Here is a 57671-nt window from a genome sequence, read left to right on the forward strand (position 1 = left end):
AATATTTTTCTTCCTGTTTTAAAAAAGAAATTACAGGAAAGGAATTGGGCTACTTCAGGAATGATCCATGAAACAGCTAAAGCTAAAATAAACGATTTCGCCAAGGCGACCGACCAGCAGTTTGTATTCTGTGGGTTTAATGCTTTCACTCCTGTAGAAGAAAAGCTGGTGAGAAGTTTGCTCCAATGGGATAAAGGACAGTGCTTTTTCCAGGCGGATCATTACTATTTCGATGATGAAAGACAAGAAGCCGGAAAGTTTCTGAGAAATCATAAGTTGTGGAAGGAGTTTAATGACAGCAGGGCTTTTCAGTGGATCGAAGATGATTTTAACCAACCTAAAAACATCAAAGTTTATGAAGTATCCGGTAATGTAACTCAAACAAAAATACTGCCTGAAATATTCAGTGAAATTGAGAACAAAACCTATTCGAATACTGCATTGGTGCTGCTGGATGAAAATCTGCTTCCGGCAAGTCTGGATGTTATGCATGGTATTGACCATCTGAATATTACCATGGGGTTTCCTCTGAAGAATCTCTCTTTTTCCAATGCTGTCAAACAGCTTTTCTATCTCCAGAAACAATTGGAAAAAAATAAATCCTCATATTATTACAGGGATTTGTTTCCCATCCTCGAAGAGCTCCCGAAATCACCTGAGGATGAACAGATTATCAACCATTTTAAAGCAAGGATAGAAGAGAGAAATATCGTTTATATATCCCAGAAGCTATTACGGGAACTTTTAAGCGGACTCTCTTATTTTCATTTACTTCAAAAGGCAGATTCAACAGGACGATACCTTGACATGCTTATTGATTTTTGTAAGAAGATTAAATGGTTGGAAATAGATGATATCCAATATGAAAATGTTTCCCATTTTGAAAATGCATTCAGGATCATTAAAAATCAGGTGACCCCTTATGATTTTGAGATTAAGATGGAAACGCTTGAAATACTTATTAATCAGCATATTAATTCCGAGAGTATCGACTTTCAGGGAGAGCCTTTAAGAGGATTGCAGATCATGGGATTGCTGGAAACCAGGCTTTTAAATTTTGAGAACGTGATTCTGCTATCTGTAAATGAAGGAAAGCTGCCATTAGGAAATTCGCAGAATACTTATATTCCTTTTGATATAAGGAAGTTCTTTGATCTTCACACCTTTTTGGAAAATGATAGTATTTATGCCTACCATTTTTACAGGCTGATTCAGGATGCTCAGAATGTACATCTTTTATTCAATGCTTTAAGTTCAGGCGTTAATAGTGGTGAAAAAAGCCGTTTTATTACCCAGATTGAAATGGAAAGCTCACACAATATCGAGCACCTGATTATAGAAAATTCCTCCGAACCCATTTCCTCTCAGCCTATTGAAATCAATAAAACGGATATTGTTCTGGAAAGACTTGAAAAATGGAAAGAAAAAGTATCTGCTTCCCATTTGACGAGTTACCTTTATAATCCTATCGATTTTTATTTATCAAAGATTTTAAATACATCGGAAACTGATGAAATCGAAGAAGAATTGTCTGTTAAAAATTACGGAAATCTGGTTCATTATTCACTTCAAGAAATATATGAAGTACTTAAAGGTAAGATATTAAAAGAAAATGATTTAAAAGAATCAATTAAAGCAATAGATCAATATATCGATATAGCAATTGAAAAGCTTAAACACCAGCCGGAATTCTATGAAAAGGGAATGAATTTTATCCATAAAGCAATTGCAAAAAAAGTAATTGAAAGCATTCTTACTTACGATCTGGATCTTGTAAAGTCAGGAAACAAACTGGAAATTATTGCCATCGAAAGAAGGTTTGAGAATGTGGATTTTTATCTGGACGACATCACAAAAGATAAAGTTTCTTTCTTTGGATTTATAGACCGCATAGACCGCCTCAACGGAACTGTAAGGATTATCGATTACAAGACCGCAAAAATTAAAAATCTGATCGTAAAAATTGATGCTGATAATGTAGATGCCTATTTTCATAACAGCGACAGAAAACAGGCTCTTCAGTTGTGTATTTATCAGTATGTAATTCAAAGTCTTCCTGAATTCTGGGGTTTTCCTGTTGAAACCGGGATCTGGAGTTTCGCAGAGGCAAAAAAAGGGGTTGTTTCCCTGCAATTTGAAAAAGGTGGTATTGATGAAGCTATGAAATCGGTACGTAGTCTTATTCTTGAAATTCTTAACCCTGAGGTTAGTTTTAAAGAAAATATCAAATCATTTACTAATTAAGCTGAATGAATGCTGATGTTCACAGAGTTCTTCCTATAAAAAAAGCTGCCTTATATATGTAATATAAGGCAGCTTTGGAATCAATATAATTTGAAATGAAGAAAGTAATGTTATAATTTTATTTTCTTGTGAATAGTTTTTCCATCAGATAGGGTTACCTGCGTTACATACACTCCCGGCTCCAAAGATTTGGATTCAAAGCTGGAGGCAGTAAGATCCACATTTTGTATTAATGTTCCTGAAATGGAATAAATATGAATGTTTTTCAGGCCATTTTTGGCGCGGACTTTAATCTGATTATTTTGAGAGAATATATCAGTACTGTTTTCTACATTATTTCCGGTGATGCTCTTATTGAACTGAAGACCATAGAATTCTGTTAAGACTTCAAATGTGTAATTTTTTGATTCTAAGGTATTTGTGTTAATTCCGCCTTCTCTTGTATATTCTTTTTGAGGAATTGTTTTAACAAGGCTTCTATTCTCATCAAATATATTAATAGCCATCAACTCATCAGGATTGATCTTTAAACTGATTATATTATTGTTTTCGGAATTTACAATATCCTTTTCGTTAATAGGAGTTGGGGCATTTTTGATATACGAGATCCATTTATTTTCATCGTTTTGAGATACTTTTAGTAGATATACACCATCTTGTAAAGTGCCTAAATTCTGATGAGTTAATGAGTTTCCTTGAGAATTATCTTTGTTAAAATCTTTTATTTCAATCACTTCCATAGATCCTGAATTAGGTTGTATCTGTGACGAATAAAGAGGATTTAGCTTTGGTTGTGAATCAGCGGACTTTGAAGTGATTTTCGCCCATTCATTAAAAAGCCCACCGCTCCTGAGGGTATTAAATTTTGCATTAGATGCCAGAACAAATGGAACTATTCCTCCAACATGTCCCAGAGGGCCCCAGTAAAAAGACTGAAGCTTATATTTATCCAGATCCCACCATGAGTAATAGCCTCTTTGTACATCAATCGTTTTTGATGTATTTTCAGGTGGGATCGCAAGATCTACACTTGAGTGCCCTAAAGTCATAGGCGTTTTGTTATACCAGTCATAAACATCATTTGATTTTAAACAAAGTCTGAGTTTATTATTGTTGTTATTAGTAACGTCATTCACAAAATTATTTGTGAAAAGTTTTCTCCAGATGAGAGGTCCCCATAATAACCCTCCATTATCCTGCAGGACATGATAATTATACTTATCCATATATTCCGCGGAGATAACCTCTGAAATACTGGTGTTATATGTTTTATATCCTATGTTGTTACAGGTATTTACTACGTTGGCCAGGAAAGAAGTAAATGGATAGACATCTTTTTCTAAAACCCCTTTTTGCAGTGTAACTCCTGAAAAATCATACGGCCCGTCACCCATGTAGGCATACTTGAATTTCAATTGAGTGGGATTCGAATCGTTCAGCTTTTTTAAAGTAGACATTGCAGCGTGTGCTCCCTGGGAATATCCTGTCAGAAAATATTCATCATATCGTTTTATCCCTAACTGTGCTAATACTTTATTGGCAGCTGTTACAAAATCGATAGTTGCGCTGGCTTCAGTAGGGTAATGGACATAAGGATGAACGCCATCACCACTTCCCATTCCCACATAGTCCGGAGCCATAAGGATATATCCATTCAGTACATAGGATAATTCAACAACAAATCCTGCGTATAATACACCCCTTAAATTAGAAGGAACATTATTTCTGCTGTCTGTTGTTCCATGGTCGGAAACAACGGTAGAAAGTTTGTAGTTAACGTTAGGGTACATAACCAGACCGGTTGCTTTTACCAGTGTATTGTTTTCATTTTTAGTGTAGTAAGTAATTTTGTACGCTTTCAAACCCACATTAAATCCATTAAGATAACTTACAAAATCAGGAGCATTTTGTTCTCCAAGGTTATTGGCGATAAAATTGATAACTCCCTGGGGAGTTAAATCCAGCTTTTGTTCAAAACTGGCTACGTCTCCTGCCTGCTGAGAAAAGTAAAATGGAGCAGCAAGTCCAAGCAATAAAAGAGTAATTTTTTTCATAATGACAATTTTTGGTTAGGTTAATATAGAATTTTTAAAAATTAAATTCACCTTGTTGAGATATCAATAATTATTCATTGAATAGTAGTATTGCAATTATTACAAAATAAAAGCGTCCGGTCAGCTGACCGGACGCTTTATACATCTCTATTATTTTATACTTAGAAAGCATTAATACCAGTAATATCCATTCCGGTAATTAACAGGTGAACATCGTGGGTTCCCTCATAAGTAATTACCGATTCAAGGTTTGCAGCGTGTCTCATCATTGGGAATTCCCCCATGATTCCCATTCCTCCTAAAATCTGACGGGATTCTCTGGCGATATCTATAGCCATTTTTACGTTATTTCTTTTAGCCATTGAAATCTGTGCAGGACTTGCTTTGTGATCGTTTTTAAGATTTCCTAACTGTAAACAAAGCAATTGTGCTTTTGTAATTTCTGTCAAAAATTCAGCTAATTTTTTCTGTTGTAGCTGATAAGATCCGATTGGATTGCCAAATTGTTTTCTCTCTTTAGAATACTGAACAGCAGTACAGTAGCAGTCAATTGCTGCCCCGATTACTCCCCAGGAAATCCCGTATCTTGCCGAGTTAAGGCAAGAAAGAGGTCCCTTTAATCCCGTTACTCCAGGAAGAAGGTTTTCTTTTGGAACCTTTACATTATTGAATACCAATTCTCCGGTTTTAGAAGCTCTCAAACTCCACTTATTATGTGTTTCAGGAGTCGTAAATCCTTCCATTCCTCTTTCAACGATTAATCCCTGAATTTTTCCTTCTTCATTTTTAGCCCAAACTACCGCAATATCGCATAAAGGAGAGTTTGTGATCCACATTTTCGCACCATTCAGAAGATAATGATCTCCCATATCTTTAAAATAGGTTTCCATAGAGCCGGGATCTGATCCATGGTTAGGCTCCGTTAATCCAAAAGATCCGATCATGTCTCCGGATGCCAGCTGAGGAAGGTATTTTCTTTTCTGTTCCTCAGAACCAAATTCATTAATAGGAAACATCACCAAAGAACTTTGTACAGAAGCGGCAGAACGAACTGCTGAATCTCCTCTTTCCAATTCCTGCATGATAAGACCATAAGAGATCTGATCTAATCCGGAACCACCGTATTCTACCGGAATGTATGGACCAAGCGCACCTATTTTCCCTAATTCTTTCATTAAACCAGGTAAATCTGTATGATTTTGAGCAGCATGATCTATCTGAGGCATTACAAAGCTTTCTACCCAATCCCTTATAGATTGGCGGATTAGCTTGTGTTCTTCGGTAAGTAAGGCATCAATTCCGTAATAGTCAGGAATACTTGTAAGAGGATAATATGACATTTTTTAAATTTTCCTAAAAATAGCATTTTTCGCGATTTCAGAAAAATTTTTTTTGCTTGCTTTATTTCAGCCTATTTTTTTAATGTACCTGCAGGACATATAGAATTACGCCAACTTTTTAGGATGACGATAATCTAAGCTTTAAATAAGAACGTTGAATTATTCCTCTTCCTCTTCGTTGGAAATAGGATAGTGGTTGGCGGAATTATGGATTTTATTCTTAAATTTATAGAGATAAGGCGCTTTGTTGGCAGAGCCATCATATAGTTTTTCCAGTCTTTCAAGAATATTTAGGCTTAATATTTTACGCTGAAAATTATTCCTTCTGAATTTCTGGCCTAAAATGGTTTCGTACAATGACTGCAAGTCCTTCATGGTAAATTTCAACGGTAATAAATTGCTGGCAGCCACCTCGGTATTGATATTCATTCGAAGGTATTCCAATCCTGTTTCAATAATTTTATCATGATCAAATGCCATTTTAGGCAGGTTGTTCACTTCAAACCATTCACAGGTTTCATTAAAAGCGTCCGGAAAAGTATTGGCAAGGGAAAAGTCAATAAGACTGCAATATCCTACAGTGATGAACCTTTGAAATATCCAGTGATTTCTTGGTACTTCTATGCCTTTATTTTTAAGCAGGATCTGGTGGACATTGTTTTCCGTACGGTCTATCCTTCCAAAGGTATGGAACTGTTTCAGGAAAATGTCCTTCAGGTGGGTTCTTTCGTAAAGTACACGTTGAGCAGCCTCTCTCAGATCTTCATCATTAAACACAAATCCGCCGGGAAGTGACCAGAGATCTAAATCATGATATTTTAAGAGCAGAACTTTCAGGATATTATTGTGAAAACCAAATATGGTACAGTCCACTGAAATGTGGGCTACAAAGTCTTTAGTATCAATAAGCTCCTTAAGCGTTTCTTTATTTTTTGAATCCTTGATTTCCATGGGAGTAAAAATAAAATTATTTTCAATATGTTTTTTTAATAAGTTTAAAATAAATCAAACTTATTGAAAAAAGGACAGTTACAATAAATAAAATGTATAGTGGATAGTACGTTAGTAATTGATTTTCAAAGAGTAGTGATATAACGATAGAACTTACTGAACTTCCCAAAGACGAAAAAATAACGATTAATGAAGTAAAAAGATTCGTTTTTTCTTTATCCACCTGAACAATCATTTTGGAATTAAGAACCGGATAGAGAGGAGAAAGAAACAATCCTATAACAGGAAATAAAAATAAAATGACCTTTGAATCTTCAGAATCAAGGTATTGTATTCCTAAAATACCTGCTAACACGAAAATAATAAACAGTAAGCAGAAGATATAATATTTTGAAAGATGAAAACGATGGATAACGTTCGCGGTGATTGTTCTTCCTACATAAGAGAAAAGAGCTAAAAAGGAAGATGCCTGAAGGGCAAAGAACGAATTGACCTTCAAATGGTTTTTATAAAATGAAGGTAACCAGGAATTAAAGCTTTGCTCAACAAATACAATGGAAAAGACAACAACCAGAAATACAACAATAGAAGGAGTTATAAATCCTGACAGGTCGGAAAGAAAGGTTTTATTTTCAAAATTCTTTTCCGGTTCAGCGATCTCCAATCTTGAAAACAAAATAATGGTAACAAAGGAGAGGAAGGAAATTCCGATAAACCCAAACTTCCAGTATTCCGAATATTGACTGGAGATCAGCCACCCAAACCCCGTATTGACCACAAAGATCCCGATCATGAATGATGCTTCTACATTACTCATGGTTTTGGTAAGGGATTTTTCATCGGAAATATTATTTCTGATAATTCCGAAAACACAAATCTTCCCTATGGCAAAGCATGTCCCTATAATAGCAAACCAAAGCTTATAAAACCAGAATACTTTTACGAAGGGGAGAATTGATGAACAGATTCCTACAATAATCAGAGCAAAGATCAAAGCTTTTTTTGTCCCGATTCTGCTTATAAAATTGACGGCAAAAAGAGAAAAAAAGGCAATTGGTAAATCTTTGAAAGATTCTAAAAGTCCCAATTTTTCATAAGTGATTTTGGCTTCGGAAAGTTGCAAGATAACAATACCCATGCAGTTTAAGACCATAGAGAAAATGAGGAAGGTAAGTTTTAACGGAAGTGAAATATTGTGAAGCTTGCTCGTCATTTTGGGGATTAATTTTATTAAATTTTTATGAGTTTTTATGAAATTTTAATCAAAAAAAAGGGCTTTGAACCCCCAAAAATAAAAGAAATATTAAAATATTTATTAATATAATGTTAACTATTTAAAAAAAAATATATTTTTATTGTCTCAAAATGAGAATTAAAAAACTAACTGTATATGAATATTAGAATATCAAGAGGTTTGGGAGTAGTTGCTGTACTATATTTTACAGCTAATTTCAGTGCCCAGAAAACAGCCAATGATACTCTTCCGAAAGAACAGAAAATTGAGGAAGTGGTAATGATTGGTTATGGTACTCAAAAGAAGAGTAATGTGACCGGAGCAATATCGAGCATCAAAGCTTCCGATATTGATGACGTTCCTATGGGAAGACCAGAGCAGGTTCTGCAAGGTAGGGCAGCGGGTGTTTCCGTAATTTCAAATTCCGGGCAACCGGGTTCTCCTGCTACAATCAGGGTCCGTGGTATTACCAGTTTTGGTGCGGGAAGTAACGATCCCTTGTGGGTTGTAGATGGCATCGTAGTGGATAACATTGCCTGGTTAAATCAGTCCGATATTGAGGGAATGGAAATCCTGAAAGATGGTGCTTCGGCTGCAATCTACGGGGTTTCTGCAGCGAAAGGGGTTGTCCTGATTACTACTAAGAAGGGAGCTAAAGGAAGATTAAACCTTTCTTATAATGGTTTCTTTGGAGTAGGAAGTGCTGCAAAAAAACTGGATCTCCTTAATGCTACACAGTATGGGATGATCATGAACGAAGCTAATATGAATGATGGAAGAGCACCTGAATTTGCAAATCCTTCAGCTTTGGGAAATGGAACAGATTGGCAAAAACAAATTTTTAATTCTGCTCAACGTTCTTCCCATGAATTCAGCATCAGTGGAGGAAGCGATAAATCTACTTTTTATACTTCATTTGGTTATTATGACCAACAGGGTATTGTATTGCGGGATATCTCTAATTACAAAAGGATTAACGGAAGAATTAATTCCACGCATAAAGTATTTGATTTCTTAACGGTTGGACAAACTTTTGCCTATACACATACTAAATCACAGGGAATCAATGCGAATGGAGAGTTTGGTGGACCTTTGAGTTCCGCGATCAACCTCGATCCAACAACTCCTGTAGTAGTAACAAACGGAGTGGCTAATCAGCCTTTTCCTAGTGACTACATTAATAACCCAAATCACATCAACGATCCTAACGGAAATCCATATGGAATCTCTCACTATGTAAGTAAAGAGATGTCCAACCCATTGGCTTTCCAGCAAACTCAGTTAGGAAGGTATAACTGGACGGATGATTTGGTTGCCAATGTATTTGCGGATTTGAAGTTAAGCAAGCACCTGAGCTTTAAATCAAGCGTAAATGGGAAGCTTTCCTATTGGGGGAATCAGGCATTTACGCCGGTATCTTATTTAAGTTCTGCAGTTAAGAATGACTTTAACAGCTTATTCAGAGAAACACAGAAAAAATTTGAATGGAGTACAGAGAATACGGTTACCTATCAAAATAAATTTGGACAGCACAGCTTAAATGTATTGTTGGGACAAGGATATTATGAGTATAATATTTCTTCAGGTCAAAACACTACTTATAAAAACTTACCTACGAATAACTGGCAGGAAGCTTCTTTTAATTTTGAAATTCCTCAGTCCGACAGATCTACCAACGCTTGGGACGGGAAAGAAACCCATAAAACATCCTATTTTGCGAGAGTGGTTTACGACTATGCAAACAGATACCTTTTCACCGGAACAATTCGTAGAGACGGATCATCAAAATTCGCAAGAGCTTATCACTGGGGGAACTTCCCGGCAATGTCTTTGGGATGGAATGTATCCAATGAAGAATTCTGGCCGGAAAATAATGTTATTAACAGCTTTAAGCTAAGAGGGGGATATGGAGTCTTAGGAAATGATGCCATTGATGATTTCCAATATGCCAACTTCCTGATTCCTGGAAGTAATTATACCTTCGGAGATGATGTAATCCATATTGGATATGCGCCAAGTACATTAGAGAACCCTAATCTGAAATGGGAAAGGACATCTCAGCTAAACATCGCTGCGGATTTAAAAATCTTTAAGAACTTTGATTTATCAGTAGATGTGTACAGAAAGAAAAGTACGGATATTTTGAGAAAAATCGATCTTCCGGGTTACCTTGGTCTGATCAACAACCCTTGGAGAAATATCGGGGATATGAATAATGACGGGGTGGAAGTAAGTCTTGGATATAAAAAGAACTGGGGTGATTTTGGATTTTCAGCAAACGGAAATTTTGCTTATCTGAAAAATGAAATTACAAGGCTTGAAGGAGATAAACCTTATGTAAACTTTGCTTCATACCAATCAATGGGAGCTGTTTCCAGACTACAGGTTGGTTCCTCTTACGGATCATTTTATGGATATCAGAACTTAGGTATTTTCCAAAACCAGGCAGAAATTGACGCGTACAGAAATGCTTCTGGAGGTGTGATTCAGGCTAACGCAAAGCCAGGAGATTTCAAGCGACTGGATGCTAATGGTGATGGAAAAATTGATGAGAATGACTATGTAAACCTTGGGAATTCTGTTCCAAAATATACGTTTGGACTTACCCTGAATATGAACTACAAAAACTTCGATCTGATGATATTTGCTCAGGGACAAGCAGGGAACAAAATATTCCAGGGATTGAGAAGACTGGATATCCAGGAAGCCAATTATCAAACAACCATTCTTGATCGTTGGACAGGAGAAGGAACTTCCAACACCATTGCAAGAGTGACTAAAGATGATCCTAATCAAAACTATACAAGAATGTCTGATTATTATTTGCAAAAAGGTGATTATTTACGTTTGAAACTGGTACAGGTAGGATATACACTTCCAAAAAATCTTTCTGAAACAATTGGAGCAAGTAAAGTAAGATTCTACGTTACGGCAGAAAACCTTGTTACTTTCACTAAGTATACGGGATTTGATCCTGAAATAGCAGGAGGAGATACATTCGGAATCGACCGGGCGTATTATCCACAGGCAAGAACTTTCCTTTTCGGAGCTAGTGTACAATTTTAATTAAAAGAAAAATGAAAAATAAAAGATTTATATATAAGAGTTTATCTGTCTTATTATTAGCAGGAATAGGCTTTGGAGCTGTTTCTTGTAATAACAGCAACCTAGAGGATGTACAGAACTCAGGGACATTTGAACCCGATAATTATTTTAGAAACGAAGCTGAGTCATTCAGTGGTCTTGTGGCTGTGTATGATATGTTGAGAAAATACTCTGGTGGATTTGAAAATGAGGTTACTTTCTTCAACGGAGCATCTGATGATTTCTATTCCGGAGGGGGAAGTTCCACGGATGGTGCAGGAATACAGGGGTTTTCTAATTATACGATCAATCCTATTATTATGCCTCCTAGTTATTGGAAAGATTTTTATCAGGGGATTGCGAAAGCGAATCTATTGTTTGAAAGGATTCCGAATTCAAATATGGACGAACAGAAAAGAAAGCGTTTCATTGCAGAAGCAAAAGTCCTAAGGTCATTGTATTATTTTGAATTATTGAGGATATTCAAAAATATTCCATTGATTTTAAAACCGATTAAATATGACGATGATTACTATAATATTCCTCAGGCAAAACCTGAAGATGTGTATACCCAGATAGAATCCGATATTCTTTCCGCTATTAATGATCTGCCGGTATCCATTGCATCAACAAACAAAAGTGAACTTGGAAGAATCACACAAGGATCTGCTCGTGCTATATTAGGCAAGATTTATTTATATGATAAAAAGAATTCTGAAGCGGCTACCCAGTTTGCAATGGTAAACGGAACTCCAGGAGGAACGAGCCAGTATGGATATAAATTGGTTGCTAATTTTGCCGATCTGTGGGTGGTGAACAATAAATTCACATCAGAGTCTATATTAGAAGTAATGCATACCAATAAGAGTAATGCAGACTGGGCATTTTGGGGAAGTGGAAAGGATGAAGGAAATACAGTCAACCAGATGGTAGCAATAATATCTTACGGAAAGGTGGCTCCGGCACCAGGACAACCTGCAAATGATGCACCGGACATCTATAAAGGATGGGGATTCAATCCTGCAACCGACGATCTGTTTAATTTCATGCAGGGAGATCCTCGTTTAAATGCGACCATCTTTAATGCAAAACAATTAAAGCAAGACGGTAAGATTACCTATACGCCAGGATTCAAGGATACAGGATATTTCTTACAGAAATTTTTACCTACAAATGCTGATAAATCCACGGAGCCGGGAGCTACAGAATTGAACTTCCGTCAAAATTATATGGCCATCAGATTAGCAGATACTTATCTTATGGAAGCAGAAGCTTTAGGAGGTTCCGGAGCAAGAGCTCAGGCCCTACTAGATGCTGTAAGGGATAGAGTAGGATTGCCTTCAGTTCCGGTTTCTATGCAGGCTATTAAAGACGAAAGAAGGAGAGAGCTAGCAGGTGAAGGACACAGATGGTTTGACCTGGTAAGATGGGGGGATGCTCCGGCAAAATTGGGAGCAAGAGGCTTTACTGCAGGTAAAAATGAAATTTTGCCAATTCCTTTTAATGAACTAGTAAATACAGCATTAAAACAAAACCCTGGCTACTAAAAACATGAAGTTTCACAGTTTATATAGTTTCTTTTTTAGAAGTATCACACCACTTTGTGGTGTGGTACTTTTATCTTTATCAGCATGCAAGTCACATTCGGTAAGTACAAGAAACGAAGTTCAGATATGGCTTACGAAAGGAGATGAGAGTATAAAATTACAACAGCAACCTTCAATTGGTTTTACAAACAATCCGGGTAGCAGTCAGAATATTGAAATTGATGACCAGCAGAAGTTTCAATATATTGACGGTTTCGGATATACGCTGACAGGAGGAAGTGTGGAAGTAATCAACAGGCTTTCAGAAACTAAAAGAAAAGTATTATTATATGAACTTTTTGGTAAAAAGGATCAGTCCATTTCAGTCTCTTATATAAGATTGAGTGTCGGAGCTTCAGATCTTGACAGTGAAGTTTTCTCCTATGACGATTTACCGGAAGGACAAAAAGATTCATCATTACAACATTTCAGCCTTGCAAAGGACAAAGATCTGATTGCTATGCTAAAGGAGATTTTAGCAATTAATCCTAAAATTAAGTTTATTTCGGCACCCTGGTCTGCACCTGTCTGGATGAAAGATAACGGAAAGTCAAAAGGGGGAAGTTTAAAGCCTGAGTACTATAAGGTATATGCTGATTACTTTGTAAAATACATTCAGGGAATGAAAAAAGAAGGGATTACAATTGATGCCATTACTCCTCAGAATGAACCCTTACACCCGGGAAACAATCCGAGTTTATATATGACCTCTGATCAGCAGAAAGATTTTATTAAAAATCATTTGGGACCTGCTTTTAAATCTAAAGGCATTACAACTAAGATTGTTGTGTACGACCACAATTGTAATAAACCTGAATACGCAACCAACATACTGAGTGATCCTGAAGCTTATCAATATGTGGATGGTTCTGCATTCCATCTTTATGAAGGCGATATTTCTGCGTTAAGTACTGTCCATAATGCTTATCCTGATAAAAACCTTTATTTTACAGAGCAGTGGACAGGCTCCAGGAGCAACTTTAATGAAGATCTGAATTGGCATACCAAGAATGTGATCATCGGTTCTATGAGAAACTGGAGTAAAATAGCTCTGGAATGGAACCTTGCTAATGATCCGCAGTATAAGCCGCACACTGAAGGGGGCTGTACGGAATGTAAAGGAGCCATTACAGTTTCCGATAAAGAAAATTTCACGAGAAATGTTTCGTATTACATTATTGCTCACGCTTCTAAGTTCATTCCGGCAAACTCGCAAAGGATAGCTTCATCTCAAACCGATAATCTGTCGACTGTAGCATTCAGAACACCTGAAGGAAGAACAGTTTTGATCGTACAAAATAATAATAAAACAGAAGAGACCTTCTCTCTTAAATTTAATCAAAAAACAGCTCAGGTAAGTTTACCCGGAAACGCTGTTGCAACCTATATTTTCTAAATTATGAAAAGAGTTTATTTCTTACTGGCATTTGCCACTTTCGGCCTCAATACATACGGACAAAAAACAATCGACCAGAAAGTTTCTGAGCTTTTGTCTAAAATGACATTAGAAGAAAAAGTAGGACAATTGGTTCAATATAGTGGTTTTGCTTATGCAACAGGACCTCAGAATTCCAATTCGGCAACTGTTCTTGAAGAAATAAAAAAAGGTAAGGTAGGTTCCATGCTCAATGTAGCTGGTGTAGAAGAAACAAGAGCTTTTCAGAAATTGGCATTGGAATCAAGGTTGAAAATTCCATTATTATTTGGCCAGGATGTGATCCATGGATATAGAACTACATTCCCTGTGAATATCGGACAAGCTGCGAGCTGGGATTTAGGATTAATTGAAAAGTCTGAAAGAATTGCAGCAACGGAAGCTTCAGCATATGGCATCCACTGGACTTTTGCACCGATGGTCGATATTGCCAGAGATCCGAGATGGGGAAGGGTCATGGAAGGCTCGGGTGAGGATACATATCTCGGTACTTTAATTGGCCTGGCAAGAATCAAAGGATTTCAGGGGAAAGGTTTAGGAAACCTTGATGCTATAATGGCCTGTGCCAAACATTTTGCAGCCTATGGTGCTGCAGTGGGTGGCAGAGATTATAATTCTGTGGACATGAGCCCCAGACAATTGAATGAAACTTATTTACCCCCTTTTAAAGCAGCAGCAGAGGCCGGAGTTGCTACGTTTATGAATTCATTTAATGACATTAATGGAATTCCTGCGACGGCAAACCAATACATCCTCAGAGACCTGTTAAAAGGGGCGTGGAACTATAAAGGCTTTGTGGTTTCAGATTGGGGCAGCATTGGTGAAATGGTGAACCACGGATATACAAAGGATAAAGCGGAAGCTGCTGAAAAGGCTATTATCGCAGGAAGTGATATGGATATGGAAAGCCGTGTTTATATGGCTGAACTTCCTAAACTTGTAAAAGACGGAAAAGTAGATCCGAAATTTATTGATGATGCGGCCAGAAGAATTTTAATTAAAAAATTCGAAATGGGATTATTTGATGATCCTTACCGTTTTAGTGATGAGAAAAGACAAAAAGAACAAACAGATAATCTTGAGAACAGGAAGTTTGGGAGAGAGTTCGGTTCAAAAAGTATCGTCCTTTTAAAAAATCAGAATAGCGTTCTGCCACTTTCAAAATCTACAAAAACTGTAGCTTTGATAGGTCCTTTCGGGAAAGAAACTGTTGTGAATCATGGTTTCTGGTCTGTAGCATTCAAAGATGACAATCAAAGAATTGTGAGCCAGTTTGATGGAATTAAAAATCAACTGGATAAAGGTTCCACATTACTGTATGCCAAAGGATGTAATGTTGACGATCAGGATCGCTCTATGTTTGCTGAAGCAATAGAGACGGCAAAAAAAGCGGATGTGGTTATTATGACCTTGGGTGAAGGGCACGCTATGAGTGGAGAGGCGAAGAGTAGAAGCAATATTCACTTTTCTGGAGTTCAGGAAGAATTATTGAAGGAAATTGCAAAAACAGGAAAACCAGTTGTATTAATGATTAATGCAGGAAGACCTTTGGTTTTTGATTGGGCAGCGGACCATATTCCAACAATTTTATACACATGGTGGCTTGGTACTGAAGCAGGAAATTCAATTGCGGATGTCCTTTTTGGTTCTGTAAATCCGGGTGGAAAGCTTCCGATGACTTTTCCCAGAACTGAAGGTCAGATCCCTGTGTATTATAACCATTATAATACCGGAAGACCGGCAAAAACCAATAAAGAAAGGAGTTATGTTTCAGCATATATTGATCTTGATAATGACCCTAAATTTCCTTTTGGATATGGATTGAGTTACACAAAATTCAAATATTCCGATATGACATTAAGTTCTGAAAATCTTAGAGGAAATCAATCTTTACAAATTAAAGTTAATGTTTCCAATAATGGAAATTATGACGGTGAAGAAGTCGTGCAGCTTTATATTAGAGACTTATTCGGAAAAGTGGTAAGACCGGTAAAAGAGTTAAAAGGATTTCAAAAAATATTCCTGAAAAAAGGAGAAACGAAAACTGTGAGTTTTACACTGTCATCTGAAAATTTAAAATTCTATGACGACAAGTTGAATTTTGATTGGGAAGGGGGTGAATTTGAAATTATGGTAGGAACAAACTCTGAGGAAGTTCAGACAAAGAAAATTAATTGGATTAAATAGCCAGGATTACTAATGCGGGTAGTAGCCCGCTTTATATTAACGCATATGAAATTTTTTTTTCGAAATAGTTTACATGTATGGGTTGGAGGGATGCTGCTGTTTTCAGTGTTAGATTGTGCTTCATATAAAACAGATTCCGGCAGGAAGCTGATCTGGAGTGATGAATTTAATGGAAAGGGATTACCTGATTCATCAAAATGGAATTATGATGTAGGCGGAGGTGGTTTTGGAAATGAGGAAGCTCAGTATTATACAAAAGACCGTCCTGAAAATGCAAGAATGGAAAATGGGAATCTGGTGATCGAAGCAAGAAAAGAAGCATGGGATAAAAATAAATACACATCTGCACGACTTTTAACCAAAGGGAAGTTCTCTTTTCAATATGGAACAATTGAAGTAAGGGCTAAATTACCCAAAGGAAGAGGAACGTGGCCTGCCATATGGATGATGAGTGAGAATATGAAGAAGTGGCCGGATGATGGAGAACTTGATATTATGGAACATGTGGGATTCAATCCCGGATACATCCATGCATCAGTGCACACGAAAAAATACAATCATATCAAGGGAACTCAGAAAACAGATACTTTGATTGTTAATGATGCCAGTGAACGCTACCATGTGTATAAAGCAGACTGGACGCCGGAAAAAATAGAGGTTTATATTGACGATAAAAAATTTTTCACGTACGAGAACGAGGAAAAAACAAACGAAGCCTGGCCCTTTAACCGGCCATATTATATCATTTTGAATCTGGCTATAGGTGGATTCTGGGGTGGGAAAGAAGGAATTGATGACTCTATTTTTCCTCAGAAGTACTATATAGATTATGTACGGGTTTATAAGAATAAATAATGAAGGGAGTTGCACAGCTCCGTAAAAACAGGAAGTAATAATAATGAAAAAACTAATTGTAAGCTGTCTTATTGCAGGGATAGCCAGTCATGTCAACGCACAGAATTACTGGAAGAAGAATGCCGGAAAATCGGCCAGGGTTATACTGACGAATTCCAAAACTGACGAAAAGATGGTAGATAAGGGAATGGTGCAGTTTGCAAAATTTGATCAGCCTAAAGAAAATGAAGCCTGTGTTTTTGTAGACCCGGATTTTAAATATCAGAAACTGATCGGAATCGGAGGTGCAATAACAGATGCAGCTGCAGAGACGTTTTATAAACTCCCGAAGGATAAGCAGAAAGAAATCATAGAAGCCTATTATGGTAAGAATGGATTAGGCTACACTGTAGTGCTTACCAATATGAATTCATGTGATTTTTCAAGTGATTCGTACACGTATGTAGAAGATAATGACACCTCATTAAAATCATTCTCCGTTGCTCATGATGAAAAATATAAAATACCGATGATCCAGGAAGCTCAAAAGGCGATAGGGAATCAATTCAAATTGTATTTTTCACCATGGAGCCCACCGGCATGGATGAAATCGAATAAAAATATGCTGAATGGAGGCCGGCTTGAGAACCAGTATTATCAGACCTGGGCGGATTATTATATAAAGTTCATCAGGGAATATGAAAAAAGAGGAATCAAAATCTGGGGATTAACTGTACAAAATGAAGCCATGGCTAAGCAAACCTGGGAATCTTGTTTGTACACTGCTGAAGAAGAGGCCGCTTTCCTGAAGAATAACCTGGGACCCACTCTATGGAAAAACGGATTTAAAGATAAAAAAGTAATGATCTGGGATCATAACAGAGATCTGATCTTTCAAAGAGCCACAACAACTTTAAGTGATCCTGAGACTTCAAAATATGCTTCAGGAATTGCATATCATTGGTATGAGACCTGGCACAATAAGACCCAGTTGTTTGATAATGTTGGGGAAACACACAGGGCATTTCCGGATAAGTTCCTGGCTTTTACAGAAGGATGTAAGGAAGTTTTCAATATGTCAAGGATCAATGATGTAAGTCTTGGTGAATTGTACGGAAAAAATATGATCAATGACTTTAACAGAGGTACTTCATTATGGACGGACTGGAATGTTTTGCTTGACGAAACAGGAGGGCCGAATCATGTAGGAAATTTATGTTTTGCACCGATTATTGCAGATACCCAGTCAGGAGAAGTACATTATACCTACGAATATTATTATGTAGGGCATGTTTCAAAGTATATTAAACCCAATGCGCAAAGAATTGGAAGCTCTACCAATACATCAGGGTTGATTTCTACCTCATTCATGAATGAGAACGGCCAGTTGGTTACCGTTATTATGAATAATACAGATAGTGATATCAATGCGAGCCTCTGGATCGAAGGAATGGCTGCCAAACTTCCTGCGCCGGCGCATTCCATACAAACAGTAATTCTATAATACACTTCATATTAATATTTTTTTATTAAAGTAGGCTGTCTTTTTTAGACAGCCTACCTTGTTTTTTATTAAAAAATAAAAATGATATTTACAATTCCTCCAGTAAAACATAGGTTCCTACAGATGTTCTTGTAGATGCTCCTGAAACATAATATCCTGAGTTTCCGGCATTACTTCCTCCATAACGTACCTTGAGTTCAACATACGCGTTGCCAGTGGAGCCTGTTGTTACGATGATAATAGGAGGAGTAACACCTCCATCATCAAAGGTTTCTGTAGACGATTCCGTATATCCCTGGGTTGTTACGATTGCTTCAGCGTCACCACCGGCTGAAAACAGAGATGTGATATAACCGGGAGTAGTATTGCTATTACCAGTGGTACTTCCTTTAATTCCAATGTATCCGGTTATTTTAAATGTTTTATTGGGGGGTAAATTAATTCTGTCTTTTTGGCTATTAAAGTACAGGTGATCCGTATTAATGCCGCTTACCACACCATCATATGTTAAGTTGTAGTCAGTCCCTTTTGTAGTAAGAAACTGCGATGAGTTTTTGGAAAGTACCGCATAGATTTTTCTTCTGATCACTTCAGGATTGCTGTCCGATAATTTCTCAACATTCACTTTTTGAACAATCCCATTATCATCTGATGTTAAGATATATTTCGGAGCGGATGCAATACTGTCTACGTTCCTGATTCTTGTGTTTCCATTCACATCAAGAGTAGCAGTTGGGGCTGTTGTGTTAATTCCTACCTGTCCAGTTTGCGAGTACGCAAATGGCATAATGCTTATAAAAATAAGTATTTTTAACTTCTTCATAATTTGTTGCTTTTTGGCAAAGTTAAATTAATTCAATTATAAGAGAAAAAATACGAATTAAATATATTATGTTTGACATATAATCAAAACGTTCTATGTGTCATTTTTTGTAAAATAAGCCGATTTAGGTAAAGCTATATTAATAGTAAGCTAGCAAATAAAAAACAGGCTGTCTTGAAAAGACAGCCTGTTTAATTTTTTATTAAGAAAGTTGATTATTTCTCAACGTCATACTTACTAATTACTTTCTGAGTAACACCCGAACTACTGAACCCACCGTCATGGAACAGATTCTGCATTGTTACTTTTTTGGTAAGATCAGAGAAAAGTGTAACACAGTAATCTGCACATTCAAGTGCCGTAGCGTTTCCAAGTGGAGACATGTCTTCTGCATATCCAAGGAAACCTCCGAAACCTTTTACTCCACTTCCGGCAGTGGTAGGAGTAGGAGACTGGGAAACCGTATTTACACGAACTTTTCTTTCCCCCCAATAGTTTCCGAATGTTCTCGCGATACTTTCAAGATAAGCTTTGTTATCAGACATATCATTATAATCAGGGAATGTTCTCTGAGCAGCAATATAAGTAAGTGCCAGGATGCTTCCCCATTCATTCATACAGTCTTTTTCCCATGCCACACGCATTACTTTATGGAAAGAAACAGCGGAGATATCCCATCCTTTTTCCAACCAGTCGTAGTTCATTTCTGTATAATGTTTTCCTTTTCTTACATTTACGGACATTCCTATGGAGTGAAGGATGAAATCTATTTTTCCGAATTTTGCGATCGCAGCATCAAAAAGTTTTTCAAGATCTTCAACAGAAGTAGCATCTGCTCCGATAACCTCTGAGCCTGTTTTTTCAGCTAAACCGTTAAGTTCTCCCATTCTCAAAGCAATAGGAGCATTAGATAAAATAAATTCAGCTCCTTCTTCATGGCATCTTTCAGCAACTTTCCATGCGATCGATTGTTCATTAAGGGCCCCAAAAATAATTCCCTTTTTGCCTTTAAGTAAACCGTATGACATAATTTTTTAATGTTTATTAATATTACAAATGTAGCGATAATTTGTGTTTAGAACATAATAAAAAAACGGAGCCTTATAAAAAGGTTCCGTTTTTTTGAAAATATTTATATGACTGAAATTTTAATTGGTTTTTTTATTCCATTCCGCTTTTACATCTTCAGCCGCATCCTTGGTTTTTTCCCAGGCTTCATCTGCCTTATCCTTGATGTCTTCCCAAGTGTCAGAAATATTAGCTTTTACCCTGTCAAGCCAATCTTCCTGACTAGCTTCTTCGTCATTGTTTCTTTTTTCATTGATATAATCCCTAGCTTTGTCTGCTAAATCATTAATTTTCCATTTCGCATCGGTCGCTGCATTTTTTAAAGAGTTTTCTGTTTTATTTACTGCGTCCTCTGCTTTGTTGTAATCCGAATTGTTCATAACATTTATTATTTAGTGTTGTTTATAGTAAAACAATAACCATTCCTAAAATCCGGCTCTGTTGTTAAAATTTTCATAATCTTTTGTTATAGTTTTCTAAATCCGTTTTATCTTTAAAGGGATAAATACAATCTTGAAATATGGAAAAAATACGTTGTGGATGGTGTGAAAAAGATGATCTGTACAGGAAATATCATGATGAAGAATGGGGGAATCCTGTTTATGATGATCAAAAGATTTTTGAATTTCTGATTCTTGAAAGTTTCCAGGCAGGATTAAGCTGGTATACTATTTTAAGCAAAAGAGAACATTTTACGAAGGCTTTTGATGGCTTTGATTATAAAAAGATTGCAAAATACCAGGATAAAAAAATTGAGGAGCTTATGCAGAATTCCGGCATTATAAGAAACAGGCTGAAAATTTTAGCAACCGTCAACAATGCACAGAAGTTTATGGAAGTCCGGAATGAATTTGGAACTTTTTCCGAATATATCTGGGGTTTTGTTGGTGGTGAACCTATTGACAATAAGCCCAAAAGCTTGGAAGATGTTCCAGCCACTACTGAAATTTCCGATATTTTATCCAAAGACCTCAAGAAAAGAGGTTTTAAATTTATGGGATCAACGGTAGTATACGCCCATATGCAGGCGACCGGTATGGTAAATGATCACATCGAGAACTGTTTTCTGAGGTTGCAATCCTGATACAACAACAAAATTATATAAAACTAAAAACGATGAATAGAATTTTACTTATGGCAGGTCTGATCTGCGCAAATTTAATGTTCGGGCAATCCAAGAAGTCACTTGAAAAGAGGCCTTTTATTCCGGTTGAAATCACTAAAACTGATGGTTCTACCGAAAATATTTTGTTAAGAGATATTTATTTCCCCAAAGCTGAATCCTTTATGGGGATTGTAGCACAAAATAAAAATAAATCTGTTTTTGAGAATGAACAATTATTTGAATACAAAACTTCTGAAGCGTCGGAGATCAAGAAAATAGGGTATCATGATATTCAAAAAATAAAGGTAGTAGATAAGTATGATGATGAAGTTATAGGTTATGAAAAGCTGAGCATTAAAAAAGTGAGTAAGGATAATGATGTGAAAGATAAAAATTATACAGCCATCCTTCCCATTCTTTACGATGGTAAAATAGATATTTACGGGTATGAATATACAGTTTGTGGCAATGGTATGGGATGCATGTACGCAGGCACGATTATGTATATTAAAAATGACAAATCAGATTTTGCCGTAATGCCTGTTGATGTGGATGAAGTTTCATTGTTTAACCTGGGAAGCCTCGATGAAAAATTAATTAATGCTTTTAAATATGCCGGTGGGGATTGCCCTGAATTTGTAAAGTATCTGGATAATCTTTATATAAAATTACAGGACAGGGATTTTAGGAAAAAAATGAAGCAGGACATTAAAGACAATTACCAAAAAGCGATTGATGAATCTAAAAGTCTTGATAAAAAAGATAGATTCAATTATGTTACACGAAAAAGATCCGAATATGATATTAAAATGTTTGTGAAGATCATCAATGAATATGAAAAGAATTGTCCATAAAACAAAAGGATTTCAATTTTGAAATCCTTTTGTTTTTTTCTTATTATTTGATTATTCTCTCCAATACCCATTCAATAAGGTTCTTTTCCGATGCATGGTGATCAGAGGAAAATTCCCCACGTCTTCTGTTGGCTATTACATTATTTACGGTAATTGCTTTGTGTCCCAATAGCTTTGAAAATGCATAAATTGCCGAAGTTTCCATTTCGAAATTAGTAATGCCAAGTTCGTTCAATGTCTCCAGGAATTTATCATCCAGGGATTTCAGACGAAGTTGTCTGCCCTGTGGAGCATAGAATCCAGGGAATGTGGCGGTATTTCCATGATATCTGGCATCTTTGTAGTATTCAGCAATATCTTCAGCCCAGTCAGCAAAATAAAGCATTGGCTTAATTTTCTCATAAGGGAACTTTTCGATAAAGTTCTTTGAAAAATCATTTTCAAAATGGTAATCCTTATAAAAGTGCATAAGACCATCCAAACCTACAACATTTTGGGTTACCAGCATATTGTCCACCTGTACATCTGGATTCACGCTACCGCATGTTCCCATACGGAAAAGTTCAAGCGCCTTATGTTCAGTTTTAATTTCCTTATTTTTAAGGTCGATATTAACCAGGGCATCCAGCTCATTCATTACAATATCGATATTCTCCGTACCGATTCCGGTGGACATTACTGAAATTCTTTCACCGCGTAAAATTCCTGTATGGGTATAGAATTCCCGTTTATTCTTTTTAATCTCTACTTTATCAAAATACTGAGATACTTTCGGAACCCTGTCAGGATCACCAACCAGGATAATTTTATCCGCAATATCTTCAGGTAAAAGGTTTAAGTGGTAAACACTTCCGTCATCATTTAGTACCAGCTCGGAAGCTGCAAGTTTATTTAGCATATTATGTTTATTTTTTTATGTCAATGAAAATGGCATCTTTATAAGGAGAACTTACAAGCTCATAAATAGAACCGTACTCTTCTACGATCCTTTTCTGGCCATTGAAAACTTCGTAAACGGTTACTGTTGTTTTTTCAAAGTTTTTAGGATCTTTTCTCTGGGAGGTAATTTCATAAAAATGATTATCTTTTTTCAAAACAGAAACCAGCTCTTCTTTAGTTGAATTATTCGAAGACATCATTCCCGGAAAATCCATTACAACATCTTTTAATTCGGTATAAGTTTTATAAGGTTTGGTCTCGCCGTTGGAGTAAACGTAAACTTTAGGTACGGCCTGATCCTGTACCAGACGGATCAGGTAATAATCATTACCCTTTTTTTCTGCATATACTGCCATTTCCTGACCTAATTTCTGGGCAAAAATCCCAAATGAGAAAAGACTTGCTACAAAAGCCAGTAGTAATTTTGTTTTCATAATGATATTTCGTTTTTGATTAGTTGTAAATATATAAAATCCTCATCCCATTAATCTCACATCATATTTTAAAAAGAACAGGCAGTATATCCGGCTTTTCAGTATAATGAATTTGGTTTCGGGGTTTAAAATTAATAAAAATTCATGAATTAAAATATAAACATTATTTAATCCAGATTTAAAACTGAGATAATGTATGATGATTACATTTGCCGCTAAAAATTTCATGAAATACTCTTTACTGCTTATTATTTTAACTTTCGGTTTTGCAATCATGTCATTTAATCCTACAGATAAAGGGACGAAAAATGAAAATACTTTTATCAATAACGGGTTAACCGACTTTAAAAATAAGCTTGAACAGTTGAAAAGAGATGTTTACCTGTTTGGGGATGACAAAATATCTCTTGAAGATCTGCAGAAATCATTGAGTACTACCCGAAACTCTTTTAAGGAAATAGAATTCTATATTGCCTATCATTACCCTGAATTCACAAAAACCCATCTTAATGCTGCTCCGTTATTTCATATTGAGGCAGCCGGAACGTCCGCCTATACTTTGCCCCCGGAAGGATTACAGGTTTTGGATGAACTGATTTACTCGGAAGAGGCAGCTGAACAGAAAGAGAAAATAAAATCCATTACTGATTTTTTGTACAATAGTTATTCTAACTTTTATTTAAGCTCGGTAAAAAACGGATTGAGCAAAGGTGTCAATAAAACATTACCGCTCCGCATTGAGTTAATAAGGATTTATAGCTTGGGAGTTACAGGCTTTGATACACCCGGTTCTTTAAATATTTCTGAAGAGGCAGCGTATGCGCTTTTGGGAATAAAAAAATACATTAATGATGATCCTTATTTCAGGAATTATAATATTCAGAAAGCAAATACCATTCTTTCTGATGCAACCGGATACCTGGCAGTTAATAAAAATTTTGAAACATTTGACCGCATTGAATTTTATAAAAAATACATCCAGCCTCTTTATGAAGAATTTGGAAACTGGGACGGAAGAACGGATGACCTCAAGGCGTTTTCGGGATGGAATGTTCAGAACAAAAACTTTTTCAGCAGCGATTTTCTGGATCCCTATTTTTATACTCTTTTAAAGGCTTCTGAAGATAATCCTGAGCTTAAGAAACTGGGCAAAGAAATATTCTATGACCAAAGTGTAAGTGGAAATGGGAAAATGAGCTGCGCTACATGCCATTTGCCGGAAAATGCTTTCACAGACCTTAAAGGAAAGTCGCCAAGTAACGTTGAAGGAAAAACCGTGTTGCGGAATTCTCCTTCTTTGTACAACGCGGTATTTGCTAAAAGATTTTTTTACGATATGCGTGCTTTTTATATCGAGCAACAGGCAGAGCATGTTATCTACAATGAACAGGAATTCAATACGAGCTATGAAAGTATTATAAAAAAATTAAAGGAAAAACCGGAATATAAAAGAGCATTCCGTGCAGCATTTAAAGATGGGAAGATCAGTAAAGAGAATTTCTCCAAAGCATTGAGTTCATATGTAGCTTCCCTTTATTCTTTTGAAAGTGATTTTGATCGCTTTATGAGAAATGAGAAAGAAATCTCAGATGATGCTAAAAAAGGATTCAATTTATTCATGGGAAAAGCCAATTGTGCAACCTGTCATTTTGCCCCTCATTTCTCAGGATTGGTTCCTCCCTTCTATAATGAGAATGAATCGGAAGTGTTAGGGGTTACAAAAGCGCCGATCAGTAAACTGCCTTTAGAACTGGATTCTGATTTGGGAAGAGTGAAAAGCCCGGTGAAAAAAGAAAATTCCTGGATCTATGAAAATTCTTTTAAAACCATGACAGTAAGAAATATTGCGCTTACAAAGCCTTATTTTCATAATGGAGCATTTAATACTCTGGAAGAAGTGCTGGATTTTTATAATGAAGGAGGAGGCGAAGGTCTGGGGTTAAAAATAAATAACCAGACTTTACCAGCGGATAAACTTAATCTTACCGAAACTGAAATGAAGCAGATCATTGCATTTCTAAACGCTCTGACGGATGTAAGCAAAAGATAACAGGGAAGTGTTTATAATGAGCGGGCTAAGGCTTATTTTGATTTAATAAATGAATTTCGAAACTCGAAATGATCGTGCTACACTTAAAAAGTAATCGTATTAAGTTCAATATTCCACTTATATGGTAATTATCACATAACCACGAATTTCAAATCCTGCATCATATTTAACACAAACTTAATTCACTTAACATTGGGTTTTTAATTTTGTAACATTGCTGATACTTTATTTAAAACTCTATTAATAGAGGGCTGGTGATAAAAAAATAGTTTTGCAACATCTAATAAATCGAAATTATTATGAAGAAAAAACTACTAACAGTTGCAGCTCTTGCACTCGTATCAGGTTCTGCCCTTCAGGCACAGACCTTTGTTTTCAATAAAAATTCCTCATGGAGGTATATCGACAACAACCAGGCGCAGGTTACCCAGTGGAAAGATACCAATTTTGATGTTTCTTCCTGGTCTACAGGAAACGGTCCGTTAGGATATGGTGATCCTGTAACTACCACTATTAATTCAGGTCTTACTGCAGCTTATTTTGCAAAAGATTTTAGTGTTAATCTTGCTGATCTTTCCGATACTATGGAGTTAGGAGTGATGAGAGATGACGGTATTGTTGTATACCTTAACGGACAGGAAGTAGTAAGGGACAATATGCCTACCGGAACTATCGCTTTTAATACACCTTCTGTGACCACAATTGACGGTGCTGCAGAGAATGTATATAATGTTTTCTCGATTCCAAAATCAAAATTTGTTAACGGAAACAACAGGATATCCATTGAACTGCACAACAGAAGCGGACAAAGCTCAGACCTGAGAATTGATGCTTATTTAAAAACGGTAAGCGGAACAACGAACCCTGTTGGTTGTAATGCGGCTCACATCAGTTGTTTCACTTCTATTGTTCCTACTTCACAAACCAATAAACTGATCATCCCTGCCGAGCATAAATATCAGCTTATTTTAAAAGAAGGGGATGCCTATACACAAGGAGGTGGATTAGTAGGTGGACAGAATGATTTTACCGCTTATGTCGCTAAAAACTCCAGCTCAACCGATGGTTATCTTTCAGTAAACCATGAAACAAATCCAGGTGGAGTTACGATGGCTGAAATCAATTATAATGCTTCAACGAAGCTTTGGCAGCTGACAAAATCCAGAGCTGTGGATTTCTCTACACCAAGCCTTGTACAGACGATCAGAAACTGTTCAGGAGGTATTACTCCTTGGGGAACTGTGGTTACAGCTGAAGAATCTGTAACCTCAAGTGATACCAATGCTGACGGATATAAAGATTATGGTTGGTTGGTAGAAATTGATCCTGCAACGGCTCAGGTAATTTCACAGAATGCGGACGGTTCTAAAGGGAAATTATGGCAGATGGGTATAATGAATCACGAAAATGTAGTGATCAATAATGCAGGAACGACAGCTTATTATGGTGAGGATGGAGGAACCCATCTGGTTTATAAATATGTAATGGATACACCCAACAACCTTTCATCAGGTAATCTTTATGTACTGAAACTGGATCAGGGATTAAGCAGTACAGGAGATCCGGTAGTAAATACAGCAACATGGATCCAGGTACCTAATAAGACAAAAGCAGACCAGAATAATACAAATAACCTGGCTTTTTCATTAGGAGGTACAAAATTCAACGGAATAGAAGATGTGGATATCAGCCCATTGGATGGGAAGATTTATTTTACTGCAAAAGGTTTAAATAAAGTATATCGCTTACAGGATAACGGAACTACCGCTTCTCAAGTAGAAACGTTTGTCGGAGGGCTTTCTACTGTATATTCTTTCAATACGGCACAAGGGATCAAATCAGAAGCATGGGGAGATGGGAATGACAATCTTACTTTTGATGAACTTGGGAACCTTTGGGTGTTACAGGATGGAGGAAAAAATTATATTTGGGTAGTAGCTCCGGATCACACTCAGGCGAATCCTAAAGTGAGACTTTTTGCTTCTATGCCGGCAGGTTCTGAGCCTACAGGACTTACCTTTACTCCAGATCATAAATTCGGATTCTTTTCGATTCAGCATCCGGATGCGACAATCTCTACAGATGTGGATGCCACTGGAAATACAATTGACTACAGAGGAAAATCGGCCACCATTGTTGTCGCTCTTAAAAATAATTTAGGACAAAACGGTACTTTGGGAACAATTGACGCTAAAACGGAAAGTACAGTTAGTGTAGCTCCAAACCCGACGTCAGGAATTGTGAAGATCAATTCTTCTAAAGGCTTGAAAGATATTTCTGTAACAGCCTACAGCATGGATGGTAAAATTGTATTCACAAAGAAATTTACAGGCTCTCATACTGCGTTGGATTTAGACTTTACATCCCAACTTGAAGCTTCCCGTGTTTTGATCGTAAATATCGAGGCAGAAGGATTCCAGAAAACAGTAAAAGTAATAAAGAAGTAATGTATTAATATTCAGTTGCTGCCGGTAATTCTGTTATCGGCAGCTTTTATCTATCTATGAAAAAACTTTCCTTATTGATTATTCTGTTCGCACTGAACTACAGCTATGCACAGATTGATCCGGTAAAATATCCTACCTACACGACTATCGAAGATGCTTTAAAAAGTGAAAAGCCGGTATACAGTATGAGTTTCAGAGGTAAAGGTTTATTTAATCTTCCTTCTGATATAAGAAAATTTACTTCCCTGTTCTTTCTTAATATCATGGGAAATAATCTGGAAAAGATGGATCCTCAACTATTTGCTTTGAAGAATCTGGAGATACTGAATGTCAATGAAAACAGCATCAAGTTTATTCCGGATGAAGTAGGAGAGCTTACTCAATTGAAAACCCTTTCAATGAATCTGAACAGCCTGACCTCTGTTAATCCTAATATTGCCAGGTTACAGCAATTGAAAGTAATTCATCTCGATGCTAATAATCTGAATGTTTTCCCGGAAGCCTTAACGGAAATTCCGGCATTGGAGGAAATTAATCTCCAGGATAATCAGATCAGCTTTATTTCCGAACGTCTGAATCAAATTAAAAATTTAAAATACCTGAATCTGGCAGCGAACCAGATCAATGATCTTGGCAATCTTGAATTTCCCAAGAATCTGAAGTATCTGGAATTACAGCAAAATGCTATTTCCAAACTACCTGAATCCCTTTTTCAATCAAAAAATCTGGAGTTCCTTAACGTGAGCCAGAATAATATTCAGGAAATTCCGGCAAAAATAAAAGGATTGAAAAATGTGGTAAGTATGAACTTTGCAAACAATAACTTAAAAGACCTGCCTAAGGATATTTCTCAGCTGAAAAATCTTAAAACATTGATATTAACGGGGAATCCTATGGATAAGGCTACCATTGAAAAATATAAGAAATTGCTACCTGATACTCAGATCTATTTCTAAGCTATCCGCCAACCCTTTTCGTTTTATAGCCCATATCTTTAAGAATCTCCATAATCTTATCTCGGTTATCCCCCTGAATAATGATCATCCCATCTTTTTCCGATCCTCCGATCCCTAAAGTGGTTTTGATCTTTTTGGAGATTTTTTTCAAATCTTCTTCACTTCCTTCCCAGCCTTCAATCACTGTAACGGGTTTTCCATTTCTTCCTTTTTTTTCAAACTTGCATATCAGGGGTTCTTTCTGCTTGAATTTTTCTTCAGGCATTTCAAAATCCTGCTCTTCATGGTCAGGAAAAAGGTTCTTTAGTTGATCTCGTAAATCCATAAAGCAAAATTAAAAATAATAATTAATACCTCGCCGCAGATTTTTCATAATCATAAGCAAAAAGTATTCATTCCAATAGTATATGCCGTGAATGCCTATTGATTTAAAGCAAAAAACTTTTGTATTCCACATTAAATACAAAGGCGATTTTCATATTTTTGGAATTCATAAAATACACTCAACTAAAATGAGATCATGAAAATAAAAACAAGGACCATTCTTATAGCATTCACTTTAATTTTTGCAGGGGTAAATGCTCAGACAAATTTTTCCACAAATCCTCTGGATGCTGTCTTTGAAACAAGAGATACTGATAAATTCTGGAAAGCTTTTGATCAGATAGAAACATCAAAGAAAAATCCTTTTGCAGATTATGTAAAAGACGGATCTCCCGGAGTAAAAGGTTTTATGGAATTCAGGATCATCAATGCCGATTCTTTATATTCAAAAGTAAAAAAGAAGAGGGAAGATTATTTAAAAAGCCGGAATGTACTGAGTGGGATCAATCAAAAAGAAAAAAGGACAAGGGCAATTTACAGCGCTTTAAAATATTGGTATCCCGAAGCTAAATTTCCACCCGTATATTTTGTCTATGGAAGATTTAATTCCGGAGGAACGACTTCTAATGATGGTATTATAATTGGCACTGAAATGCTTAAAAATCTGGATGGCGTTACGGGGCTTATTGCTCATGAATTGATTCATTTTCAACAAAATATTATGGGAAATGACATGCTGCTAAAATATACCTTGCTTGAGGGAGGAGCGGATTTTGTCAGCGAATTGATATCTGGTGAAATTATTAATGTAAAAGCATTTCAATATGGTGAAGCACATGCTGATCCTTTAAAAAAGGAGTTTGTCGCTTTATTAAAGGGAAACAGTGCTACGGACTGGCTTTATGAAACCAGTAAAAAAGATGACCGTCCTAATGATTTAGGATATTGGATGGGATATAAAATTTCAGAAGCCTATTTTAATAAACAAACAGATAAGCATAAAGCAATCCATGATATATTGAATATCAAAGATCCCTTGTTATTTTTGAAAGAAAGCGGTTTTTTAGATCAATACATCAAAGAATACACAAAGAAAGACCACAAAAAGTTTGAAGACTTTTTTAAAGCGTAAACTGTAAACGTTTGAATATTTGAATTGGTGAGAGTTCATACAAGTATAATGCTGTTCATAGGAATAGAGATTGAGCAGCCACCATTATTATTAATGAGAATCTTATTGAATTTCAAAATCCGTTACTGTAAAAAAATCCATTGTTTAAAGAGAAATAAATAAAAGCTTTAATAAAAATTTAAGTCTTTAAAAGGATCAGTTTCATTGGAAAATAGGTAAATTTGTATATTAAAAGTTACAAAAAATGTCGAAAAAAGCAATACTGGCCATACTTGACGGATGGGGACTGGGAAAAAATCCTGAAGTTTCAGCACTTGATAAAGCCAATACACCATTTATAGATAGTTGTTTTCATAAATTTCCACACACCACACTTGAAGCGAGCGGTACTGCAGTAGGTCTTCCTGCAGGACAGATGGGGAATTCAGAAGTGGGACACATGAATCTTGGAGCAGGAAGAGTGGTTTACCAGAATCTTGTAAAACTGAATATGGCTGTAGAAAATGGTACCCTCGGGGAGGAAAAAGTTATTCAGGAAGCTTTCGAATATGCTAAAAGGGAAAATAAAAAAGTACATTTTATCGGATTGGTTTCCAATGGAGGAGTACATTCCCATATCAATCACTTAAAAGGTCTTTTAACGGCGGCTAAAAATTTCGGACTGAATGAAAATGTTTTTGTCCACGCTTTTACAGACGGTAGAGACTGCGATCCGCATTCAGGATTGGGATTCATCAAAGAACTTGATGAACATATGCTTGCTACGACCGGAAAACTGGCAACTATTGTCGGAAGATATTACGCCATGGACAGGGATAAGAGATGGGAAAGAGTGAAATTAGCTTATGATGCGTTAACAGAAGGCGTAGGACTTCAGACAACTGATGCATTGGCAGCAATCAAGCAGTCATATGATAATAATGTTACCGATGAGTTTTTAAAGCCGATTATCCTTATGAATACTACGGAAACAGGTAATGTGGTTCCTGTAGCTAAAATTGTGGATAATGATGTGGTTATTTGCTTTAATTTCCGTACCGACCGGGGAAGAGAGATCACAGAAGTTCTGTCTCAGAAAGATTTTCCGGAATTCTTTATGCGTAAGCTGAATCTGTATTATGTTACCCTTACCAATTATGACAAGACCTTTAATAATGTAAAGGTAGTTTTTGATGAAGAAGTTTTACAGGAAACGATGGGGGAAATCATCGAAAAAAACGGTAAAACGCAGATCCGCATTGCAGAAACAGAAAAATATCCTCACGTTACTTTTTTCTTTTCCGGTGGTAGAGAGAAAGAATTTGTAGGGGAAAAAAGATTGCTTTGCCCAAGCCCTAAAGATGTTCCTACTTATGATCTTAAGCCTGAAATGTCTGCCTATGATATTACCAATGCTATTGTTCCGGAACTGGAAAATGAAACTGCGGATTTTGTTTGCCTGAACTTTGCGAATACGGATATGGTAGGACATACCGGAGTATTTGAAGCTGCTGTAAAAGCTGCTGAAACGGTAGATAAGTGCATTGAGAAAGTGGCTACTACAGCTTATGAACATGGTTATGCCGTCTTTATCCTTGCAGATCACGGGAACTCAGATGTCATGATCAATCCTGATGGGACACCAAATACACAGCATTCCACGAATCTGGTACCGCTTATTATAATGGATAAGGACCGTACCTGGAATTTAAAACCGGGGAAATCCGGAAAACTGGGCGATGTAGCTCCGACTATTTTAAAAATAATGGGAATAGACATTCCGGAAAGTATGACAGGAGATGTTTTAGTAAACTAAGATTACCAATAAAAAATAAAAAATGCCGTTACATTAATAATGGCATTTTTTATGATATATGTCATACATATTATGAGAGACATAAGTTATTATGCTCTAAATAATAAATAAATCCTATCTTTGTATATTAATTATAATAAATCTAAATAACTGAAATGTATCAAACGCTGGTAAGGAAGGAAGTGATGAGTATTCTAGAAAAGGAAGTAAGTTCTTTTCTGGAAAAGTTTTTGACGCCAATTGAAAAAATATGGCAACCCTCAGATTACCTTCCGGATCCGTCAAGTGAAAATTTCAAATATGATTTAGAAGAAATTCAGACCTTCGCTCGTGAAATGCCTTATGACCTTTTTGTAACCCTTATCGGTGACTGTATTACAGAAGAGGCTCTACCATCCTATGAATCTTGGTTAATGGGTGTAGAAGGTATTGATCAGGAAGAAAAAGTAGGCTGGGCCAATTGGGTAAGATCATGGACAGGTGAAGAAAACAGGCATGGTGATTTGCTGAATAAATATCTTTATTTATGCGGCAGGGTTAACATGAGAGAAGTAGAGATTACGACTCAGTACCTGATCAGTGACGGTTTTGATCTTGGAACAAGTATGGATCCTTACAGAAACTTTGTATATACAAGCTTCCAGGAAACAGCAACTAATATTTCGCATAGAAGGGTAGGTACTTTAGCTAAACAATCCGGAAACGGGAAATTGGCAAAAATGTGTGGAGTGATTGCTGCAGATGAAGCAAGACACGCTAAAGCATATAAACATTTCGTTGCAAAGATCCTTGAGCTGGATCCGTCGGAAATGATTCTGGCATTTGAAGATATGATGCGTAAGAAAATTGTTATGCCGGCTCACTTAATGAGACAGTCAGGACAGAAAGCAGGTGAGTTATGGGGACATTTCTCAGATGCCGCACAAAGATGTATGGTGTATACCGGTCAGGATTATATCAATATCATGAGAGATCTGCTTGACGAGTGGAAAATAGAACACATCAAAGGTCTTACTGAAAAGGCTGAAAAAGCACAGGAATACCTTATGAAGCTTCCGGCGAGATTACAGAAAATTACAGATAGAGTTTCTACTCCTGACTTACAATTCCAGTTCAGTTGGGTGAAAAGTTAGGTATGGAATACTTAAAAAATAAAAGTAAGAGTGCTAAGTGTTTTTGGCACTCTTTTTATTTCTTATCTTTGCACAGCTAAAAACGCAGAAAATGTTAAATAATAAAAAAATTGCTGTAGACTTCGACGGAACCATCGTTGACGATGCTTATCCGGGGATCGGAAAAGCGAAGATCTTTGCATTTGAAACTTTAAGAAAACTTCAATCCGAGGGTTACAGGTTAATTCTTTGGACATACAGACACGGAAAAACATTAGATGAGGCAGTAGAATTCTGCAAGAAAAACGGAATAGAATTTTATTCTGTAAACGGTAGTTTTGAAGGGGAAGTTTTCGACCCTGAAACACAATCCCGAAAAATAGATGCAGACTGGTTTATTGATGACAGAAATTTAGGTGGTTTTCCGGGATGGGGAGAAATCTATAATATTATCCACGAAAGGATAGAATTCCGTGTGGAAGGTAAAGAAGTTTTAGCATACTCCAAACTTAAGAAAGAAAAGAAAAAAGGCCTTTTCTGGTAAATTAATAGATATGAGAAGGAGACATTAGAAATTAGATTTTTGCATGTCTTTTATTAAGATTAAATCATTAATCTAACTTCTAAAATCTACTATCTAACATCGTATAAAAATGATTCAATTAAAAACAATAGACGAGCTTCGTCTTATGAAACAAAGTGCTCAATTGGTTTCCAAAACATTAGGAATGTTAGCGAAAGAAATCAAACCGGGAATTACGACTTTGTATTTAGATAAATTAGCCCATGATTTCATTAAAGATCATGGAGGAGAACCGGCATTCTTAGGATACGGGGGATTCCCCAATTCGCTGTGCATTTCTCCGAATGAACAGGTGGTTCACGGCTTTCCCAATAATGACATTATTAAAGAAGGAGATGTTCTTTCTGTAGATTGTGGGGCTGTTTTAAATGGCTTTGTGGGAGATCACGCGTATACCTTCGAGATAGGGGAAATGAAGCCTGAGGTTAAGAAACTGTTACAGGTTACCAAAGAATCCCTTTATAAAGGAATTGAACAATGCATCCGTGGAAAAAGGATTGGAGATATTTCTCATGCAATTCAGGCTCATTGTGAAAAAGAAGGCTATGGAGTGGTAAGAGAGCTTGTAGGGCACGGATTAGGAAGAAAGATGCATGAAGATCCTCAGGTTCCGAATTATGGCAGACAGGGAAGTGGAAAAGTGATCAAGGATGGTCTTGCCATTGCTATTGAACCTATGGTTAATCTGGGAACTGAAAAAGTAAAATTCCATAATGACGGATGGACGGTAACTACCCTTGACAATCAGCCATCAGCACATTTTGAGCATGATGTGGCTGTGATCAACGGGAAACCTGTATTGCTATCTACTTTCAAATACGTATATGAAGCATTAGGTATTCAAAGTGATGAGGAGAAGCCTTTTCAAATGGATTTCTAATGAAAAAAGTAACCAAGCTTTTACTGAATACTATTCCGCGTCCTGCGCTTATTACGATGAGCATCTGGGCAAGGCCGCTTATCTACCAGTTTTTTAAGGGAGATGAATTTTTCGATCCTATTGATGGAAAATCATACCGTAAGTTTCTTCCGTATGGCTATGGAAAACAAAGGGAAAATGCTTTATCTCCGGGAACATTAAGTCTGGAAAGGCATCGTCAGATGTGGTTATACCTTCAGAATGAAACCGATTTTTTTATTAAGAACTATAAAGTTTTGCACATCGCTCCTGAGCAGGAATTTTTGAGAAAGTTCAAAAGGATGCGCAACCTGGATTATATTTCTGCTGATTTATATTCTCCTATTGTAGATGTGAAAGCAGATATCCTGAACCTTCCTTTCGCTGATGACAGTTTCGATATTGTTTTCTGCAACCATGTATTAGAGCATATTGAAGATGATGCAAAAGCAATCAGTGAATTATACAGGGTAATGAGACCGGGAGGATGGGGGATTTTCCAGGTACCCATGAAGAATTCACTGGAAAAAACCTATGAGGACTTTACCATAAAGGATCCTAAAGAGCGGCAGAAACATTTCGGGCAGTATGATCATGTACGTTGGTATGGAATGGATTATTTCGACAGGTTGAAAAAGGCCGGATTTGATGTTGATATCAATTTCTATTCACAAAAGTTTACCGAAGAAGAAATTAAAAAATACGGATTAAGATACAATGAGATCTTACCTGTTGTTTTCAAAAAATAAATAAAAATGTCTACACCATAATGTAGACATTTTTATTTGGTTAAAGATACAGCTTTAATTAGTGAGATGCTGCTTTCAATCCGATGATGGAACCAATCAGCGTTGACAAGAAGAATATCCTCCAGAACGTTACCGGATCCTTAAAAAAGAGCATTCCCATTAAAGCAGTGCCTACTGCACCAATCCCCGTCCATACAGCATATGCAGTTCCGATAGGTAAAGTTTGCGTTGCCTTGATTAAAAGAAGCATACTAATGGTCATGGTAACCAAAAAACCGGCAAACCAATAATACATTTCTGATCCTGACGTTTCTTTTGCCTTTCCAAGACAGGAAGCAAAAGCTACTTCAAACAACCCTGCAATAATTAAAATAATCCAGTTCATTTTTTTATTTTTTTCTGATGCAAAGTTCTGTATTTAAAGGGGAAAATAATTTTACAAATGTTAAAAAATGATGCTCCAAAGTTTTTTGTGATCTAAGATAGTTTTAGTAGGTCAAAATTTTTATGATATGTCGTACTTTAAAATGCTGAATTTATACAGTGTTACTTGATTTCAGCACGGATTCTGCTCAGACTTACCTGAGTAATTCCGAGATAAGAAGCAATGTGTCCCAACTGAACCCTTCTCAAAAGATTGGGTTTGTCACGCATCAGGTCTTTGTAGCGTTCGGTAGAAGTTTTGAACTGTCTGGATATAATTAACTCTTCTGTTTTTACAAGCTCTCTTTCCGCAAACTTACGGCCCCAATTGGCAATATAGATGTCTTCATTGAAAAGTTTTCGGAGATATTCTGTTTCTAATCGGTACAACTCACATTCTTCCAGCAGCTCGATACTTTCATAACCCGGTTTATTCTCTACATAACTTTTCATGGAGACGATCGTTTCTCCTTCACTGCCAAACCAGAAAGTAATATCATTATCCTGGGTGGAGGCATAGGCACGAACAATTCCCTTTTTAATAAAATAAACATAAGGAATGATTTTATCTGCTTCCATAAGGCAAAATCCTTTGGGATAAGCTGCTTCAGTAATATGAGCTTTAAGCTTTTCCCGTGAAGATTCAGGAAGAATCAGTAAATTATCGATGATTTCGTCTATAGTCATGAAGGCAAATTCTAATCAGTCAAAATTATTTGTTTTTACTGATTTAATGAAGATGTTATGGTTAATTTTTACATTTGCGATCTTTAAAATGAGTAAATCGCAAAATACTATTCTGGTCAATTAGGATTAAACAGCTGAGAAATAATGAAAATAAGATTTGTATATTTCTGATCTATAGTTATATATAAGATAAATTTGTGATTTTTCAAGAAATTATGGGCATCTGTAATTTGATATAAAATAAATTCTGTTTTTATTTCATTTTTAGTAAATATAAAATATTTTTGTACGCCAAATAAACAAAATGAAGAGAGCTTCCATCAAAGACATTGCAAGAATTGCCGGAGTTTCCGTTGCAACTGTTTCTTATGTGATCAACAAAAAGGAGGGAAGCAGAATCAGTGAAGTAACCAGGAATAAAATTCTGGATATTGCAGAAGAAATCAATTATACACCCAATAAGATTGCCAGAAGCTTAAAAATGAGCAAAAGCAAGTTAATAGGTCTTATTGTTCCGGATATTTCAAATGATTTTTATTCCAATATTGCGCGTTGTATAGAAAATGAAGCCATGAAGCTGGGGTATACCATACTTATCGGAAGTTCTGATGAAAATCCTGATAAGTTTAAAAAGCTTACGGAGCTTTTTTCTCAGCAACAGGTGGACGGAATGCTTGTAAGTCCTGTAGCAGGCTCTGATGATATCATTAAGAAACTGCTAAAGGACGAATATCCTATTGTGTCTATTGATTATTATCTCGAAAATGTTGAGCTTCCCGCAGTAACGCTGAATAATTTTGAAATTTCCGGGCAGGTTTTCAACTATCTGATGGAGCATAAATTTGATGAATTGATCTATGTGGGATACAATACCCATCTTCCGCATTTGCTTGACAGACAGCGAGGGTTTGAGAGAAAAATCAAGGAACACGGTATTGCATCAAAGAAAGTGCTGGTAGAAATGGGAAATGTTACCTCAAAAGTTCATGCAGGATTAGATGAACATCTTAAAATAGGTGCAGGAAAAACAGGATTATATTTTTTAAACAATAAAATAGGAAATGCAGGATTGCATTATCTTGTCAAAAATAATATCAGGGTTCCTGAAGATGTTTCTGTCATTGCTTTTGATGAAACCGATGCCTACAATTTATTTCCTACAGAAATTACCTATATAAGACAGCCGTTGGAAGAAATGGCCAGACAAGCTGTAAAACTCCTCGATGAACAAACAAAAAATTTCTCTGAAAAGGGAGAAACAGTAGTTTGTGAAGCAGAATTAATTATAAAAAAATCAGTCAAATAAAAAATTTAACCTATATATTAAACGTTTAACCTAATGAAAAAAAATAATCAGTATGTAGTATGTTTCGGAGAAGTTCTTTGGGATATATTTCCACAAGGATCCAGAGCTGGAGGAGCACCTTTTAATGTAGCTTATCATGTTTCTAAAACGGGAATTGATGCGAAGGTACTCAGCAGAATAGGGAACGATGATCTTGGTAACCAGCTGGTCAGTCAGATCAAAAACTGGGGAATGACAACGGACTATATTCAGGTCGATGCTGATAAACCAACGAGTACCGTTGTAGCTACTATTGATGAGGATAATGAAGCCAGCTATGAAATTATTAATGAAGTAGCCTGGGATTATATAGAAAACCTTCCGGAGCTTACTGAGTTGGTATCTCATGCCCAGGCATTTATTTTCGGAAGTTTATCCGCACGGAATAAAAAAACAAGAGAAACTCTTTTTAAGCTTTTGGAACATGCAGAACTTAAAATATTTGATGTCAATTTCAGACCTCCTTTCATAGAGGTACAGCTTATTAAAGATTTGCTTCATCAAGCTGATATTGTAAAGATGAACAAAGCAGAAATGAGACAGATCATCGATTTTCTTAATGAAGAATATATTGATGAAGATCAGAGTGCTGCTTTAATTCAGGATCATTTTAAGATTAAGGAAATAGTTCTTACCAAAGGAAGCAAAGGTGCCAGGTATTTTAAAGGGACAGAAAGCTATACCTGCACGGCTGTTCCGATCACCATTGCAGACACTGTAGGAAGCGGAGATTCTTTTCTGGCGGGATTTATATCCAAAAGAATACAGCAGGAAGCTCCGGAAATCATTATGAAAGAAGCTGTTGCATTAGGAGCATTCATTACGTCAAAAGAAGGGGCATGTCCGGAGTATGAATATGAAGAATTTCAAAAGTTCAGAGACCAGCATTAAAGACTTAAATCTTTAAAATTTATCCTAAAGACCAGTTTTCTTTTACTAACTTTGCAGTCCGTAATATAATTTTTTATGCACAAATCAGGATTTGTAAATATAGTTGGAAAACCTAATGCAGGAAAATCAACGCTCCTTAACCAGTTGATGGGAGAGAAGCTTGCGATTGTAACGCAGAAGGCACAGACAACACGTCACCGTATTTTTGGAATTTATAATGAAGAGGATTTACAGATAGTATTTTCCGATACTCCCGGGGTGTTGGATCCTAAATATGGTCTTCAGGAGAAGATGATGGATTTTGTAAAGGACTCTTTACAGGATGCCGATGTATTTTTATTCATTGTAGATGTTACAGATAAAGCGGAACCTTCGGAATTTCTCATTGAAAAACTGAATAAAATTCCGGTTCCGGTTTTACTTTTATTAAATAAGGTAGACCAGACCAACCAGGAAGGTCTTGAAAAGCTGGTAGAAGAATGGCATAACAGGATTCCTAAGGCCGAAATTTTACCGATTTCTGCATTAAATGCCTTTAACACGGACGTTATCCTTCCAAAGCTAAAATCGATGCTTCCGGAAAACCCGCCTTATTATGATAAGGACCAGTATACAGATAAGCCGGAACGTTTTTTTGTTAATGAGGCAATCCGTGAAAAAATCCTTTTGAATTATGAAAAGGAGATTCCTTATTCCGTAGAAGTGGTTACCGAACAATTTAAAGAAAAGGAAGGAATCATTTTTATAGACTCTATTATCTATGTGGAAAGAGATACCCAAAAAGGGATTATCATTGGCCACAAAGGGGAAGCAATAAAAAAAGTGGGTACGGAAGCGAGAGTGGATCTAGAGAAATTTTTCGATAAAAAAATTCATCTGAACCTGTTCGTAAAAGTGAAAAAAGACTGGAGAAAAAACGACAGGGATCTAAAGAATTTTGGGTACAGATAAACTAAAACATCAATAATCATCGTTGTATAGAAAGATTTTACTATCTTTAAACTAAATTTTTCATACATGAATTATAGTAACTCAAATTCTAATCCCATATTTAGAGATATTATACTGTTAATTGTGAGAGTTTTTATTGGATTTGCCATGCTTTCACACGGATATCCCAAACTCCAGATGTTATTGGAAGGCGGCAAGATAGATTTTTATGATTTCTTAGGACTTGGTCCGCAGATCTCTTTAATTCTTACCATTATAGCAGAGTTTGTATGCTCAATACTCCTTATTTTAGGATTATTTACCAGAGTAGCTCTGGGTTTCCTTATCTTTACAATGATTATTGCGGGATTTGTAGTTCATGGATCCGATCCATTTGAGAAAAGAGAGCTGGCTTTTATTTACCTCTCTGTTTATCTTCTTTTAATCGCTTATGGAGCCGGAAAGATCTCGGTGGATTACATGATAGAAAAACGAAAAAGGGCATCCGATTGGTAGATGCATACCGATATAAATAAAGAGGGCATACTTGTATGCCCTCTTTTTGTTTTATAAAAGATAAAATTCACGATGTATCTTCACCGTATAATCTCGATTACGTTGTAAAAATTATTAGGTAATTATCGGATTTTACAAGTTGCAGGACAGGCTAAATGATTGTTGTTTACCCTTTATAATAACAAAATTTACTAAATTCGTAAAAAATGTATATAATGAAGATAAAACTAACCGTTTGCCTTCTTGCGTTCCTTAATTTTTATGAAGCGCAGGAAAATGTTACTTATCAAAAGCCGTCTGCTGAAATTCTTAAACTTGCAGACTACGAAAGACCTCCAAGTGTTTTAATGAACAGTAAAAAGGATTGGGTAGTTTTCACTTACCGTCCTACCTATAAAACCCTAGAAGATCTTAGTCAGCAGGAAATGAAATTAGGTGGTCTCAGAATCAATCCTGTGACGAATATTTCTAGTTCAGCAACTTACTCCAATAACCTTAAGGTTAGAAAAATCAATGATAAAAGTGAGGTTCAGGTAAAAGGATTGCCTTCCAATCCTAAAATAACCAATACTTCTTTTTCTCCCGATGAAAAAAAGTTTGCCTTTACTAATACAACAGCAAAAGGAGTAGAGCTTTGGATCGTGGACCTTGAAACGGCAACGGCTAAGAAAGTTACCAATGATAATCTCAACGCCAACCTGGGTAGTCCTTATACGTGGTATAAAGATTCTCAGAATTTACTGATAAAAGTGCTTCCGCAAAACAGACCTGCATTGATAGATTCAAGCAAGGATCTGCCAACAGGACCTATTGTATCTACTGCGGATGGAAAAGTATCCCAAAACAGAACGTATCAGGATCTTCTTAAAAATCCTCAGGATGAAAAAAACTTTGAAATTCTTACCGCTTCAGATATTTATAACGTAGATCTTTCCGGCAACGTAAAAAAAGTGAAAGATCAGGACATGTATGCAGGTCTGAGCTTTTCACCGGATGGGAATTACCTGATGGTTACAACAATCAAAAAGCCTTTCTCGTATATCGTTCCTTTGAACAGATTTCCCATGACAACAACTGTATATGATGCTAAAGGAAGCATGGTGAAAGTCGTAAATGAAGTCCCTTTAAATGAGATTATGCCTAAAGGTTTTGCCTCAGTAAGAACAGGTAAAAGAGATATGGGCTGGAGAAGCGATGCCCCGGCAACACTTGTTTACGCAGAAGCGCTGGATGGAGGTGATCAGGCTAGAACTGCTGAATACAGAGATGAAATCTTCACCTGGGAAGCACCGTTTAACAATGCGGCAAAATCGTTCTTTAAAACGAAGCAGAGATATGAAGGAACGAGCTGGACCAATGATCATTATGCTATCGTTTCTGAAGATTGGTATGATACAAGAAATACTAAGTCATTTTTAGTAGACCTGAACAACGGGGAGTCAAAAGTAATTGATGACAGAAACTATCAGGATGTTTACAGCGATCCCGGAAATTTCAATACCACAAAAAATGAATTCGGAAGAACTGTAATTGATATGAAAGGGGGAAAAGCTTATCTCATCGGAGCAGGATTTACAAAGGACGGACAGCATCCTTTTATCGATGAAATGGATGTGAAAACATTAAAAAAGAAAAGACTTTACACTTCAAACTTAAAAAATGCTAAGGAAGATATTATAGATATCCTTAATCCCGCAAAAGGTGAGGTACTGACTATCCAGCAGTCTGCGAGCCAGTATCCTAATTATTTCAGGAAAAACATCAAATCTAATAAAGCAGAAGCTGTAACTACTTTTGCCAATCCTTTCGAAAGCATCAAAGATGTGTATAAGGAAGTGATTACTTACAAAAGAAATGATGGTGTAACGCTAACGGGAACTCTTTATCTTCCGGCAAACTATGACAGAAAAGCAAAAAAAGAAAAACTTCCCTTGCTGATCTGGGCTTATCCTACAGAATATAAAGATAAAAATACGGCAGGGCAGAATACTCAGAATCCTAACGACTTTACCTTCCCTTATTACGGTTCTTTTGTATACTGGACCACAAAAGGATATGCTGTTCTGGACGATGCTGCATTCCCGATCATAGGGGAAGGAAAAACAGAACCTAATGATACTTTTATTCCGCAATTGGTAGCAAATGCAGAAGCAGCAATTAATGCTGTAGATCAGTTAGGCTATATCGATAAGAAAAAAGTAGCCGTAGGAGGGCATTCCTATGGGGCTTTTATGACCGCTAACCTTTTAACCCATTCTAAATTGTTTGCGTGTGGAATTGCCAGAAGCGGAGCTTATAACAGGACATTAACGCCGTTTGGCTTCCAGAGTGAGCAAAGAAACTACTGGGATGTACCTGAAATTTATAACACAATGTCACCATTTATGAATGCTGATAAAATGAAAACACCATTATTGCTGATCCATGGTGATGCGGATAATAATCCGGGAACATTCACTTTACAGACGGAAAGATATTTCCAGGCACTGAAAAATCTGGGTGCTCCCGTAAAGATGGTTCTTTTACCTAAAGAAGCCCACGGATATGTCGCAAAAGAAAATATTCTTCATTTGCTATGGGAACAAGATCAGTTCCTGGAGAAATGTCTCAAGAAATAAATTGAAAAACTCGTCCAAAGGGACGAGTTTTTTGTTATTTTTAGCTGAAATTTACATATTAAGTTAAAAAGTAAGAAGTAGCACTTATGAAAAAAATATTGTTAGCATTACTTTTATTCATTTTTATTGGAAAAATTTTTGCACAAACTGATAGTCTTGAAACTGGAAAATATTTTTCAGCAAAAAGGCATTTTGAAAAGGAATACATAAAACAAAATTATTTAAACTCTGATGTAAAGGTTGAAAAGGATAGAATAATAATTGATGTTATAAAAGATGATGGCTTTTCAGGAGATTTAGGAAATAGAATTACCTTAATTTTTGGACATAAATTATTTAGTCCATTAGAATTAGACAATGAGAATGCAGTTCAAATATTTAGTAATAATGAACTTGTATTGTTGAATCCGAATCCGCAGACAAAAAGATTTAAGTTTTGGATAATTCCCAAAAATAGGGTTGGGCATAAAAATTCATTTGAATATATGCTGCAAGGAAGAGCTAATCCTTCGGAATACTATTTTGAACTTCAAAATATGAATGCTGATGAAAAGACAAGCTTTGAAGAATTTATTAAAGGTTCAAAACTTACCTATTTAGCATATGGGGGAATTATCATATAATTATATTCGTTGTCCACTTATTCAGGAAGGATAAAATCAATTGATCATTACAAATATTTCAAAACCCCACTGATATCATCAAGTTCAATAAATCTTTCATGTTTCAGCTGATGTTCATGTTGCTCGTGAGCCCAGGTGATATGGAAAGGGATATGAGCTGCATAGCCTTCTATCTCAAGAACAGGTAAAATATCTGATTTTATGGAATTTCCCAACATAAGAAAATGTTCAGGTTTGCAATCCAGATGCTTCAATAGCTTTTGATAATCACTATTTTTCTTATCACTCATAATTTCTATGTGATGAAAATATTTTTCGAGCCCGGATTTTTTAAGCTTACGTTCCTGATCAAGCAAGTCTCCTTTTGTAGCCATAACCAACCTGTATTTTCCTTTTAGTTGTTCTAAAGTCTCTGTTACACCTTCAAGAAGTTCTATAGGCTGCTGAAGTAAATTATGCCCCAATTCAATTGCTTTATTGACCAGTTGGAGTGAAGCTGTTCCGCTTGAGACTCTGCAGATGGTTTCCACCATAGAGAGCATAAAACCTTTGACCCCATAACCGTAAAGGTGAAGATTCTGCATTTCGGTTTTAAATAATTCCTGAGAAACGGAGTGGTGTGGAAGGTAGTCTTCCAGTAAAGCACAAAATTCCTTTTCCGTTTCCTGAAAATACGGCTCGTTTATCCAGAGCGTATCGTCTGCATCAAATGCTATTGTTGTTATATGATTTTTCATTTTACTTTTGTACATTTCTGAAGGCAAAAATCAGAATAAAAAATACATCAGAAAAGGACATTTGTCCCGGACCCTATATGTTACGAACGAACGAAGCATTTTTAAAGTATTTAGAGCAGCTATACGTAAATCAGGAGCGTAAAGAAGATATTGTTATAAAATCATTTTCAAAGGGGCAGAAAATATTTACCCAGAACGAAGCGGCGTCGAAAGTAATGCTTATTCGTGAAGGAATTACAAAATGCTATTTTGTAGAGGAAAATGAAAAGGAATATATTATGGAGTTTCTGGGAAAAGGTGAAATTATAGGTGAAATAGAGTTTATTAAAAATATTAATTGCCTTTGCTCCATCGAAGCTATGACCAATGTTTCTGTATACGCTATTTCCATCCCTTATTTGAGATCGGTGATTAAAAATGACCTTACGTTGAATAACCTTTTGCTGGATGTATTTGCTGAACGTATTGTAAATACATCGACAAGGGCGTCTTACCAGCAGCTGTACACCACTGAACATAATCTGGCAAAGCTTCTGAAGCTACAGTCCAAACAGGAGATTGAAATTTCAAAAGAAGATATGGCTGCTTATTTAGGAGTGACCATAAGAAGCCTAAACAGGGCGTTGAAAAGTCTGAATAATAAGTAAAAAAGCGGTCTGACAAGACCGCTTTTTTTATATGGATGCATTCTGCCTGATTTTCTTTGCAGACATATTTAAAAAACGTTTGACCAGGAAGATCGCAGAAATGGTTAATCCCAATCCTAAAGCAATCCACATTCCGAATGCTCCCATATTTAGTGTAACACACAATAAGTAGCCCAATGGAACGGTAATCACCCAGTATGCTATAAAAGTGTAAATAGAAGGGATTTTCACATCCTGTATTCCTCTAAGCATCCCCAATGCTGTAACCTGAATTCCATCAGATAACTGGAATAATGCTGCGATAATCATTAGTTTTGAGGCCAGTGTTATCACTTCAACTTCTTCTTTTTTGGTGAAGAATGTTGGGAGAATATTTCTACCCAGAATAAATACAATTCCACAGATGCACATAAAGATAAAGGCAATTTTTAAATTATTAAGCCCAACTTTTCTCAGCTCTACATAATTTTGTTCACCCATCTTCCTTCCGATCATTACGGTAGAGGCTACACTGAATCCTACACATAAATTAAAGGTAAACGAGGCCATGCTTAATGCAATCTGGTGAGAGGCAATATCGTGAGCTGAAATCAATCCACAGATGAAAGCGGCTCCCGCGAAGGCAGTTACTTCAAAGAACATTTGCAAAGCTGTTGGTAGTCCTAATTTTACCATTTTATCGAACATACTTCTGGAGAACACATGGATCTTTAATGAAAAATCTTTGATATAGCGTCTTGTTCTTTCTTCTTTTAACAAAACGAAGTAAAGAAAAACCACCATAAAAATCCGGGCGATCAAACTGGCCAAAGCAGATCCTTTTACTCCCATCGGAGGTAATCCGAAAAGGCCCTTGATAAAAACGTAATTTAAAACAATATTAATAACGTTTGCAATAATGGTTGCTTTGGTCACACCAATCGTGTAGGATAGCCCTTCAGAAACCTCTCTCAAGGTCTGAAACGCCATAAAGGGGATCATACTGATCGCCATAATTCCCAAAAAATGAACTGTATCAGGAACGATCTTCGCAGGCTGTCCCGAATGATAGAGTAGAGGTAATCCCAGTAACAGGACTGCCATTAAAATGATTCCTACAGTCATATTGATCACAAATCCATGGCTGAATACGGAATTAATTCTTTCATGGTCGTGTCTTGAATGTGCTTCCGAAACAAGGGGAGGGATCGCAAAAGAGAATCCCAGTGCCAGTACAAATGTCGAGAAAAATACGGCATTTCCTAGAGAAACGGAAGCTAAAGCATCTGCGCCTAATAGTTTTCCGACAATAATATTGTCGAATAAGTTAACAGATACTTGCCCTACCTGCGTTAGCATTACGGGTAGCGCCAAAGTAAGGCATTCTTTGGTATAGTTTTTATTTAAAAAGCTCATAGTTTTAACAAAAAAAAATTTGCAGTGTTACTACTGCAAATTTTTTATAATTTATTTAGTTTATAATTAAATTATTTTCTTACAAAATTTGCAACATCCTCCTTGGAAACTGTGCTTCCACCTAGAATAATTAATCTTTCCACAACATTTCTTAATTCTCTGATATTTCCAGTCCATGAAAGGGCTTTAAGCGCTTCAATCGCTTCATCATCAAATTTTTTCACGGCTGTACCATGTTCATCCGAAATCATTCCTGAGAAATGTTCTACCAATAATTTGATATCTTCTTTTCTTTCATCCAACGGAGGTACATAGATTTCAATTACAGATAACCTGTGGTAAAGGTCTTCTCTGAATTTCCCCTCTTCAATTTCTTTCTGCATATTTTTATTCGTGGCAGCAAGAACCCTTACATCAACTTTTATTTCTTTGTCGCTTCCTACAGGAGAAACTTTGCTTTCCTGAAGTGCTCTTAAAACCTTTGCCTGTGCAATAAGGCTCATATCTCCGATTTCATCCAAGAAGATAGTACCTCCTGTTGCCTGTTCGAATTTTCCCTGCTTATCTTTGATAGCTCCGGTAAAAGAACCCTTTACGTGTCCGAAAAGTTCGGATTCGATCAGTTCTGATGGGATCGCCGCACAGTTTACTTCGATCATAGGTCCCTTTGCCCGTTCACTTTGATTGTGAATAGCATGCGCTACCAGCTCTTTACCTGCACCGTTAGGCCCGGTAATAAGAACTCTTGCATCAGAAACAGCTACTTTTTCGATCATATCCTGAATCTTCTGTAATGCAGGAGATTCACCGATCATTTGGTATTTTTTGTTGACTTTTCTTTTAAGTGTTTTATTTTCACTCTGTAGCGTCTTATTTTCCTTTTTCAGGGTTTCTTTCGCTAAGGCATTTTTAACACTGGTGATCAGTCTGTTGATATCGATAGGCTTAGAAATGAAATCATATGCTCCATCCTTTAAGCAAGAAACAGCAGAATCAATATCTGCATGCCCTGAGATCATAATAAAAGTAGTTTCGGGTTTTAACACCAAAGTCTGCTTCAAAAGCTCTGTTCCTGAAAGTTTTGGCATCTTTATATCGGAAATCACTAATGCGAAATCTTCTTTTTCCAGGTGTTTGTAACCCTCTAAACCATCTTCGGCTACTACAAATTCATAATTGGTAAGTTCATCAGACAGAATACTGTGCAGTACTCCTGAGATTGCTTTTTCGTCTTCTACTATAAGGATTTTTTGCATAGTTGCAAATTTAGATTTTTTGATTGAATTATTAGCAAAAACTATACCTAAATACTTTATTTAGAATAATCTCTTCGCCCGAAAATTGCAGAGCCAACCCGTACGGAATTTGCCCCGCATTCAATGGCAATAGGGAAATCATCACTCATTCCCATTGATAAGGTATCCAGTTTTTTTAATTGATTTAATTCATCAAAAACTTTTTTTAAGGTTAAAAATTCCTTTTTTACCTGTTGCTGATCGTCAGTGAATGTAGCCATCCCCATAAGTCCGGTAATGTGAATATTAGCAAATTCACCATTGATGTATCTTTGGAAGAGCTCTCTGGCTTCCGATATTTCAAGACCGAATTTACTGTCTTCAGCAGCGATTTTTACCTGCAGAAGAACCTTAATTTTTCGGTTATGTTTTCCTGCTTCTTTATTGATCTCTAGCAATACTTTTTCAGAATCCACACTCTGGATCGTGTCGATAAATTCAGCAATATATTTTACCTTATTCGTTTGCAGATGCCCGATAAGGTGCCATTGAATATCTTTCGGAAGCAGAGGATATTTCTCCATAAGCTCCTGGACTTTATTTTCACCGAAAACTTTCTGTCCCAGGTCATAAACCTCCTGAATAGCTGAAACAGGATGGGTTTTTGAAACGGCTACCAATTGAACTCCTTCGGAAAGCTGTCCCTTTATATTGTTGTAATTTTCTTTAATATTCATAATTGCAAATTTCTGAATTCTTATAGCAAAAAGCTAATGATTTTATAAAATTTTAAATAGGTCTGAGTTACTTTTTTGCCATGAAATTTCAGAATGAGCCTTGTTTCATGTTTTAATTTAAAACTTCATTGATTTTAGGATAAGCGGAAATCTTTCTGAATACAAAGCGATTGGTCTTCTGTAGTTTTTCAATAAACAGATCGAGCTCATTAATTGAATCGGTATCCGAAAGATACTGATCATGGGTAAGGAACACCAAATGTCTTGATGTTTTTTCAAGGTCATTAAAAAAGATGCTGTCTACTTTTTTCAACATGGCTTCGTGACTTCCTTTAAGGACCATTCTGTTTGTGGGCTTCCATTCCAGATCCCAGCCGATTACTTTATATCCTGCCTTTTTTAAATGATCGGCTGCCAGCGAAGAACTTTTAATATCCGTAACATTGATGTTGTTGAGCCTCCAGATATTTCTGCCCGGAGTTCTGGCGATTTTATTGTGCAGTGTAAGACTGTCCTTTGCTCTGTCAAAATCATGAACAACTGCTTCCGGATTTTTATAAAAACTGGAATATTTGTTGTGGGCATGCGAAAAACTATGATTAGCCAGTTCAATCAATGGGTCTGCTTTCAGCAGTTCCATATCATTCTTTTGTCTGTTGCTGTCATAGCTGTGTTTTCCCACTATAAATGCAGTAGCACATACATTTCTTTTGCGTAAAACTTTCAGAAGGTTTTCGGTCCCGCGATTAGGACCATCATCAAAAGTAAGATAAATAACTCTTTTGTCTGTCGGGGTTTCGTCATCCTCCAATTCGGTGACTATTTTTGCGACGGGATGGTCTTTGGAAATCATCTTTTCAGAATCTTTCGCGTCTTTTTTCTCATTACAGCTGTTGAATAAAACTGAAGTTGCACTCACCAATGCAAACATCCCAAGAAAAGTCAGGTTTCGCGACTTTTCCGCAAAAAGGTTTTTCATAAAAAAATTGGAGATTAAATGTTAATTATCGTTAAAATTTACAAATAGATGTTAACAATATGCATGCCAATTTTTACAAAAAAATAAGTTTTAATAATATTTTAATCTATTAATTGTAAAGGGTTTTCAAGATAATATCTTTTTCAGATACAGCCCGTTTTTTATCGCGGCAGTTCCCCAGGTGTTATTGAAAAATATAAACGCTTTCTTTGTGATTTTTTTATTTTTTCGGTTAAATGATTGAGAAATTCGTGAGTGTACTCAGATTTGTAGAGAATAGGCTTTCCATGAAGTCTATAATAAATGATTTCAGGATGATTACTCATTAAGTCTTCCGGAAGGTTTCCGGGAAAACTGACACCGGAAAAAATAATGTTTTTTTGCTTTAAAGCCTTTAAGACTTCATCAGTCCACCATGAAATATGTCTAAATTCCATTACATTTATGAAATCAAAGTCCGGATGTGTTAGTACCAAATCAAGGTTTTCGGGAGTATTTTTGAAAGAAGGGGGAAACTGATATAAAAATCCGGATAGCTTATTTTTTAATTCCTCATGGATGTGACGGCAAAAGATTTCGATCTCGTCCTTACAATCTTTCATTCTTTTTTCGTGGGAAATCGTTTTGGGGATTTTAATAAAAAACCTGAATTCTTCAGGAGTTTCATCAAACCATTTTACAAGAGTTTTCAGAGTCGGTTTTCTATAAAAGGTAGAATTAATTTCCACAGCATTGAATTCTTGAGAATAGAGCGTAAGGAAATTTTTCGCAGATGCATCTTGTGGATATAGAGAGCCTTTCCAATCATTATTATAGAATCCTGAGCAACCGATATGATACATTTCTTTTTTCATGGTTTTATAAAGTTCCTCCGGATTTGATCTATAAACCTGGAATCCGGAGGAAAATTTGATTATTTAACGTCGAGATCGACAGCGTTTAATCTTAATGAATTAAGAATCACCGATAAAGAGCTGAAACTCATGGCTGCGGCTGCAATCATCGGAGATAACAGAATTCCAAAAAAAGGATACAATAATCCTGCCGCAATAGGAACTCCTAATACATTATAGATAAAAGCAAAAAAGAGGTTTTCCTTAATATTCTTCAATAGTTTTTCACTCAGAAGCTTAGCTTTGGCTACACCTATGATATCTCCTTTTAATAAAGTAATCTCTGCACTCTCAATAGCGACATCCGTCCCTGTTCCCATAGCAATTCCGATGTCGGATTGTGCCAAAGCAGGAGAGTCGTTGATTCCATCACCTGTCATTGCGACAATTTTTCCTTCTTTCTGAAGTTTTTTAACTTCATTTAATTTATCTTCAGGTAAGCAATTGGCTTTGTAGTGTATGATACCCAGCTCATCCGCTACAGCTTTAGCTGTATGTTCATTATCGCCGGTCATCATCACGATATCCAGACCTTCTTTCATTAAGAGCTCAACGGCCTTTTTAGAACTTTCTTTGATTTTATCCCTAAAGCTTATGAACCCTAAAACATTATGATCCTCGGCAATATATGAAATCGTATGCGCTTTGGACTGAACTTCAATTGCCTTCTGTTTTAAACTATCAGGAATGGCAATCTGATGAGAGGTCAGGAGATTTTCGTTTCCAACATACACCGTTTTTCCATCGATGATTCCTTTTACCCCTTTTCCGGATATGTTTTCAAACTTTTCCACCTTCGCGGAAGAGATTTTTTGATCCTTAGCTTTTTTAATGACTGCGTTAGACAGAGGGTGTTCTGAATTCTGATTCAATGAATAGGCTAATTTTAAAATCTGATCCTGATTTCCGTTATCCACTGTTTCAATGTGTTCTACAGATGGTTTCCCTTCGGTAAGAGTTCCTGTTTTGTCCGTAATAAGAACATTTACTTTGTTCATTTGTTCCAGAGCTTCGGCATTTTTAATCAGGATGCCGTTTTTAGCCCCTTTTCCGATTCCAACCATCAAAGACATTGGAGTAGCAAGACCTAATGCACAAGGACAGGCCACAATAAGTACAGCTACAGCATTGACGAAAGCAAACAAACTTCTTTTACCTTCGGGCCCGAAGAATTGCCATCCAACAAATGTTAAAGCGGCAATAAGGATAACCGTCGGTACAAAGATTTTTGAAACTTTATCGGTTAATTTTTGAATAGGTGCTTTACTACGACTTGCTTCATTCACCATTTTGATGATCTGGGACAATAGGGTTTCATCACCAACTTTTTCAGCTTTCATAATAAAAACCTGATTCCCGTTGATTGTTCCTGATGAGACCTTATCATCCATATTTTTTTCTACAGGAATCGGTTCTCCGGTGATCATACTTTCATCAACAATAGAGTTGCCTTCCGTTATTTTTCCGTCTACCGGTATCTTTTCTCCGGGCTTTACCTTTAAAAAATCACCGATCTTTACTTGAGAAAGAAGAACCCTTTTTTCTTCTCCATTTACGATCAGGTTGGCTTCATCCGGTGAAAGATTCATCAGCTCCCTGATTGCATTTCCAGTTTTTTTATGAGCAGCGGCTTCCATGAGTTGTCCCAGGATAACCAGCGTAAGAATGACACAGACCGCCTCAAAATAAAGCGGGATCTCATGATTGTGACCGCGGATTTCATGTGGGATGATATCCGGAAAAAGAAGAGAGACAATACTGAAAATAAATGCTGCAGAAACTCCCAGGGCAATCAGACTGAACATGTTCAGATTCCATGTTTTAAATGAAACCCAGCCTCTTTTCATTAAAAACCACCCAGAATAGAAAAGCACAGGAAGTGTTAAAGCCAGCTCAATAAAACCCTGAATCTGATGAGAGAACGGGAAATTAATCAGCATACCTCCCATAGAAAGAATAAATACGGGAACGGTAAATAGCAATGAAATAATGAATTTCCTTTTTAATATATTATAGGTTTCATCATCTTCTTCCCCTCCAGTATCAGGCATTCTTACGAGATCCATTCCGCATATGGGACAGCTTCCAGGCTCGTCCTGTATAATTTCAGGATGCATAGGGCAGGTATATTTTGCGGTCTTTTTCTCAGGATATTTTACAAGATCCATCCCACAGACAGGACACCCTACGTTGCTGTCATAAGTTTTGTCTCCTTCGCAATACATCGGGCAATAGTATCTTCCAGCCATATCATCCGTAACTTTAGGAGCTTCATGATGATGGTGGGTTTGTGAATGAGAATGAGAATGAGAATGTTGATGGGTATGTTCTGATGATGAATTATTAACAAGCTCTTGTGTAATTTCTTCCAGGTGCATATGACAAACCGGACAGTCGCCTTTTTCATCATATATTTTATCTCCTTCACAAAACATCGGACAATAATATTTTCCAATATGGTCTTTGAAGTTTTCCGGCAAATGTTTGGAAGAATAGGCCGGTTTGTAATTAGGGTCCTTAGCCTGCTTTTCTTCAATAGGAACAAGGTACATATGACAAACCGGGCATCGTTCTCCCTGTTTGAAGTATACTTTATCTCCCTCGCATTCCATAGGACAATAGTAAACTGAAGATGGAGAAACACGATCCTGAGGTTTAATGAAAGCTTTTTCCGGCTGCGTCTGATCTTCCAGCTGATAATAGCCAATCTCGGCTAAAGCCTTGTTTAGCGTATTAAGGTTAATTGCAGTATCTGAGATAATAGTTGCAAGATTATTTTCCAGACTGATATCTGCTGTAATACCCTCGATTGAATTTAGCTTTTCAGAGATTTTTTTCTGACAACCGGAACAGCTCATTCCGAGTATTTTATATTGTTGTTCCATGATCTTAAATTATGATACAAAATTCCGTAAAGGAAAATAATGTATGTTATAAATTTAAGGATAATAGTTATAGAATTTGGGAAATCGGGTATTTGGATGTTTGAGAGTCGGAGGGTGTTAGGGTATTGAATAATGGAGTAATATTGAGTTATTTGGGATTTTATTATCTTGTAGTACTTAAGCATTTATCTGCTTAAAGGCTATTTTATCATCTCCAATTATATGCTTAAACCGTCAAACAAATAAGCTCTAATTAATCCCATACTCTCTGATACTTCATTCAAAAACTGTCAAGCGGTTTTCTGTTATGGACTTTCAGTTTTTTAAACTCAGTAGGGGTGAATCCTGTGCTGTTTCTGAATTGTGAGGATAAATGCTGTACACTTTTATAACCAAGCTTTCCTGCAATTTCCGTTAAGGTAAATTCGTTATACAAAAGAAGCTCCTTTACCTTCTCTATCTTTTGAAGGATGAAAAACTGCTCCAAAGTAATATTCTCATTTTGGGAAAAGGTTTTTGAAAGGGAACTGTAATCCTTATGTATTTTTGAAGCCAGAAATTCTGATAATAAAAAGTCTTCATCAATATCAAGTTCGCTGATTTTGGTAATAATGAGATTTTTGATTTTCTCAACAAGTTGATGGGAGGAATCCTTTATTCTTTCAAAACCTGTTTTTTCCAATTCTGTTTCAATGAAACGCATATCATGATCTGAAATATCTGATTCCGTTTCCACTTCCCCAAGTTGTATGGATTGTATTCCGATCCCAAAATCATTAAAAATAGAAGAAACGGCAGAAATGCACCTGCCGCAGACCATATTTTTGATGAAAATTTTCATAGCTGGTTATTTAATCGGTCCTTTACGAATTCAACCTGTGTTTTACCATGAGGAAGAGGATTTCCGTCTTCACCTAGATTGACCATTACAATTTTATCTACCGTGATAATGGTTTGATGCGTCATTTTATTTCGTACCTCGCATCGCAATGTAATAGAACTCGAACCGAATGCTGTTACTTCAATCCCGATTTCAACAATATCTCCCTGTTTGGCAGAACTAACGAAGTTGATTTCCGAAATGAACTTCGTAACTACTTTTGTGTTTTCTAACTGAATGATAGCATAGAGAGCAGCTTCTTCATCGATCCATTGTAATAACCTGCCTCCAAAAAGTGAATGATTAGGATTCAGATCTTCGGGTTTTACCCATTTTCTAGTGTGATAGTTCATACCTTAATAATTTGCCCCACAAATTTAGCGCTAAAAACTGGCTTAATCAAACGAATAGGATTTAGTTATCAAAAGAGAAATATTTATTTTCTCGATCAGAAAATTTCATCATTTCGCAATATCAAACTCATCATATCATCTTTTTTCATTTTTTATTATTTCCGTTTTATTTAATCATTTGATATATAGTATTTTAAAAATATGTAGTTGTGTTTATTAAAAAATATTCAATGATAAGCTTAAATAGATGTGGTTTTAATTTAAATTTTAGTAATTTAATAGTATTTGTTGCTATATAAGTGTCATTTTACTATAAGATCTAGTGTTAAAAAATATTTAATTTTCCCAAATATTGCTTATGATATTATTGATATACATATATAAAATATTGTTTTACGATAATTTTTGTAAATAGATCAAATGTGGGTGATAAAATACTTGTAAAAACGCTTTGATTTGAAATTTTAAATTGTATCTTGCGAACGTTTATATTTGGAATCAATATTTGTTCATTTAATATATGTTGCTTTTCTTTTATATACCAAATTTTTATTAATTATTATAATTTTATTTAACAATGAACATTTTTGTTTCAAACATCAATTACTCAACTAAAGAGTACGAATTACAAGATTTATTCGCAGAATTTGGAGAAGTATCTTCTGCTAAAATCATTACAGACAAGGAAACTGGACGTTCCAGAGGTTTTGGTTTCATAGAAATGGGAGAAGAAGAAGGAAAGCAAGCTATTGAAGCATTAAACGCAAAAGAATTTAACGGAAAAACACTTAACGTTTCAGAAGCTAAACCAAGAGAGGAGAAGCCAAGAAGAAGTTTCGATAACAACAGAAGTGGTGGTTATGGAAACAACAGAGGCGGTGGATACGGCGGTGGTAACAACCGTGGTGGAAACGGCGGCGGAAATCGTTGGTAAAAAATATAAGCGGCTTTTAAGCCGCTTTTTTTATGTCTTTTTATTTCGTGTTCCTTGTTAATTAATCAATATAAATAAATTTATACGATACTGTTTTACTTATTTATAAATATGCCTTCTTCGGGGGCTAATCTTTTTTCTTCTTTTTCTTTTTATCCCTGTTTTTCTTATCCTTTTTGGGATTAAGGATCTCATTGGCAATCTCCAGCTTCGGTATTTTGGTTTTTACCGGTTTTATTTCAATTTTAAGATCGAAATACTCTTTTAAATCATCCTGTGATATTAATTTTTCATTCAATAGGAATTGTAAGATCTCTTTTCCCGAATCATGAAAGAAGTTATGCGAAAGTTCTTTTAATAAAAACTTTTTATAATGTTCATAGGGTATGGTGACTGAATATTTAAAAATCCTGCCTTCTTTCTGTGTAGAAAGATATCCCTTTTCAACAAGGATCTTTAGGTAAGTGGATACAGTATTCTGGTGTGGTTTTGGTTCCGGATGCTGCTCCATAACATCTTTCAGGTAGAATGAATCGAGCTTCCAAAATAGCTTCATTAAGTTTTCTTCTGCAGTTGTAAGATGATTTATTTTCATAAGATATTCTAATGTTGAAAGTGTATACTGCAATAAAGATAAAGAAAAGAAATTAAAAATGCTATTGCTGCACCCATAAATACTTCTTTTATAGTATGCCTCTTTAATATTACTCTTGTAATTCCCACAAGAACAGCTATTCCCAGCCATAAAAGTCCCATTTTCCAACTAATGGCATAAAATAAGCCGGCGACAAAAACATTGAAGGCCGTATGCATAGAGCTTTTAATAAAAAAATTACTTATCTGTAAGGAAAAAAGGAGAATAAGGATAAAAAGCATTAGAAAATCCAGTGAGCCATATTTGATATAGTGAAAAAGTAAATAGGCAATCACAGCAATTGCAGCAAAAATATAAAATGTCTTCCTCTGAACCCTGTTTGAAACATCCATATTGGTATATCGTCCGGTCTTTACATTCCAGATCAGCCAGATAATAATAGGAATTATAATGATAAGTAAAATAGGAAGAAAGTAAGTAACTGAGTCTTTAAGGGAATATTCATGAACACTTTTATAAACAAAGAATAAAAATAAAGATACCAGCGGACTGAAAAATTCTGAGATAATTCTGGAGATTTTATGCAATGCGGATGTTTGTTTTTCTTCCATGTTTAAATTAAAAACTCAAATATAACATTATAAGTAAAAAAACAATTGGTATGTATACAATAAAAACAAAGTTTTTTTTATAATTTTGCTCAACTATTTCATAATAAATAAGCAAGAGCTAGCACATGAAAGAATTTTCTAAAGAGGTATACCTTAAGTGGTATGAAGATATGACAATGTGGAGAAGGTTTGAAGACAAATGCCGTTCTCTTTATCTAAAACAAAAAATCAGAGGTTTTTTACATTTGTATAACGGTCAGGAAGCTATTCCAGCCGGATTTACCCATGCAATGGATTTAACCAAAGATAGTATGATTACTGCTTACAGATGTCATATTCATCCAATGGCAATGGGAGTAGACCCTAAAAGAATTATGGCGGAACTTTGCGGAAAGGCTACAGGTACATCCGGAGGTATGGGTGGATCTATGCATATTTTTAGTAAGGAACACCGTTTTTACGGAGGTCACGGTATTGTAGGAGGACAAATTCCTTTGGGAGCTGGTATTGCTTTCGCTGATAAGTATTTTGACAGAAAAGCTGTAAATATCTGTTTCTTTGGAGATGGAGCAGCAAGACAGGGATCATTACATGAGACATTTAACATGGCAATGAACTGGAAGCTTCCGGTAGTATTTGTGGTAGAAAACAACCAGTATGCGATGGGAACTTCTGTAAAAAGAACTGCCAACCATGAAGATATCTACAAATTAGGATTAGGATATGAAATGCCTTGTCTTGCAGTAGATGCAATGGATCCTGAAAAAGTGGCTGAGGCAGCTTATGAAGCTATAGAAAGAGCAAGAAGAGGAGATGGGCCTACATTCATTGAAGCAAGAACATACCGTTACAGAGGTCACTCGATGTCGGATGCTGAGCCGTACAGATCCAAGGAAGAAGTATCTATCCATAAAAAAGATGATCCAATCGAATTGGTAAAAGAAAGAATCCTTGCGAATAACTGGGCTACAGAAGCAGAATTGGAAACTATTGAAAATAAATCCAGAGATTTTGTTGACGAATGTGTGGAATTTA

Annotated in this window: 50 protein-coding genes (2 of these 50 only partly in view); 27 read left to right on the top strand and 23 right to left on the bottom strand. The window is 36.2% G+C overall.

Annotated features, from left to right (window positions below; all coding sequences use genetic code 11):
* Window positions 1-2244: the 3' portion of a PD-(D/E)XK nuclease family protein gene (locus tag MTQ00_RS03880; RefSeq protein ID WP_273647808.1), read on the top strand. The gene continues 456 nt to the left of window position 1, outside the view; only the last 2244 of its 2700 coding nucleotides appear in the window; the start codon falls outside the window, past its left edge; the stop codon is at window positions 2242-2244.
* A 110-nt stretch (window positions 2245-2354) separates the two neighbouring features.
* On the opposite strand, the gene MTQ00_RS03885 is transcribed toward MTQ00_RS03880, so the two are convergent.
* The 4 genes from MTQ00_RS03885 to MTQ00_RS03900 all read right to left on the bottom strand — a co-directional run bounded on the left by MTQ00_RS03885 (window position 2355) and on the right by MTQ00_RS03900 (window position 7802).
* Window positions 2355-4298: a T9SS type A sorting domain-containing protein gene (locus MTQ00_RS03885; RefSeq protein ID WP_273647809.1), complete on the bottom strand. Its 1944-nt coding sequence runs from the start codon at window positions 4296-4298 to the stop codon at window positions 2355-2357.
* Between the two features lie 161 nt (window positions 4299-4459).
* A complete protein-coding gene (locus tag MTQ00_RS03890) occupies window positions 4460-5638 on the bottom strand; it encodes an acyl-CoA dehydrogenase family protein (RefSeq protein ID WP_273647810.1) in 1179 nt (392 codons plus the stop codon).
* A 159-nt stretch (window positions 5639-5797) separates the two neighbouring features.
* Window positions 5798-6589, bottom strand: a complete 792-nt coding sequence (locus MTQ00_RS03895) for an NUDIX hydrolase (RefSeq protein ID WP_172283297.1) — start codon at window positions 6587-6589, stop codon at window positions 5798-5800.
* Window positions 6590-6611: 22 nt separating this feature from the next.
* A complete protein-coding gene (locus MTQ00_RS03900; protein ID WP_273647811.1) occupies window positions 6612-7802 on the bottom strand; it encodes an MFS transporter in 1191 nt (396 codons plus the stop codon).
* A gap of 177 nt (window positions 7803-7979) precedes the next feature.
* Between MTQ00_RS03900 and MTQ00_RS03905 the strand changes: the two genes are divergently transcribed.
* The 6 genes from MTQ00_RS03905 to MTQ00_RS03930 are packed head-to-tail and all read left to right on the top strand — an operon-like array spanning window position 7980 to window position 18453.
* Window positions 7980-10889 (top strand): SusC/RagA family TonB-linked outer membrane protein, encoded by a 2910-nt coding sequence (locus MTQ00_RS03905; RefSeq protein WP_273647812.1) that lies wholly within the window; start codon window positions 7980-7982, stop codon window positions 10887-10889.
* 11 nt (window positions 10890-10900) lie between these two features.
* A complete protein-coding gene (locus MTQ00_RS03910) occupies window positions 10901-12454 on the top strand; it encodes a RagB/SusD family nutrient uptake outer membrane protein (protein ID WP_273647813.1) in 1554 nt (517 codons plus the stop codon).
* 4 nt (window positions 12455-12458) lie between these two features.
* A complete protein-coding gene (locus tag MTQ00_RS03915; RefSeq protein WP_273647814.1) occupies window positions 12459-13889 on the top strand; it encodes a glycoside hydrolase family 30 protein in 1431 nt (476 codons plus the stop codon).
* 3 nt (window positions 13890-13892) lie between these two features.
* A complete protein-coding gene (gene bglX, locus MTQ00_RS03920) occupies window positions 13893-16115 on the top strand; it encodes a beta-glucosidase BglX (protein ID WP_273647815.1) in 2223 nt (740 codons plus the stop codon).
* Between the two features lie 45 nt (window positions 16116-16160).
* Window positions 16161-16970 (top strand): glycoside hydrolase family 16 protein, encoded by an 810-nt coding sequence (locus MTQ00_RS03925; RefSeq protein ID WP_273647816.1) that lies wholly within the window; start codon window positions 16161-16163, stop codon window positions 16968-16970.
* Between the two features lie 43 nt (window positions 16971-17013).
* Entirely contained in the window at window positions 17014-18453 is a 1440-nt protein-coding gene (locus MTQ00_RS03930; protein ID WP_273647817.1) for a glycoside hydrolase family 30 protein, read from the top strand.
* An 88-nt stretch (window positions 18454-18541) separates the two neighbouring features.
* Here MTQ00_RS03930 and MTQ00_RS03935 read toward each other — a convergent pair whose 3' ends face one another.
* The 3 genes from MTQ00_RS03935 to MTQ00_RS03945 all read right to left on the bottom strand — a co-directional run bounded on the left by MTQ00_RS03935 (window position 18542) and on the right by MTQ00_RS03945 (window position 20724).
* Window positions 18542-19276: a hypothetical protein gene (locus MTQ00_RS03935; RefSeq protein ID WP_273647818.1), complete on the bottom strand. Its 735-nt coding sequence runs from the start codon at window positions 19274-19276 to the stop codon at window positions 18542-18544.
* 215 nt (window positions 19277-19491) lie between these two features.
* Window positions 19492-20304: an enoyl-ACP reductase FabI gene (locus tag MTQ00_RS03940; protein ID WP_172283283.1), complete on the bottom strand. Its 813-nt coding sequence runs from the start codon at window positions 20302-20304 to the stop codon at window positions 19492-19494.
* A 120-nt stretch (window positions 20305-20424) separates the two neighbouring features.
* Window positions 20425-20724 carry a hypothetical protein gene (locus MTQ00_RS03945; RefSeq protein ID WP_172283282.1) on the bottom strand — a complete coding sequence of 100 codons (300 nt, stop codon included), beginning with the start codon at window positions 20722-20724 and terminating at the stop codon, window positions 20425-20427.
* Window positions 20725-20864: 140 nt separating this feature from the next.
* Between MTQ00_RS03945 and MTQ00_RS03950 the strand changes: the two genes are divergently transcribed.
* Both MTQ00_RS03950 and MTQ00_RS03955 read left to right on the top strand, forming a co-directional pair.
* Window positions 20865-21428: a DNA-3-methyladenine glycosylase I gene (locus MTQ00_RS03950; RefSeq protein WP_273647819.1), complete on the top strand. Its 564-nt coding sequence runs from the start codon at window positions 20865-20867 to the stop codon at window positions 21426-21428.
* 32 nt (window positions 21429-21460) lie between these two features.
* Window positions 21461-22303, top strand: coding sequence for a hypothetical protein (locus tag MTQ00_RS03955; RefSeq protein ID WP_273647820.1), 843 nt, complete (start codon window positions 21461-21463; stop codon window positions 22301-22303).
* A gap of 43 nt (window positions 22304-22346) precedes the next feature.
* Here MTQ00_RS03955 and MTQ00_RS03960 read toward each other — a convergent pair whose 3' ends face one another.
* Together MTQ00_RS03960 and MTQ00_RS03965 are read right to left on the bottom strand one after the other, a co-directional pair.
* The gene (locus MTQ00_RS03960; protein WP_172283279.1) at window positions 22347-23201 is read right to left on the bottom strand and encodes a nucleoside phosphorylase; all 855 of its coding nucleotides are present in this window, start codon (window positions 23199-23201) and stop codon (window positions 22347-22349) included.
* Between the two features lie 7 nt (window positions 23202-23208).
* Window positions 23209-23676, bottom strand: a complete 468-nt coding sequence (locus MTQ00_RS03965; RefSeq protein ID WP_172283278.1) for a hypothetical protein — start codon at window positions 23674-23676, stop codon at window positions 23209-23211.
* A gap of 196 nt (window positions 23677-23872) precedes the next feature.
* Between MTQ00_RS03965 and MTQ00_RS03970 the strand changes: the two genes are divergently transcribed.
* The 3 genes from MTQ00_RS03970 to MTQ00_RS03980 all read left to right on the top strand — a co-directional run bounded on the left by MTQ00_RS03970 (window position 23873) and on the right by MTQ00_RS03980 (window position 29129).
* Window positions 23873-25726: a cytochrome-c peroxidase gene (locus MTQ00_RS03970; protein WP_273647821.1), complete on the top strand. Its 1854-nt coding sequence runs from the start codon at window positions 23873-23875 to the stop codon at window positions 25724-25726.
* Window positions 25727-26025: 299 nt separating this feature from the next.
* Window positions 26026-28173 carry an alkaline phosphatase PhoX gene (locus MTQ00_RS03975; protein ID WP_273647822.1) on the top strand — a complete coding sequence of 716 codons (2148 nt, stop codon included), beginning with the start codon at window positions 26026-26028 and terminating at the stop codon, window positions 28171-28173.
* A 56-nt stretch (window positions 28174-28229) separates the two neighbouring features.
* Window positions 28230-29129: a leucine-rich repeat domain-containing protein gene (locus MTQ00_RS03980; protein WP_273647823.1), complete on the top strand. Its 900-nt coding sequence runs from the start codon at window positions 28230-28232 to the stop codon at window positions 29127-29129.
* A gap of 1 nt (window position 29130) precedes the next feature.
* Here MTQ00_RS03980 and MTQ00_RS03985 read toward each other — a convergent pair whose 3' ends face one another.
* A complete protein-coding gene (locus MTQ00_RS03985) occupies window positions 29131-29454 on the bottom strand; it encodes a translation initiation factor (RefSeq protein WP_172283272.1) in 324 nt (107 codons plus the stop codon).
* A 195-nt stretch (window positions 29455-29649) separates the two neighbouring features.
* Here MTQ00_RS03985 and MTQ00_RS03990 point away from each other — a divergent pair, with 195 nt between their 5' ends.
* The 6 genes from MTQ00_RS03990 (at window position 29650) to MTQ00_RS04015 (ending at window position 35722) form a co-directional block, all read left to right on the top strand.
* Window positions 29650-30585: a DUF2268 domain-containing putative Zn-dependent protease gene (locus MTQ00_RS03990; protein ID WP_273647824.1), complete on the top strand. Its 936-nt coding sequence runs from the start codon at window positions 29650-29652 to the stop codon at window positions 30583-30585.
* Window positions 30586-30829: 244 nt separating this feature from the next.
* Window positions 30830-32380: a 2,3-bisphosphoglycerate-independent phosphoglycerate mutase gene (gene gpmI, locus MTQ00_RS03995; protein ID WP_273647825.1), complete on the top strand. Its 1551-nt coding sequence runs from the start codon at window positions 30830-30832 to the stop codon at window positions 32378-32380.
* Between the two features lie 155 nt (window positions 32381-32535).
* A complete protein-coding gene (locus MTQ00_RS04000; protein WP_273647826.1) occupies window positions 32536-33513 on the top strand; it encodes an acyl-ACP desaturase in 978 nt (325 codons plus the stop codon).
* A gap of 91 nt (window positions 33514-33604) precedes the next feature.
* Window positions 33605-34036, top strand: a complete 432-nt coding sequence (locus MTQ00_RS04005; protein WP_172283266.1) for a BT0820 family HAD-type phosphatase — start codon at window positions 33605-33607, stop codon at window positions 34034-34036.
* Window positions 34037-34145: 109 nt separating this feature from the next.
* Entirely contained in the window at window positions 34146-34955 is an 810-nt protein-coding gene (gene map / locus MTQ00_RS04010) for a type I methionyl aminopeptidase (RefSeq protein WP_273647827.1), read from the top strand.
* Window positions 34955-35722 carry a class I SAM-dependent methyltransferase gene (locus tag MTQ00_RS04015; RefSeq protein ID WP_273647828.1) on the top strand — a complete coding sequence of 256 codons (768 nt, stop codon included), beginning with the start codon at window positions 34955-34957 and terminating at the stop codon, window positions 35720-35722. The genes map and MTQ00_RS04015 overlap by 1 nt, the downstream gene beginning before the upstream one ends.
* 58 nt (window positions 35723-35780) lie before the next feature.
* Here MTQ00_RS04015 and MTQ00_RS04020 read toward each other — a convergent pair whose 3' ends face one another.
* Both MTQ00_RS04020 and MTQ00_RS04025 read right to left on the bottom strand, forming a co-directional pair.
* Window positions 35781-36107 (bottom strand): DMT family transporter, encoded by a 327-nt coding sequence (locus MTQ00_RS04020; protein WP_273647829.1) that lies wholly within the window; start codon window positions 36105-36107, stop codon window positions 35781-35783.
* A 161-nt stretch (window positions 36108-36268) separates the two neighbouring features.
* A complete protein-coding gene (locus MTQ00_RS04025; protein WP_273647830.1) occupies window positions 36269-36832 on the bottom strand; it encodes a Crp/Fnr family transcriptional regulator in 564 nt (187 codons plus the stop codon).
* A 304-nt stretch (window positions 36833-37136) separates the two neighbouring features.
* Here MTQ00_RS04025 and MTQ00_RS04030 point away from each other — a divergent pair, with 304 nt between their 5' ends.
* From MTQ00_RS04030 to MTQ00_RS04055, 6 genes are all read left to right on the top strand, one after another.
* Entirely contained in the window at window positions 37137-38138 is a 1002-nt protein-coding gene (locus tag MTQ00_RS04030; RefSeq protein ID WP_273647831.1) for a LacI family DNA-binding transcriptional regulator, read from the top strand.
* Window positions 38139-38171: 33 nt separating this feature from the next.
* Window positions 38172-39068, top strand: coding sequence for a carbohydrate kinase family protein (locus MTQ00_RS04035; protein ID WP_273647832.1), 897 nt, complete (start codon window positions 38172-38174; stop codon window positions 39066-39068).
* A 75-nt stretch (window positions 39069-39143) separates the two neighbouring features.
* Window positions 39144-40019, top strand: coding sequence for a GTPase Era (era, locus tag MTQ00_RS04040; protein WP_172283251.1), 876 nt, complete (start codon window positions 39144-39146; stop codon window positions 40017-40019).
* Window positions 40020-40085: 66 nt separating this feature from the next.
* On the top strand, window positions 40086-40514 hold the full coding sequence (locus tag MTQ00_RS04045) for a DoxX family protein (RefSeq protein WP_273647833.1): 429 nt from the start codon (window positions 40086-40088) through the stop codon (window positions 40512-40514).
* 215 nt (window positions 40515-40729) lie between these two features.
* Window positions 40730-43132: an alpha/beta hydrolase family protein gene (locus tag MTQ00_RS04050; protein WP_172283247.1), complete on the top strand. Its 2403-nt coding sequence runs from the start codon at window positions 40730-40732 to the stop codon at window positions 43130-43132.
* 86 nt (window positions 43133-43218) lie between these two features.
* Window positions 43219-43755 carry a hypothetical protein gene (locus tag MTQ00_RS04055; protein WP_172283245.1) on the top strand — a complete coding sequence of 179 codons (537 nt, stop codon included), beginning with the start codon at window positions 43219-43221 and terminating at the stop codon, window positions 43753-43755.
* Window positions 43756-43802: 47 nt separating this feature from the next.
* Here the strand turns inward: MTQ00_RS04055 and MTQ00_RS04060 are convergent, their stop codons facing one another.
* On the bottom strand, window positions 43803-44492 hold the full coding sequence (locus MTQ00_RS04060) for an HAD family hydrolase (protein WP_273647834.1): 690 nt from the start codon (window positions 44490-44492) through the stop codon (window positions 43803-43805).
* A 77-nt stretch (window positions 44493-44569) separates the two neighbouring features.
* Here MTQ00_RS04060 and MTQ00_RS04065 point away from each other — a divergent pair, with 77 nt between their 5' ends.
* On the top strand, window positions 44570-45139 hold the full coding sequence (locus MTQ00_RS04065; protein ID WP_273647835.1) for a Crp/Fnr family transcriptional regulator: 570 nt from the start codon (window positions 44570-44572) through the stop codon (window positions 45137-45139).
* A gap of 27 nt (window positions 45140-45166) precedes the next feature.
* On the opposite strand, the gene MTQ00_RS04070 is transcribed toward MTQ00_RS04065, so the two are convergent.
* The 8 genes from MTQ00_RS04070 to MTQ00_RS04105 form a co-directional block, all read right to left on the bottom strand.
* Window positions 45167-46534, bottom strand: coding sequence for an MATE family efflux transporter (locus MTQ00_RS04070; protein ID WP_273647836.1), 1368 nt, complete (start codon window positions 46532-46534; stop codon window positions 45167-45169).
* Window positions 46535-46605: 71 nt separating this feature from the next.
* Window positions 46606-47790, bottom strand: coding sequence for a sigma-54-dependent transcriptional regulator (locus MTQ00_RS04075; protein ID WP_172283238.1), 1185 nt, complete (start codon window positions 47788-47790; stop codon window positions 46606-46608).
* A gap of 56 nt (window positions 47791-47846) precedes the next feature.
* On the bottom strand, window positions 47847-48506 hold the full coding sequence (locus tag MTQ00_RS04080) for a YggS family pyridoxal phosphate-dependent enzyme (protein WP_273647837.1): 660 nt from the start codon (window positions 48504-48506) through the stop codon (window positions 47847-47849).
* Between the two features lie 112 nt (window positions 48507-48618).
* Window positions 48619-49485 (bottom strand): polysaccharide deacetylase family protein, encoded by an 867-nt coding sequence (locus tag MTQ00_RS04085; RefSeq protein ID WP_273647838.1) that lies wholly within the window; start codon window positions 49483-49485, stop codon window positions 48619-48621.
* A gap of 161 nt (window positions 49486-49646) precedes the next feature.
* Complete coding sequence (locus tag MTQ00_RS04090; RefSeq protein WP_273647839.1) at window positions 49647-50339, bottom strand: DUF72 domain-containing protein; 693 nt, start codon at window positions 50337-50339, stop codon at window positions 49647-49649.
* Between the two features lie 59 nt (window positions 50340-50398).
* Entirely contained in the window at window positions 50399-53263 is a 2865-nt protein-coding gene (locus MTQ00_RS04095) for a heavy metal translocating P-type ATPase (RefSeq protein WP_273647840.1), read from the bottom strand.
* A gap of 280 nt (window positions 53264-53543) precedes the next feature.
* Complete coding sequence (locus MTQ00_RS04100) at window positions 53544-54104, bottom strand: helix-turn-helix domain-containing protein (protein WP_273647841.1); 561 nt, start codon at window positions 54102-54104, stop codon at window positions 53544-53546.
* A complete protein-coding gene (locus tag MTQ00_RS04105; protein ID WP_172283226.1) occupies window positions 54101-54496 on the bottom strand; it encodes an acyl-CoA thioesterase in 396 nt (131 codons plus the stop codon). The genes MTQ00_RS04100 and MTQ00_RS04105 overlap by 4 nt, the downstream gene beginning before the upstream one ends.
* 577 nt (window positions 54497-55073) lie before the next feature.
* On the opposite strand from MTQ00_RS04105, the gene MTQ00_RS04110 reads away from it, so the two are divergent.
* A complete protein-coding gene (locus MTQ00_RS04110) occupies window positions 55074-55430 on the top strand; it encodes an RNA recognition motif domain-containing protein (protein ID WP_172283224.1) in 357 nt (118 codons plus the stop codon).
* A gap of 127 nt (window positions 55431-55557) precedes the next feature.
* Here MTQ00_RS04110 and MTQ00_RS04115 read toward each other — a convergent pair whose 3' ends face one another.
* Together MTQ00_RS04115 and MTQ00_RS04120 are read right to left on the bottom strand one after the other, a co-directional pair.
* Window positions 55558-56025 (bottom strand): BlaI/MecI/CopY family transcriptional regulator, encoded by a 468-nt coding sequence (locus MTQ00_RS04115; RefSeq protein WP_172283222.1) that lies wholly within the window; start codon window positions 56023-56025, stop codon window positions 55558-55560.
* Window positions 56026-56033: 8 nt separating this feature from the next.
* Window positions 56034-56636, bottom strand: coding sequence for a phosphatase PAP2 family protein (locus MTQ00_RS04120; RefSeq protein ID WP_273647842.1), 603 nt, complete (start codon window positions 56634-56636; stop codon window positions 56034-56036).
* Between the two features lie 125 nt (window positions 56637-56761).
* Here MTQ00_RS04120 and pdhA point away from each other — a divergent pair, with 125 nt between their 5' ends.
* Window positions 56762-57671, top strand: the 5' portion of a protein-coding gene (gene pdhA / locus MTQ00_RS04125) for a pyruvate dehydrogenase (acetyl-transferring) E1 component subunit alpha (protein WP_172283218.1). Its footprint extends 92 nt past the window's final position; only the first 910 of its 1002 coding nucleotides appear in the window; it begins with the start codon at window positions 56762-56764; its stop codon lies off the right edge, out of view.

The sequence above is a fragment of the Chryseobacterium sp. B21-037 genome, assembly GCF_028570785.1.
Classification (GTDB): domain Bacteria; phylum Bacteroidota; class Bacteroidia; order Flavobacteriales; family Weeksellaceae; genus Chryseobacterium; species Chryseobacterium proteolyticum.

Excerpts from the sequence above, each read along its gene's own strand:
- MTQ00_RS03885 (WP_273647809.1), bottom strand. The coding sequence starts at position 4,298 with ATGAAAAAAATTACTCTTTTATTGCTTGGACTTGCTGCTCCATTTTAC.
- MTQ00_RS03890 (WP_273647810.1), bottom strand. The coding sequence starts at position 5,638 with ATGTCATATTATCCTCTTACAAGTATTCCTGACTATTACGGAATTGAT.
- MTQ00_RS03895 (WP_172283297.1), bottom strand. The coding sequence starts at position 6,589 with ATGGAAATCAAGGATTCAAAAAATAAAGAAACGCTTAAGGAGCTTATT.
- MTQ00_RS03900 (WP_273647811.1), bottom strand. The coding sequence starts at position 7,802 with ATGACGAGCAAGCTTCACAATATTTCACTTCCGTTAAAACTTACCTTC.
- MTQ00_RS03905 (WP_273647812.1), top strand. The coding sequence starts at position 7,980 with ATGAATATTAGAATATCAAGAGGTTTGGGAGTAGTTGCTGTACTATAT.
- MTQ00_RS03910 (WP_273647813.1), top strand. The coding sequence starts at position 10,901 with ATGAAAAATAAAAGATTTATATATAAGAGTTTATCTGTCTTATTATTA.
- MTQ00_RS03915 (WP_273647814.1), top strand. The coding sequence starts at position 12,459 with ATGAAGTTTCACAGTTTATATAGTTTCTTTTTTAGAAGTATCACACCA.
- bglX (WP_273647815.1), top strand. The coding sequence starts at position 13,893 with ATGAAAAGAGTTTATTTCTTACTGGCATTTGCCACTTTCGGCCTCAAT.
- MTQ00_RS03925 (WP_273647816.1), top strand. The coding sequence starts at position 16,161 with ATGAAATTTTTTTTTCGAAATAGTTTACATGTATGGGTTGGAGGGATG.
- MTQ00_RS03930 (WP_273647817.1), top strand. The coding sequence starts at position 17,014 with ATGAAAAAACTAATTGTAAGCTGTCTTATTGCAGGGATAGCCAGTCAT.
- MTQ00_RS03935 (WP_273647818.1), bottom strand. The coding sequence starts at position 19,276 with ATGAAGAAGTTAAAAATACTTATTTTTATAAGCATTATGCCATTTGCG.
- MTQ00_RS03940 (WP_172283283.1), bottom strand. The coding sequence starts at position 20,304 with ATGTCATACGGTTTACTTAAAGGCAAAAAGGGAATTATTTTTGGGGCC.
- MTQ00_RS03945 (WP_172283282.1), bottom strand. The coding sequence starts at position 20,724 with ATGAACAATTCGGATTACAACAAAGCAGAGGACGCAGTAAATAAAACA.
- MTQ00_RS03950 (WP_273647819.1), top strand. The coding sequence starts at position 20,865 with ATGGAAAAAATACGTTGTGGATGGTGTGAAAAAGATGATCTGTACAGG.
- MTQ00_RS03955 (WP_273647820.1), top strand. The coding sequence starts at position 21,461 with ATGAATAGAATTTTACTTATGGCAGGTCTGATCTGCGCAAATTTAATG.
- MTQ00_RS03960 (WP_172283279.1), bottom strand. The coding sequence starts at position 23,201 with ATGCTAAATAAACTTGCAGCTTCCGAGCTGGTACTAAATGATGACGGA.
- MTQ00_RS03965 (WP_172283278.1), bottom strand. The coding sequence starts at position 23,676 with ATGAAAACAAAATTACTACTGGCTTTTGTAGCAAGTCTTTTCTCATTT.
- MTQ00_RS03970 (WP_273647821.1), top strand. The coding sequence starts at position 23,873 with ATGATGATTACATTTGCCGCTAAAAATTTCATGAAATACTCTTTACTG.
- MTQ00_RS03975 (WP_273647822.1), top strand. The coding sequence starts at position 26,026 with ATGAAGAAAAAACTACTAACAGTTGCAGCTCTTGCACTCGTATCAGGT.
- MTQ00_RS03980 (WP_273647823.1), top strand. The coding sequence starts at position 28,230 with ATGAAAAAACTTTCCTTATTGATTATTCTGTTCGCACTGAACTACAGC.
- MTQ00_RS03985 (WP_172283272.1), bottom strand. The coding sequence starts at position 29,454 with ATGGATTTACGAGATCAACTAAAGAACCTTTTTCCTGACCATGAAGAG.
- MTQ00_RS03990 (WP_273647824.1), top strand. The coding sequence starts at position 29,650 with ATGAAAATAAAAACAAGGACCATTCTTATAGCATTCACTTTAATTTTT.
- gpmI (WP_273647825.1), top strand. The coding sequence starts at position 30,830 with ATGTCGAAAAAAGCAATACTGGCCATACTTGACGGATGGGGACTGGGA.
- MTQ00_RS04000 (WP_273647826.1), top strand. The coding sequence starts at position 32,536 with ATGTATCAAACGCTGGTAAGGAAGGAAGTGATGAGTATTCTAGAAAAG.
- MTQ00_RS04005 (WP_172283266.1), top strand. The coding sequence starts at position 33,605 with ATGTTAAATAATAAAAAAATTGCTGTAGACTTCGACGGAACCATCGTT.
- map (WP_273647827.1), top strand. The coding sequence starts at position 34,146 with ATGATTCAATTAAAAACAATAGACGAGCTTCGTCTTATGAAACAAAGT.
- MTQ00_RS04015 (WP_273647828.1), top strand. The coding sequence starts at position 34,955 with ATGAAAAAAGTAACCAAGCTTTTACTGAATACTATTCCGCGTCCTGCG.
- MTQ00_RS04020 (WP_273647829.1), bottom strand. The coding sequence starts at position 36,107 with ATGAACTGGATTATTTTAATTATTGCAGGGTTGTTTGAAGTAGCTTTT.
- MTQ00_RS04025 (WP_273647830.1), bottom strand. The coding sequence starts at position 36,832 with ATGACTATAGACGAAATCATCGATAATTTACTGATTCTTCCTGAATCT.
- MTQ00_RS04030 (WP_273647831.1), top strand. The coding sequence starts at position 37,137 with ATGAAGAGAGCTTCCATCAAAGACATTGCAAGAATTGCCGGAGTTTCC.
- MTQ00_RS04035 (WP_273647832.1), top strand. The coding sequence starts at position 38,172 with ATGAAAAAAAATAATCAGTATGTAGTATGTTTCGGAGAAGTTCTTTGG.
- era (WP_172283251.1), top strand. The coding sequence starts at position 39,144 with ATGCACAAATCAGGATTTGTAAATATAGTTGGAAAACCTAATGCAGGA.
- MTQ00_RS04045 (WP_273647833.1), top strand. The coding sequence starts at position 40,086 with ATGAATTATAGTAACTCAAATTCTAATCCCATATTTAGAGATATTATA.
- MTQ00_RS04050 (WP_172283247.1), top strand. The coding sequence starts at position 40,730 with ATGAAGATAAAACTAACCGTTTGCCTTCTTGCGTTCCTTAATTTTTAT.
- MTQ00_RS04055 (WP_172283245.1), top strand. The coding sequence starts at position 43,219 with ATGAAAAAAATATTGTTAGCATTACTTTTATTCATTTTTATTGGAAAA.
- MTQ00_RS04060 (WP_273647834.1), bottom strand. The coding sequence starts at position 44,492 with ATGAAAAATCATATAACAACAATAGCATTTGATGCAGACGATACGCTC.
- MTQ00_RS04065 (WP_273647835.1), top strand. The coding sequence starts at position 44,570 with ATGTTACGAACGAACGAAGCATTTTTAAAGTATTTAGAGCAGCTATAC.
- MTQ00_RS04070 (WP_273647836.1), bottom strand. The coding sequence starts at position 46,534 with ATGAGCTTTTTAAATAAAAACTATACCAAAGAATGCCTTACTTTGGCG.
- MTQ00_RS04075 (WP_172283238.1), bottom strand. The coding sequence starts at position 47,790 with ATGCAAAAAATCCTTATAGTAGAAGACGAAAAAGCAATCTCAGGAGTA.
- MTQ00_RS04080 (WP_273647837.1), bottom strand. The coding sequence starts at position 48,506 with ATGAATATTAAAGAAAATTACAACAATATAAAGGGACAGCTTTCCGAA.
- MTQ00_RS04085 (WP_273647838.1), bottom strand. The coding sequence starts at position 49,485 with ATGAAAAACCTTTTTGCGGAAAAGTCGCGAAACCTGACTTTTCTTGGG.
- MTQ00_RS04090 (WP_273647839.1), bottom strand. The coding sequence starts at position 50,339 with ATGAAAAAAGAAATGTATCATATCGGTTGCTCAGGATTCTATAATAAT.
- MTQ00_RS04095 (WP_273647840.1), bottom strand. The coding sequence starts at position 53,263 with ATGGAACAACAATATAAAATACTCGGAATGAGCTGTTCCGGTTGTCAG.
- MTQ00_RS04100 (WP_273647841.1), bottom strand. The coding sequence starts at position 54,104 with ATGAAAATTTTCATCAAAAATATGGTCTGCGGCAGGTGCATTTCTGCC.
- MTQ00_RS04105 (WP_172283226.1), bottom strand. The coding sequence starts at position 54,496 with ATGAACTATCACACTAGAAAATGGGTAAAACCCGAAGATCTGAATCCT.
- MTQ00_RS04110 (WP_172283224.1), top strand. The coding sequence starts at position 55,074 with ATGAACATTTTTGTTTCAAACATCAATTACTCAACTAAAGAGTACGAA.
- MTQ00_RS04115 (WP_172283222.1), bottom strand. The coding sequence starts at position 56,025 with ATGAAAATAAATCATCTTACAACTGCAGAAGAAAACTTAATGAAGCTA.
- MTQ00_RS04120 (WP_273647842.1), bottom strand. The coding sequence starts at position 56,636 with ATGGAAGAAAAACAAACATCCGCATTGCATAAAATCTCCAGAATTATC.